The following is a 57271-nucleotide window of genomic DNA, read 5'->3' as shown; positions in this document are numbered from 1 at the left end:
TCCAGATGGTGCTTCTCCATCTTGAACGCGGGAATGCCGTACCGCATCAGCCCGCCGAGCCGGTCGTCCTTCTCGTACACGGCGACCGTGTGCCCGGCCCGGGTCAGCTGCTGGGCCGCGGCCAGCCCCGTCGGCCCGGACCCGATCACCGCGACGGTCCGCCCGGACAACCGGTCCGGCGGCCGCGGCGGCGTGAACCCCAGCTCCCAGGCCTGGTCCGCGATGGCGACCTCGACGTTCTTGATCGTGACCGCGGGCTGGTTGATGGCGAGCACACATCCCGCCTCGCACGGCGCGGGACACAACCGCCCGGTGAACTCGGGGAAGTTGTTCGTGGCATGCAGCCGGTCGGCCGCCTGCCGCCAGTCGTCCCGGCTGACCAGGTCGTTCCACTCGGGTATCAGATTCCCGAGCGGACAGGCGTCGTGGCAGAACGGTATGCCGCAGTCCATGCAGCGGTCGGCCTGTTTGTTGATGATGGGCAGCAGCGCCCCGGGGACGTAGACCTCGTCCCAGTCCTGGACCCTTTCCGCGACCGGGCGGCGGGGCCAGTCCTGGCGAGGCGTGGTCATGAATCCCTTGGGATCGGCCATGGCCGTCTTCCTTGCCTGAGCATGCGACGAGCCGTGCGTCATCGGGCGGCACTCTTTCGGCCACGATACGACTCCCCGGCCCCGTGCGCAGAGGGGACGGACAGCGCTTTCCGCCCTGCTTTCCGTCCTTCCGCTCCGCTCAGGTCAGCGCCAGCACGTACGCCACCGCCGAACCGGCCGCGGCGACCATCCGCACGTGATTCCAGAACGTCCACTCGCGTATGTACGACGGCCAGTACGCGGCGGCTTCCGGGGTGCTGGGGTCCAGCTTGGCCAGTGTGTCGTTGCGCGGCACGTTCGCGACCATGGTCACCCCGAACGAACCGAACAGATACAGCACGCTGCCCACCAGCAGCTCCGCCCTCCCGTCGTCCGGCCACAGCACGAACGTCACCACGGCGAGCACCGCGCACAGCACCGCCGACCCCACGAACAACAGCATGAACGCCGGCATCACCGCGGTCGCATTGATCGCGTTCATCGCGGCCATGCCCTGTGCGGGCGGCAGCGCGGAGAGCCCCTTCATCACAAACGTGGAGAAGCCGCAGAACACCCCGGCCACCAGACCGGTCCCGAGCACCCCCAGCACCGTCAGCCAGAAATACGGTCCAGCGATCATGTCGTCAACTCCCGCGTAGAGCCGAGATCTTCCCCGGCACCTCCCGTCACCACAAGTGAATTCCCGTACGAGCACAGTGACCATGGCCGAGGAACACGGCCACATACGCGAGCGTCCAGCCCTGATCGGGCGGCTGCGGGTCGCAGCGCGGGTCGGCCGACTGCCGCCGGAGCTGATTGTCGTGGCGGCGCCAGCGGGCCGTCTGCCGTCGCAGCCGATCGCGATCGCGGTGCCGAGGGGTCGGCTGCCGCCCGAGCCCGTCCCGACCTCGGCGCAGACAGGCCGCCTGCCGCCCGGTCTCCCTTCTGCAGGGGCCCTGTGCCTGTAGTCGACGCTTCGGTGTGTCTTGCCGACCGGCCTGCTACCGGCACACCCGAGCCTCTCGTGGGCGCGCCCGGCTCTTTCGTCAATGGGCCTCGGCCTTTCGATAACCGAGTCCGGTTCTTCACCAACGAACCCCCGTCTTGCGTCAAAATGGCCTCGCCTTTCTTCAATCGATCTGGACCTTTTGTCGATGGCCCCGGACTTCGTGAATCGACCTCGGTCTGTCGCTGACGGGTTGTGGCCTTCCGCGGCGCGACCGCGGCCTTGCCGCCCATGGGTTACGGCCTTTCGTCAACCGAGCCCCGCTCTTCGCCAACGAACGCCCGTCTTGTGTCAATGAGCCTGCCCTTTGTCAATTGACCTGGTCCCTTTTGCCGACGGCCCCCTTCGTAAGTCGACCTCGGTCTGTCGCTCACGGGCCCCCGCCCTTCGTGAGTCGACCTCGGTCCGTCGCCCACGGGCCTCGGCCTTCGTGGGCGACCGGCGGCCTGTCACTCACGGACCTCGGCCTTTGCCAATCAACCTCGGCCTGTCGCCGACGGGCTTCGATCTTTTACTGACCTGACCGCGGCCCTTCCCCAGCGGACCCGCCTTTCCCGGACTTTCGCCTGCGGGGCCCGTACTCACGCCATCGGCCCCCGGACGTTCACCGACCGATCCCCCCTTGCACCGGCGGCTCCCGCGCCCCGCGTCAACCGACCCCCGCCTCTCCCGAGCGCCACCCCCGCAGCACCGTCTCCACCGCCGCCCCTATCCGTCGACGGGCCTCGTGCCGTGCTACTCCGCTCATCAGCAGCTGGTCGTACGGGGTGTCCACGTGCCGTACGGAGGCCGCGACCGCCGAGACCACCGCTCCCTCGGACAGCGCCCGCCCCGCCGCGCTCCGGCCCACCCGCCCGCTGCCCCGCACCGACGCATGCGCCGCGATCGCCCGGGCCCGCTCCGCCGGGCACCCGGGAAACAGCCGTCGTATCTCCGCCGCGAACGCCTCCGTGAACCGCAGGTCCTCCGCGATCCGCCGCCGGGCGTCCCGCACCCGGCGCCGCCGCCGCGCCTCCGCGTCCGCCAGGCACCGCGCCTCGGCCCGGGCGAGCCCCGCCTCCTCGACCAGGACGCCCTGCCGCTCGTACCGCGCTTTGCGCCGGTTGAAGCGCACCACGACCGCCGACAGCGCACTCTCCTCCCGCGACCGCCGGGTCAGCGCGGTGTCGCCGCGCGGCAGGAACACCAGATGCCCGAGGTCGGCACAGTCGAGACAGCGCGGTGCCCCCTCCTCCAACACGAGCAGCGGCAACGGTCCCGCATGACACTCCCCGCAGTGCCGTCTCTTGATCGGCTGGAAGACGACAATCCCGCTGTGGGACGCAGGGGTTGCAAGACGTGCCATAGCTGTTTCCTTCCCCCGAGGGCATTGCGGACTACCGCGAAATCGCGCCCACCGCGCCCTTGCCCTCCACCCCTCTTCCACGCCGCCCTCTCTTCGGCGCGAGGCGCACCCCGGCCGACGGCTGACGCATCATGGGCGATGTGCGACTCGAAGCGATCACCTGGGACCGGCTCGGCGACCTCCTGGCCGAGCGACTGCTCGACCTCAAGCCCGCCGACGGCAGCCCCTGGCCCCGCATCGCCTTCGACGGAGCCCCGGCAGCCCACCCGGGAGACCTCGCCGAACGCGTCGCCGAAGCCCTGCGGGTACGCGGCCGCCCCTCGCTGACCATCGGCGCGGAGGGCTTTCTGCGGCCCGCCTCCGTCCGCCTCGAGTACGGCCACCACGACGTCGACGCCTATTACGACGGCTGGTTGGACACCGGTGCCCTGTGGCGCGAGGTGTTCGGCCCCCTCGAACCCGGCGGCGACGGACGCGTCCTGCCCGACCTGTGGGACCCGGTCACCGACCGCGCCACCCGCACCCCCTACACCCAACTCCCGCCCGGCGGTTTCCTGTTGCTGCACGGCCCCCTCCTGCTGCGCCACTGGTTCCCCTTCGACCTGACTGTCCATGTCCTCCTCTCGCCCGGCGCCCTCCGCCGCCGCACCCCCGAGGCCGACCACTGGACACTCCCCGCCTTCCAGCGCTACGCGGACGAGACCGACCCGGCAGGCACGGCCGACGTCCTGGTGCGGGCCGACGACCCGCGCCATCCGGCATGGAGGGGTTGATCCGTCGAGGGGGTGATCGACAACAGGCAAACCCCTTTTATATGCATGCGCATGTAGTTACTGTGTTCGCATGACGACCTCCTCGAGTGATCCCGTCCCCTTCACCGACTCCGTCCGCACCCTTCTCGACGGCAAGAACTTCGCCAGCGTCGCCACCCTCGGCCCCGACGGCGCCCCGCAGAACTCGGTGGTCTGGATCAAGCGCGAGGGCGACACCGTGCTCTTCTCGTCCACCGACGGGCGCCAGAAGGTGCGCAACCTCCGCCGCGACCCCCGCATCAGCCTCTCGGTCTTCGACCTCGCCGACCCCTACACCTCGGTCGAGATCCGCGGCACCGCCGAGATCCTCCCCGACGAGGGCAAGCAGCTCCCGTACGAGCTCTCGCACAAGTACCTCGGCATCGACCCGCCCGGCGAGAAGGACGACGAGGTCCGTGTGATCATCCGTATCGTCCCGCGGAAGATCGTGGGTTTCTCGGCCTGAGGCTGCTGGGCCGGCGCCCCCGGCCGCCCGCCACCGCCAAGTTCCGGGTGCAGGTGCCGGGCCGCGCGGCGACAATGTAGGGCGCCGGGACTAGCGGTGCGTCCCCGCACCGCGCCGGCCGTCCGGCACCGGGAGGTACTCCATGACCACCGCCGGAGACATCATGCACCGTGGCGCCCAGTGGATCCCCGCCCACGAGACACTGGACCGCGCGGCCCAGTTGATGCGCGAACTGAACGTCGGAGCCCTGCCCATCAGCGACCAGAACGAGCGGCTCTGCGGCATCCTCACCGACCGCGACATCGTCATCGGCTGCGTGGCCATGGGCCACGACCCGGCCAAGGTCACCGCCGGCGAGATGGCCCACGGCACCCCCCGCTGGATCGACGCGAACGCCGACGTCAGTGACGTACTCCGGGAGATGCAGGACCACCAGATCCGCCGGCTCCCCGTCATCGAGAACAAGCGGCTGGTCGGCATGATCAGCGAGGCCGACGTGGCCCGGCATCTGACGGAGGAGCAGATCGCCGACTTCGCCCACAGCGTGTACGCACGGAGCACCGAGCGCTGACCCGCCCCACGGAGCGCCTCACAGCCAGCCGCTGCGCCGGAAACCGCGGTACAGCGCCAGGCACGCCACCGCCATCACACCTATGACCAGGGGGTATCCGAAACTCCAGTGCAGCTCCGGCATGTAGTCGAAGTTCATGCCGTACACACCGCAGACCATCGTCGGTACGGCGATCACCGCGGCCCAGGCCGTGATCTTCCGCATGTCCTCGTTCTGCGCGACCGTGACCTGAGCGAGATGGGCCTGCAGGATCGAGTTGAGCAGTTCGTCGAAGGAGGCGATCTGCTCCTTCGCCCGCATGAGATGGTCGAGGACGTCCCTGAAGTAGGCCTGTATTTCCGGGTCGACCACACGGATGGGCCGGGTCGCCAGGTCCTCGACGGGGCGGCCGAGGGGGACCACGGCCCGCTTCAGCTCGAGGAGTTCACGCTTGAGCTGGTAGATCCGGCCGGGGTCGGCCCGAGCGCCGTTCTCCGCGAACACGTCCATCTCCACCTGGTCGATGTCCGCCTGCACCGAGTCGGTGACGAGCAGATAGTCGTCGACCACATGGTCCGCGATCGCGTGCAGCACCGCGGCCGGCCCCTTCGCGAGTTGCTGCGGGTCGGCCTCCAGTCCCTCGCGCAGCGGCCCCAGCGAACCATGCATCCCGTGCCGGACCGTGATGACGAAGTCCTCGCCGACGAACACCATGATCTCGCCGGTGTTCACCACCTCGCTGGTCGCCGTCAGCTCCTCGTGCTCGACGTAGCAGACCGTCTTGAACACCGCGAACAGCGTCTCGCCGTACCGCTCCAGCTTCGGGCGCTGATGGGCCTCGACCGCGTCCTCGACCGCCAGCGGATGCAGATCGAAGAGCTCGGCGATGCCCGCGAACTCCTGATCCGTCGGTTCGTGCAGCCCCAGCCAGACGAACCCGTCACCCTTCTTTCGCACCCGCTCCACCGCGTCGACCAGATCACTGCCCCCGGGCACCCGCACGCCGTCCCGGTACGTCACGCAGTTCACCACCGAGGAGCCCAGCGGGGACCGGGCCGGGTGACTCAGGTCGACGCGTGGCCGCCGCCTGGCCAGCCGTGCCACCTTGCGCAGGCCGCCTACCCCGCTGAGGTGGGTGACCTTGCGCAGATTCCCTGCCATGGACATATGGATCTCCTTGCGTGGATCTCCGGGCTCGATGCGCGGTTCGCGGTTCGCCCCCGTGGTGAGCCGCCTGCCTGTGCCTTGGCGCGCCAGTGTGCCAGGTCTGTGTAAGGGGTGGGTGAGCCTGTGGGAACAGGGCATTCCGTTTGGTTCCCGCCCGTGGACGAAGGGGTTTACCCACGGAACGTCTTCCCGGCTCACGGGAGCTGACTCGTCGACCGCTTCCGGCAAGCCGGGCAACTGGGATGATCGCGTCATGAAGCGATCCGACGGCTATCTCCTCGACAACCGGCAGGCCGAGGCGGCAGAGCGCTTCGACGCCTTCGCCTCCCTCTTCGACCCCACCACCTTCCGGCACCTCGAAGGGCTCGGCATCGACTCCGGCCGGCGCTGCTGGGAGGTCGGCGCGGGCGGTACCTCGGTGGTGTCCTGGCTGGCCGAGAAGGTCGGGCCGGCCGGGCAGGTCGTCGCCACCGACATCGACACGTCGCTGCTCGCCTCAGTGGCCCGCCCGCCGGTGGACGTGCGCGTCCACGACGTGGGCGCCGAGGAACCGCCGGGCGAGGGCTTCGACTTGGTGCATGCCCGGCTGGTCCTCGTCCATGTGCCCGACCGTGAACGGGCGTTGCAGTCGATGATCAAGGCCCTGCGGCCGGGCGGCCGACTCCTGATCGAGGATGCCGACCCCGCCCTGCAGCCCCTGGTCTGCCCCGACGAGCACGGCCCAGAGCAACGACTCGCCAACCGTCTGCGGCACGGATTCCGCCGGCTGCTCGCCGACCGTGGCGCCGACCTCTCCTACGGCCGCCGCCTGCCACGCCTGCTCCGCGAGGCCGGCTTGCACGGCGTCGAGGCCGATGCGTACTTCCCGCTCACCTCCCCGGCCTGCGCCGCCCTCGAATCGGCCACGATCCGCCAGATCCGCGACACGCTCGTCACCGCGAACCTGGCCACGAACGAGGACATCGACCGTCACCTGGCGAACATCGAGGCCGGAGGCATGGACCTGGCCACGGCCCCGATGATCTCGGCATGGGGGACCAAGGCGTAGTACCGCGACCGGGAGTCCGGTCAGACCCTTGCGGCCCGGTGGAGGCGGTACCAGCCTGAAGGACATGACGGACAACACGACACGTCTCGACCATGTCGTCCTGTGGGTGCACGACCCGGTCGCCTCGGCAGACTTCTACGAGAAGGCAGTCGGGCTGCGCCCCCTGAGGATCACCGAGTTCTCCGCGGGGAAGGCGCCGTTCCCGTCGGTACGGCTCAACGACGAGACCATCCTCGACCTCATGCCCCACTCCATGGCGGAGCACATGAAGATGCTTCCCGGCGCCGCCGACAGCGCCGGCCACCCCGTCAACCACGTCTGCCTGGCCCTGCCCGGCGACGAGTTCGACGCCCTGCACAGCCGCCTCGAGGAACGCGCCGCACCCGTCTCCGAGTTCTCCTACGACTCCTACGGCGCCCGCGGAAAGGCCAGGCGCAGCTTCTACTTCCGTGACCCGGACGGAAACGTCTTCGAGGCCCGGCACTACGACTAGTGAGGTGCCCACCCGGACCAGCGGGGTGCCCATGTGCACGTGGGGGAGTCTGGTACCGCCTCCGCGTCCCGGCCACCCTCCGCACACCCAGGAGCTGGGTCTCAGAACAGCGGCTCGGGCAGTACCCCCTCCAACGCGAGCAGCTTGCGCTTGGTCTCCAGCCCGCCCCCGAACCCGCCGATGCCCCCGTCGCTCTCCACCACCCGGTGACAGGGCACGACGACCGGCAGCGGATTGGAGCCCATCGCCACCCCCACCGCCTGGGCCGCGCCCGGCTGACCCACCCGCCCGGCCAGGTCGCCGTAGCCCACGACCGCGCCGTAGGGCACCCCCGAGGCCAGTTCGCGCAGCACCTGCCGGTTGAAGCCCGAGATCAGCGACCAGTCCAGCGGCAGCTCGAAGTCCCGCCGCTCGCCCGCGAAGTACGCCTCGACCTGCCGTATCGCCTCGGCCAGCAGCGGCGAGTCGGGTGCCTCGACGGGCTCGCGGCCCAGCCGGGACGCCAGCCGTTCGAGCGCCCTGTCACGCACCGCGTCCGTGGCGTGGAACACGACGTTGACCAGGCCCTCGCCGGTCGCGACCAGCAGCAGCGGACCGATCCCGGTACCGATCACCGCCCACACGACCTGCTGTTCGTACTGCCCATCGCTGTCCATGCGCCCACCGTACGACCCGCCACTGACAACGCCCCGGCGCCGGAGCTCAGGGCTCCTGCAGCGCGGCTCGGATCACGTCGGGCTCGTTGGTGATGATGCCGTCCACGCCGTACCGGGTGACCTGACGGGCGGTGTCCGCGTCGTTCACGGTCCATGTGAAGACGTTGAGCGGCTTGCCGTGCGGTCCCGTGAAGGCGTGCACGGCGGCGACGTAGGCCATCGAGACGGAGCCGGCGGAGGGATTGATCCCGTCGGTGAAGCGCGCGTAGGCGGGAAGGTCCGAGAACTGCGGTGTGCCGAGGAAGCTCGTCCTGACGGCGGGCTTCAGATTGTGGACGATCCGTAGGCTGTCCGCGCTGAAGCTCTGCACGACAAGCCGGTCGGCCAGGTGCTGCGGGTCGAGCCAGCCGTCGTTGCCGAGCACCTTCAGGGTCTGCTGTTCGATGCCCGGATACAGCTCGGGATTCTTGATCTCCAGCAGCAGCTTCTGGTGGTTGTGCTCGACCCGGCGCATGTACTCGTCGAGCGTCGGCACGCGCGCGCCCGCATAGCGGCGACCGAACCAGCTCCCCGCGTCGAGGCGCGCGATCTCGGCAGCGGTGAAGTCCTTCACCTCCCAGGACGTCCGGCAGGGGAAGACCTCCTCGACGTCGGTGGTGCGCTGCAGGCTGTCGTCGTGGATGACGACGAGTTCGCCGTCCTTGGTGCGCTGCACGTCGTTCTCCACCCAGGGGATGCCCAGCCGGGCCGCCTTGTCGATGGAGGCCAGGGTGTTCTCGGGCGCGTAGGCGGACGCCCCTCGGTGCCCGATGACCAGCGGTCGTACGTCGACGTCGCCGGCCCGCGCGGCGGAGCCGGGCAGCAGGAGGCCGGCGGTCCCCAGGAGCGCGGTGGTGAAGGCGGCGGCTGCGCGCGCGTGCATGCGTACTCCTCGCGTCGTGTGAACACGGACAGCTCAACTGTGACAGCAGAGCGTCAACGACGGTGGTGTACAGAACGACCACACATTGAATGGAGTCGCCCAAGTCCGCTCACTGCGGCCGCACAACTGGGGCAACGACGTGTTTCTTTGCCGGAAAATCGTTCGACCATTCTGGTGGGGGTCATACTCTCTGCCTCAACCCTGACCGCTCGGGCGGTCCTGGGAGGGGGCGCATTTCAGGGAATTCCGGAACGTAAGAGGGCGGGAAGGGCAGCCGCGCATGCAAGGCACGGTCGACGGATTCAGCTACGGACTCGTCACACCGGTGGTGGCCTATCTCATGGCCTCCCTCGGTGGCGCCCTGGGGCTGCGCTGCACGACCAGATCCATGCTCGTCGCCCACTCCTGGCGGCCCGGCTGGCTCGCCCTCGGGTCGGCGGCCATCGGCTCCGGCATATGGACCATGCACTTCGTCGCGATGATGGGGTTCACCGTCAAACAGGCCCCGATCCACTACGACAAGCCGATCACGTTCGCCAGCCTCGCTGTCGCCATCGTCATGGTGGGTGTCGGGATCTTCATCGTCGGTTACAAGGGCACGAAGGGAACGGCCCTGTTCACCGGGGGGACGATCACCGGCCTGGGGATCGCCTCGATGCACTATCTGGGCATGGCCGGAATGCGCCTGAACGGACGGCTGGAATACAACACGATGACCGTCGCCGCCTCCGTCGTCATAGCGATGGTGGCCGCGACCGCCGCCCTGTGGGCGGCCGGCCAGATCAGGGGCTTCCTGTGGAGCGTGGGCGCGAGCCTCGTCATGGGACTCGCCGTCAGCGGCATGCACTACACGGGCATGGCGGCCCTCAGCGTCCACCTCCACGACACAGCGGCCACGACCGCCGGGGACTCGCCCGCCGCACTGCTGTGGCCCATGCTGGTGGGCCCGCTCGCCTTCCTCCTGCTCGCCGCCGTGGTCGTGATGTTCGACCCGTTGATGGTCATGGGCAAGCCCGCCCTGAGCCCCGTCGAGAACAAGCCGGGCGTCCCGGCCCACCCGGCCGTCCACCACCAGGCCCACCGCCTCCCGCTCCGCCCCGCCCGGCAGCAGGGCCGACGCAGCTCCCGCGCCCCGCAGAACCGCTGATCGGCCCGCGTTGTCAGTGCCGGGTCGTACGGTTGATTCCATGCGGCCCGTTTCCAACATCGAACGCACGGTGGCGCCCTTCGAGGTCGTCAGCCCCTACCAGCCCAGCGGCGACCAGCCGCAGGCCATCGCCGAGCTCGCCCGGCGCATCGAGGCAGGCGAGAAGGACGTCGTCCTGCTCGGCGCGACCGGCACCGGCAAGTCCGCCACCACCGCGTGGATGATCGAGAAGCTTCAGCGCCCCACCCTGGTGATGGCGCCGAACAAGACCCTGGCCGCCCAGCTGGCGAACGAGTTCCGCGAGCTGCTGCCGAACAACGCGGTCGAGTACTTCGTCTCGTACTACGACTACTACCAGCCCGAGGCCTACGTCCCGCAGTCGGACACCTACATCGAGAAGGACTCCTCGATCAACGAGGAGGTCGAGCGCCTGCGTCACTCGGCGACGAACTCGCTGCTCACCCGCCGGGACGTCGTCGTGGTCGCCTCGGTGTCCTGCATCTACGGCCTCGGTACCCCCCAGGAGTACGTGGACCGGATGGTCCCCCTCAAGGTCGGCGACGAGATCGACCGTGACCAGCTGCTGCGCCGCTTCGTCGACATCCAGTACACGCGCAACGACCTGGCCTTCACGAGGGGCACCTTCCGCGTCCGCGGCGACACCATCGAGATCTTCCCGGTCTACGAGGAACTCGCCGTCCGCATCGAGATGTTCGGCGACGAGATCGAGGCCCTCTCCACGCTCCACCCGATCACCGGCGAGATCATCAGCGACCACCAGCAGTTGTACGTCTTCCCGGCGTCCCACTACGTCGCAGGGCCCGAACGCATGGAGCGGGCCATCAACGACATCGAGAAGGAGCTCGGCGAGCGCCTGGCCGAACTGGAGAAGCAGGGCAAGCTCCTGGAGGCCCAGCGCCTGCGGATGCGGACGACGTACGACCTCGAGATGCTCCGCCAGATCGGCTCCTGCTCCGGCGTGGAGAACTACTCGATGCACTTCGACGGCCGACAGCCCGGCTCCCCGCCCAACACCCTGCTGGACTACTTCCCGGACGACTTCCTGCTGGTCATCGACGAGTCCCACAACACCGTCCCGCAGATCGGCGCGATGTACGAGGGCGACGCCTCCCGCAAGCGCACCCTCGTCGATCACGGCTTCCGCCTGCCCTCCGCCCTCGACAACCGCCCGCTGAAGTGGGAGGAGTTCCAGGAGCGCATCGGGCAGACGGTCTATCTGTCGGCGACCCCGGGCAAGTACGAGCTCTCGCGCGCGGACGGCGCCGTGGAGCAGATCATCCGCCCCACCGGTCTGATCGACCCGGAGGTCGTGGTCAAGCCCACCGAGGGCCAGATCGACGACCTGGTGCACGAGATCCGCACCCGTACCGAGAAGGACGAGCGCGTCCTGGTCACCACGCTCACCAAGAAGATGGCCGAGGACCTCACGGACTACTTCCTGGAACTGGGCATCCAGGTCCGCTATCTGCACAGCGACGTCGACACCCTGCGCCGCGTCGAACTGCTGCGCGAACTGCGCTCCGGCGACTTCGACGTCCTCGTCGGCATCAACCTGCTGCGCGAGGGCCTCGACCTGCCGGAGGTGTCCCTGGTGGCCATCCTCGATGCCGACAAGGAAGGCTTCCTGCGTTCCGGTACGTCGCTGATCCAGACCATCGGCCGCGCTGCGCGCAACGTCTCCGGCCAGGTCCACATGTACGCCGACAAGATCACCCCGGCGATGGAGAAGGCCATCGAGGAGACCAACCGTCGCCGGGAGAAGCAGGTCGCGTACAACACGGCCCATGGCATCGACCCCCAGCCGCTCCGCAAGAAGATCAATGACATCGTCGCCCAGATCGCCCGCGAGGACGTCGACACGGAGCAGCTGCTCGGCTCCGGCTACCGCAAGCTGAAGGACGGCAAGGGCGCCAAGGCACCCGTGCCCGCCCTCGGCTCCAAGACGGCAGGCGGTGCCAAGTCCGCCAAGGGCAAGGCCAAGGAGACGGTCCCGACCGACCGTCCCGCCGCCGAACTCGCCGAGCAGATCGAGGAGATGACGGCGCGCATGCGCGCCGCCGCCGCCGACCTCCAGTTCGAGATCGCGGCCCGGCTGCGCGACGAGGTCTCCGAGATGAAGAAGGAGCTGCGCCAGATGAGGGAGGCGGGCCTGGCCTGAGCACCCGCTGCAGCTGCCGGGCCCCGGCCCATGCGCTCTGTGTTGCAAGACCGACACAAAGTACGGGTCGGGGTGCGGCAGTCTCGGTGGCCCTGCGTAGGGTTTTGGGCAACCGCGGACTCTGCGGCAACAGGGGACAGTTCGAGAGGGGAACAGCGCGTGACCGTCAACATGACCAAGGGTCAGGCCATCAGTCTGCAGAAGAACGACGGAGGCAGCCTGACCGCGGTCCGCATGGGTCTCGGCTGGCAGGCGGCTCCCCGGCGCGGCCTGTTCGGCTCGCGCACCCGGGAGATCGACCTGGACGCCTCCGCCGTCCTGTTCGCCGACAAGCAGCCGGTCGACGTCGTCTTCTTCCGCCACCTGGTGAGCGACGACGGCTCCGTGCGCCACACCGGTGACAACCTGGTCGGCGGCGTGGGCCAGGGCGGCGACGACGAGGCGATCCTGGTGGACCTGGCGCGCGTCCCGGTCCACATCGACCAGATCGTCTTCACCGTGAACTCCTTCACCGGCCAGACCTTCCAGGAGGTGCAGAACGCGTTCTGCCGCCTGGTCGACGAGACCAACGGCCAGGAGCTCGCCCGCTACACGCTGGCGGGCGGCGGCGCCTACACGGCCCAGATCATGGCGAAGGTGCACCGCTCGGGCCCGGGCTGGACGATGACGGCCCTCGGCACCCCGGCCAACGGCCGCACCTTCCAGGACCTGATGCCGGCGATCCTGCCGCACCTGTAGAGCCCACCCCGCCAGGGCCCGCCGGAGAGACGGGCCCTGGCGGCACACAACACGACACACCAGCGACACAGGGGGACGAGGGCGATGACGGCCGAGCTGGTGCGGGGGCAGAACCACCCGCTCTCCCAGTCCCGTCTGGAGATCCGGGTCGCGGCCGGCACGCCGGTCGTGGCCTCGGCCACGCTCAGCGACGAGAACGGCAAGGCACGGGGCGTCGAATGGGTGGCCCACCCCGGCGCGCCCACCCTGCCCGGCCTCGAAGTCTCCAAGCAGGCGGCCGCCGACCACCGTCTCGCGGTGGACCTGGACGCCATGCCGGAGGCCGTGCACCGGGTCAATGTGCTGCTCGCCCTGCCCGCCGCGGGCGGACAAGGCCCGGTCCGCTTCGGCACGGTCGCCGCCCCCTTCGTGGCGGTCACCGGCCTGGACGGCACCGAGGTCGCCAGTTACACGATCACCGGTCTGGACGCCGAATGCGCCGTCGTCGCCCTGGAGCTCTACCGGCGGCAGGGCGCCTGGAAGGTGCGTGCCGTCGGCCAGGGGTACGCGGGCGGCCTCGCCGAGCTCTTCGCCGACCAGGGCCTGACCGAGGCCCACCGCCTGGCGGGCACCATCAACGACGCCGTGGCCCAGGGCCTGGCCCGCTCGGTGCCGGCACCCCCGCAGCGCACCGCGGAGGGGGACCGGACGCGCCAGGCCGCCGCACCGGCCCACGGACCCGACCAGGGCGGTCCCGCGGCACCCCAGGGCGCCCCCGGCCCCGTACCACCGCAGCCCACATCTCCGTATGGACCACAGGGCGCCCAGCCCGGATACCCGGCGGATCCTTCCACGGTCACACAGCCGTCCTCGCCCACCGCCGGCGGCCCGGTCGACCACAGCCACCCGGGCCGGCAGGCCGCCGCACCGCCACCGCCCCCGCCGACGGTGCCTCCGGCCGCGCCGGGACAGCCCGCGCCGCCGGTCGCGGGTGACGCGACGGGCTGGTCCATGGACGAGCGGTTGTACAACCAGGTCTGGGGCATGTTCGAGGACCTGGCCCGCGCCACGGCCGCCTACCGCAGCGCCGTCGACTTCGCCGACTCGCGCATGGAGAAGGAACTCGACCAGGCCCTGTCCGACCCGCGCAGCAGAATCGGCGGACAGGGCGAGGCCGCGCGCGAGGCGGCCCGCGCCAAGCATGCGCTCCTCGTCGACCAGGCCAGGGCGGCGCTCGACAGGGACCTCGCCCAGCTCGCCGCCGAGGCCGAGGTCGTCGAGCCCGCGCTGCCACCCGCGTACGCGCGCTGGGACAACCCCGTCTGGCACGGCTACCGGATGCCTATGGAGATCCCCATGGCCGTTCGCCTGGGCGACCTCTCGCTGCCCGAGAGCGAGCTGCTGCGCATCCCGATGCTGGTCCGCCTCCCGCTCGAACGCGGCCTGTGGATCGACAGCGGACGTCCGGCTTCGCTCGACGACTCGTCCGCAAGCGCCGATGAGCTGGGGCGCCTCGCGATGGACACGGCGGTGGCGCTCGCGGCACGACTGCTTGCGGTCTACCCGGCGGGCGAGTTCACCGTGCATGTCATCGACCCGGCCGGCTCCGCAGCTCAGGCGCTCGCACCGCTGGTGCACAGCGGCGTGCTCGCGGCCACGCCCGCCCTGGGCGCGGCGGGCGTGGCGGACGTCCTGACCCGGCTGACCCAGCGCGTCGACCTGGTGCAGATGGCGGTGCGCGGTGGTGCGGCCGACTCGCTCCCGCCCGGTGTGGACACCGCCGAGCAGCTTCTGATCGTCAACGACTTCCCGCACGGCTTCGACGACCGGGCGGTGACCCAGCTGCGCTACCTGGCGGACGAGGGCCCGGCCGTGGGCGTCCATCTGATGATGGTGGCGGACCGCGAAGAGGCCGCCGGCTACGGGCCTCTGCTCGACCCCCTGTGGCGTTCGCTGCTGCGCCTCACCCCGCTGCCCGACGACCATCTCGCCGATCCGTGGGTCGGTCATGCCTGGACCTACGAGCCCGCCCTCGTGCCGCCAGGAAGCCAGGTGCTCCAGCAGGTCCTCACCCAGGTGGCAACGGCCCGCACCAAGTACCGGTAAAGGCCCACTGAACTGGTTCTTTGACCTTTCCTTTGCTAATCACTTTACCCATCCTTGGTGATTGGGTACTGTAGTTCTCACGGAGGGGAGTACTCCCTGTCGACTGCGGCGTACCCGTCAATACGGATCAGAGCTGATCCCGGGGCGTCGGCCCACCGTGGGTGGAAGAGACCTCCGGCAGCGCGACGACGCTGGTCATCTGCCGTTACGTATTGCCGGAGGCACCGTGGATGTTTCCCCGACCCTGTGGGTCCTGACCATCGTGGGCCTTGCCGCCCTGATCGCGGTCGACTTCTTCATCGGCCGCAAGCCGCACGACGTCTCGATCAAGGAAGCCGGGATCTGGACGGTCGTCTGGATCGCCCTGGCCGGGCTCTTCGGGCTCGGTCTGCTCCTCTTCGGAGGCGGCCAGGCCGGCGGGGAGTTCTTCGCAGGCTTCATCACCGAGAAGTCCCTGAGCGTCGACAACCTCTTCGTCTTCGTCCTGATCATGGCGAAGTTCGCGGTGCCCTCCCAGTACCAGCAGCGGGTGCTGCTCGTCGGCGTCCTCATAGCCCTGGTCCTGCGAGCGATCTTCATCGCCGCCGGAGCGGCGATCCTCGCCAGCTTCGCGTGGGTGTTCTACCTCTTCGGCGCCTTCCTCATCTGGACCGCCTGGAAGCTCATCCAGGAGGCCCGGGCCGACGAGGAGGACGAGGAGTTCGAGGAGAACAAGCTGCTCAAGGCCGCCGAGCGCCGCTTCGGAGTCGCCGACCGCTACCACGGCACCAAGCTGTGGATCCAGCAGAACGGCAAGCGGGTCATGACACCGATGCTGGTCGTGATGCTCGCGATCGGCACCACCGACGTCCTGTTCGCGCTCGACTCGATACCCGCGATCTTCGGCCTGACCCAGGACCCGTACATCGTCTTCACCGCCAACGCCTTCGCGCTGATGGGCCTCAGGCAGCTGTACTTCCTCATCGGCGGACTGCTGAAGAAGCTGGTGCACCTCAGCTACGGCCTGTCGATCATCCTCGGCTTCATCGGCGTCAAGCTGGTGCTGCACGCACTGCACGAGTCCGGCGTCCACGTCCCGGAGATCTCCATCCCGGTCTCCCTCGGCGTGATCTGCTCGGTCCTCGTCGTCACCACCATCACCAGTCTGCGGGCGTCGAAGAAGCAGGCGGCGGCCCAGGCGGCGCACGGCGAGAGCGAGGGCGCTGCGAAGGACAGCATCCAGGCCTGACTGCGACGGACGTAGGAACAACCACCACCGGGAGGGACGCGCGGCGAATTGCCGACGCACCCTCCCGGTGCTTGCTTGTTTCCTGAGCGCGTTCCCCGGCCGGGAGCGCCCTGGCCGGGTGGAGGTACCCATGAAGTTCGTGCAGATCATCACCTTTGAGACCGAGCGTCTGGAGGAGATGCGGCAGCTGGTCCAGGAGGCGAGGGAGCGCAGCGCCGGCCGGGCGGGCGGCCCCACGCACAGCATGCTCCTCAAGGACCGGGACAACCCCCGCCGCTATCTGGCACTGATCGAATTCGAGTCGTACGAGGACGCGATGCGAAACAGCAACGACCCCGAGACGACCAAGATGGCGGAGCAGATGGGCGCACTGAGCATCGGGGAGCGCACGTTCACCAACTGCGACCTGCTGGAGATGACCGAGCTCAAATAGCCGCGCACCCCCCGAAGGGGCCCCGCACCGCCGGAGTGCGGGGCCCGTAGGCCTCTGCAACGATCACTGCATGATCGCTCGGCTCAAGTCGCTCACTACGCGGTGGACGTCCGTCGTGCCGGTACTCGCGATCGTGCTACTGGCCTTCACCTGGGGGCGTGATCTTCCCGCCGCGGTCGTCGCCGTGGTCGCCCTCGTCCTCGCCGGCGCCGTCCTGGCCGCCGTGCACCATGCCGAGGTGGTCGCGCACCGGGTCGGTGAACCCTTCGGTTCGCTCGTGCTCGCCGTCGCCGTCACAGTCATTGAGGTCGCCCTGATCGTCACCCTGATGGCAGACGGCGGCGGCAAGAGCTCGACCCTGGCCAGGGACACGGTCTTCGCGGCCGTGATGATCACCTGCAACGGCATCGTCGGCCTCTGTATGCTGGTCGCCTCCGTGCGCCACGGCACCGCGGTCTTCAACCCCGAAGGCACCGGCGCCGCGCTCGCCACCGTGGCCACCCTGGCCACGCTCAGCCTGGTACTGCCGACCTTCACCACCAGCAAGCCGGGCCCGGAGTTCTCCGGCGTGCAGCTCACGTTCGCCGCGATCTCCTCGCTGATCCTCTACGGCCTGTTCGTCGCGACCCAGACCGTGCGGCACCGCGACTACTTCCTGCCCATCAGCCGCCAGGGCGGGGTGGTCACCGCGGACGACCACGCGGACACCCCGGCCGTCCGCACCGCGTGGATCAGCCTGGCCCTGCTCGGGCTCGCGCTGATCGGCGTGGTCGGACTGGCCAAGGGCGTGTCACCCACGATCGAGTCCGCAGTGGAGGCCGCCGGACTGCACCACGCGGTCGTCGGCGTGATCATCGCCCTGCTGGTGCTGCTCCCGGAGACCATCGCGGCCCTGCGCTCCGCCCGCCGGGACCGGGTGCAGACCAGCCTGAACCTCGCCCTCGGCTCCGCCATGGCCAGCATCGGCCTGACCATCCCCGCGGTGGCCCTGGCGTCCGTCTGGCTCCCCGGCCCGCTCGTCCTCGGCCTCGGCTCCACACACATGGTGCTGCTCGTCCTGACCGTGGTGGTGAGCTCGCTGACGGTGGTGCCGGGCCGGGCCACACCGCTGCAGGGCGGGGTCCATCTGGTGCTGTTCGCGGCGTACTTGGAGCTCGCGGTCAATCCATGACCGGCTCCGCCACGACCACCGCCGCCGGCCGTGTCTCCGGCAGCAGGGCGAAGCACCCCAGGCTCAGCAGCGCGATCCCCGTCAGATAGGCGCCCACGCCCCACGGCACCCGGCCTCCGTGCCCGGCCAGCGCCGTTGCCACGATCGGTGTGAGCGCGCCCCCGAGCACCCCGCCGAGGTTGTAGCCGACAGCCGCTCCCGTGCAGCGCACCCGCGGCTCGTACAACTCGGGCAGATACGCGGCGATCACTCCGAGCGTCGTGACGAACGCGAGCAGCGCCCCCAGGATGCCGGCGAACATCAGCAGCGGCTCACCGGTCGCGAGAAGGTAGACCGTCGGAAACATCCACGCAGCGGCGGCGGTGCACCCCACCAGGCACATCGGCCGCCGTCCGTAGCGGTCCCCGAGCAGTGCGGCCGGCGGGATGAGTGCGCCCTGCACCACCACCGCGGCCATGGTGCAGGTCAGGATGACGATACGGCTGACTCCGAGCCGCTCCGTGGCGTACGCGAGAGACCACGTGGTCACGGCGTAGAAGATCGCGTACCCGACCGAGAGGGCCCCGGCCGTCAGCAGGACGAGCCGCCAGTGGTCGCGTACGACCTCCGCGAGCGGCACGCGCGCGTGGTCGTCGATCTCGAGGAAGCTGGGGCTCTCGGCCAGCGAGGACCGCAGCCACAGCCCCATCGCGGCCAGCAGGCCCGCCGCCCAGAACGGCACCCGCCATCCCCACTGGGCGAACTGCGCGTCGGACAGCGTCGCCGACAGCACCAGCACCACACCATTGGCGAGCAGGAATCCCAGGGCGGGCCCGACCTGCGGGAAGCTCGACCACAGGGCACGCCGTTCGGGGGGCGCGTGCTCGGCGGTGAGCAGCACCGCCCCGCCCCACTCCCCGCCGAGCCCCAGCCCCTGCAGAAAACGCAGCACCAGGAGCAGCGCGGGGGCGGCCACACCGATCGACCCGTACGTCGGCACACAGCCGACCGCGACCGTGGCGCCGCCGGTCAGCAGCAGCGAGCCGACCAGGACCGGCCGGCGTCCGCGCCGGTCCCCGATGTGCCCGAACAGCACCGAGCCCAGCGGCCGCGCCACGAACCCCACGCCGAACGTGACGAAGGCGGCGAGCGTCCCCGCCACCGGTGAGAACGCCGGGAAGAACAGCGGCCCCAGGACCAGTGCGGCGGCGGTCCCGTAGACGAAGAAGTCGTAGAACTCGATCGCCGTCCCGGCCAGCGAGGCGGCCGCGAGCCGCAGCATGGAGGGTCTCATTACGGTGCGTACGTCGTGCATGCCGCGTCAACTACCCACCGTGACAGCGGGTTACGGGGGCGCACGGGCGTGATCGGGCCTCGCCGGAACGTGGCGGTGATGCGCCGGGCGGGCCGTCGGGAGTGCGGGCCGTCGAGCCGCGAAGGCACCGTGATAAACCGGGTGCGAACAGCGGTCCTCGACGGATCGCCGCACACCACCGGACCGGAGGAACCGTGCCCCGCACCCTGGCCAACGCCCCGATCATGATCCTCAACGGGCCCAACCTGAACCTGCTCGGCCAGCGCCAGCCGGAGATCTACGGCAAGGACACCCTCGCCGACGTCGAGGCCCTGTGCGCCAAGGCGGCCGCCGCGCACGGCGGCACGGTGGACTTCCGCCAGTCGAACCACGAGGGTGAGCTGGTCGACTGGATCCACGAGGCGCGGCTGAACCACTGCGGGATCGTCATCAACCCCGGGGCCTACTCCCACACCTCGGTCGCGATCCTGGACGCACTCAACACCTGCGACGGACTGCCCGTGCTGGAGGTCCACATCTCCAACATCCACCGTCGCGAGTCGTTCCGGCACCACTCGTACGTCTCCCTGCGCGCCGACGGCGTCATCGCCGGGTGCGGAGTGCAGGGGTACGTGTTCGGCGTGGAGCGCGTCGCGGCGCTGGTGGGGGCCGCCCAGGCCGACGCGTAAGCCCCGGTCGCCAGGCGCGCGACTCTTACAGCCGGCCCGCCTCCACGATCCGCCGCAGGAACCGCTGCGTGCGTTCCTGCTGCGGGTCGCCGAAGACCTGCTCGGCGGTTCCGCGCTCCAGGACCACCCCCGAGTCCAGAAAACAAACCTGGTCGGCGACGTCCCGGGCGAAGCCCATCTCGTGCGTGGCCAGCACCATGGTCATGCCGTCGTCCTTCAGGTCCCGCACGACGGTGAGGACCTCGCCGACGAGCTCGGGGTCGAGGGCGGCGGTGATCTCGTCGAGCAGCAGCAGCCGCGGCCGTACGGCGAGAGCGCGCACGATCGCCACACGCTGCTGCTGACCGCCGCTCAGCCGGTCCGGGTACTCGCCCGCCTTGCCGCCGAGCCCGAGCCGCTCCAGCAGCTCCCGGGCGCGCTCCTCGGCCTCCGCACGGGAGGCGCCGTGCACCCGCCGCGGGGCGAGGGTGATGTTGTCCAGGACCGTCATGTGCGGGAACAGGTTGTAGGCCTGGAAGACCACGCCGATGCGGCGGCGCACCGCGTCCTGGTCGGCGCGCGGATCGGTGATCTCCTCGCCGTCCAGCCAGATCGCCCCGTCGTCGATCTCCTCCAGGAGGTTCGCGCACCGCAGCAGCGTCGACTTGCCCGAGCCGGAGGCGCCGATCAGCGCGGTCACCGTGTGCGGCGCGACCTCCAGGTCGACATCCCTCAGGACGACCGTGTCGCCGAAGGTCTTGCGCACGGACTCCATGCGCAGCACGGGCGCGTCGCTCATATCGATCCTCCCTGGGCCCGCCGGCGGTCCATCCGTGCCGTCACCCAGTCCGTGAAGCGGGTCATCGGGATGGTCAGCGCCACGAAGACCAGGCCCGCCACGATGTACGGCGTGTAGTTGAGGCTGCGCTGGGCGATGATGTCGGAGGCACGGACGGCGTCGATCGCACCGCCGATCGACACCAGTCCGGTGTCCTTCTGGAGCGACACCAGGTCGTTCAGAAGGGGCGGCACCTGACGGCGTACCGCCTGGGGCAGCACCACGTGCCGCAGCGCCTGCCGGTTGGTCAGGCCCAGCGAGCGGGCTGCGGCGCGCTGCGACGGATGCACCGACTCGATGCCGGCGCGGAACACCTCGGCGACGTACGCCGAGTACGTCAGGGTCAGCGCCGTACCGCCCAGCCACACGGGATCAACCGTCACGCCCTGGAGACGCAGCGCGGGCACACCGAACACGACGATCATCAGGTTGATGATCAGCGGCAGACCGCGGAAGAAGTCCGTGTACGCGGCCGCGAGCGCCCGCAGGGGGAAGAACACCGGCCCCGGCAGGGTCCGTGCGACGGCGATCAGCATGCCCAGGGCGAGCACCAGCACACCGCAGATCAGCAGCAGCCGGATGTTGAGCCAGAGCCCTTCGAGGACCTTCGGGAACGCCTCGCGCGCGTAGCCCGCGTCGAAGAAGGTCTCCTTGGTGCGCTCCCAGCCGGGAGCGCTGACGACGACCAGGTAGAGGACGACGGCGGTGACGAGGGTCGAGACGGCGGCGATGGCCGTCGCGCGACGGGCACGCGCGCGCTTGTAGCGCTCGCGTGCCAGCCGCCGCTCGGACGGGGTGTACCCGTCGGGCATGTCCCCCTTGCCCGCGTCCTGCCCGGACTCCTCCTTCGTGACCGTCACTTGAGCACCGGGGCGTCGACGGCGTCGGACAGCCACTGCTTCTCCAGCTTCGCCAGCGTGCCGTCCTTGCGGAGGGCGTCCACGGCCGACGACACGCACGAGGTGAGGGCACTGCCCTTGTCGAGGACGAGCCCGAACTGCTCGGGCGTACCGCCCTGGTTCTCGAACTGCCCGACGATCTTGGCGTCGGGCACCTGGGCGGCGGTGACGTAGAAGGCGGTCGGCAGGTCGGTGACGATCGCGTCCACCTGGCCGTTCTTGAGCGCGGAAATGGCCTGGTCGTTCTTGGAGTACGCGGCCGCCTGCTGCGAGGGCTTCACCACGTCGCTGATGTAGTTCAGGCTCGTGGTGCCCACCTGGGCGCCCAGCTTGAGGCCCTTGAGATCAGCGATGCCGGTCGCCTTCGCGGCCTTCGAGCCCTTCAGCGCGATGACGGCCTGGCGCACGTCGTAGTAGCCGGAGGAGAAGTCCACGGCCTTCTTGCGCTCGTCGCTGATGGACACCTGGTTGATGTCGAAGTCGAAGGTCTTCACGCCGGGCGCGAAGGCCTTGTTGAAGGGCACCTGCTGCCACACGACGGCGCTCTTGTCGTAGCCGAGCTGCTGCGCCACCGCGTAGGCGACGGCCGACTCGAAGCCCTTGCCGTTGGCGGGTTTGTCGTCCTTGAACCACGGTTCGTAGGCGGGCTCGTCCGTGGCGACGGTCAGCTTGCCGGACGTCTTGGTGGCCAACTTGCCCTTGACGCAGGTCTTCGAGGCCGAACCGGACGGTGTGGCCGCCGCCTTGTCCTCCGGCTGCGGAGCGCAGCCGACAGCGGTGGCGAGCAGGCCTATGGTTGCCGCGGCAACGGCGCGGCGCAGTGCGCGAGGGGCGAGGTGCATGGCGGGAGATTGGCAGTCCAGCATCCCGTTTGTCGAGGTCACGACGGGAATTGTCCGCATAGTGGGAACGCTTGTTGCGACCTTGTGAACTCTTCCCGGGAGAACGCCGGGGCCGCCGGTCGAGGGCGGGGATCGAAAGACCGGCGGCCCATACCGCGCAGGAGCCGTCATCCTGTGCGGGGCTGGTTCCAGTTGACTGCGCAACAAGCTGCCCGGGGAGCGCGCGCAGCACTTCGGCTCGTGTGAATGGTTCACACGGGGCGCGTGCGTCAAGTCGGCGCGGGCGTACGGGGTGTTCACGCCGGAGCGAGGAGGGTCGAGAACGCGGGGCGCGATCTGCGCCTTCGACGTATGCGCCGCCGGATGTGACGCATCTGCCGTCCTGCACGCTGTAGGGCATGACTCCCATGGGTCAGGGCCCGTCCTCTCGAGGCGGCAAGCGGGCCGAGGCGCACAGGGGCGGTCAGGTCGTCACGCCTGACCGCCCCTGTGCGCCGTTCAGCGTTCTCACCACCCGCGCGCGTGCCACTCCGGCAGATGCGGCCGCTCCGCGCCCAGCGTCGTGTCGTTGCCGTGCCCGGGGTAGACCCAGGTCTCGTCCGGCAGCACCTCGAAGATCTTCGTCTCGACGTCGTGGATGAGACTGGCGAAGGCCTTGGGATCCTTACGGGTGTTGCCGACACCCCCGGGGAAGAGGCAGTCCCCGGTGAAGACATGGGGATGCCCGTGCGGGTCGTCGTAGACGAGCGCGATCGAGCCCGGCGTGTGTCCGACCAGATGGCGCGCGGTGAGCTCCACGTGCCCCACCCGGATGGTGTCGCCGTCGTCGACGAGGACGTCGGTCGGCACTGGGATGCCGACGGCGTCCTCCCGGCCCGCGTACGTACGGGCGCCGGTGGCCGCGACGACCTGGGCGAGCGCCTGCCAGTGGTCGCCGTGCTGATGGGTGGTGACGACGGAGGCGATGCCGTCGTCACCGATCATGCCGAGCAGGGTGTCCGCGTCGTTGGCCGCGTCGATCAGCAACTGCTCATCGGTGGCCCGGCAGCGCAGCAGATAGGCGTTGTTGTCCATCGGGCCGACCGCGATCTTGGTGATCATCAGGTCCTTCAGCTCGTGCACATCCGCCGGGCCGCCGACCGTCACCTGTCCGCTGTACGTCATGGCGGCAGCCTATAGCGGGGGAGCGTGTCCGGAGCCCCCGCCATGGGCCGCGCGGTCACAACGGCGGAAGCGCCGGCAGCGGGCCGCCCTGCACGGTGAGTCCGGAGCCGTCGCGGCGCCCGGCCAGCCAGCCGAGCAGATCCGGCGCCGGGCCCGAGACGGTGACCTCCGGCTGCGACGCCTCCCGGCCCGTCCGCCACGCGCGCGTGCCGTCCGTCAGCCGGGTGGGGGGCACCTCGGGGTGCCCGGAGAAGCGTGCCGCCAGGAAATCGATCTCCCGCTCCGAGAACTCGGCCGGCAGATCCTCCAGCTCGTACCCGATGCCCAGGTCCACATGGTGCAGCTCCACCTCGGCCCACCGGCGGAACGGCACCCTGGACGCCGAGTCGGTGACCCCGTTGCGCAGCTCCACCGTGCGCGACCAGTCCGCCGGCGCCGCTCCCGTCTCCTGGATGCGGGCCGCGCTGTCGCGCAGGTCAGTGAGCTGGACGTCGAGGGGGCGCGGGGCGTCCCGCTCGATGTCGGCGTCGCGGGCCTCCCCGGAGGGATACATGGGACGGCCCTCGAGGACGTTCACCAGGGCGTCCGCGTTGCGGGCGAGGTGGGCGAGGACGTGGCCGCGGCTCCAGCCGGGCAGCCGTGACGGCTCGGCCACCGATGCGTTGTCCAGCTTGGCGGCTGCGGTGAGCAGCCGGTCCGTTGCGTCGCGTACAGACGCCAGGTCATGACCGTGATCAATCATGGTGCTGACCCTAGCCCCGCCACACCTTTGGGTGAAGGTGGTGAAGCCGTGCCGTAAATCGAATGCGCGTGCTATATGGTCGAGCGTGGCGTCGGGCATGCTGGAGGGCCGGGGATTGTTATGCAACCCGGGAATCCGACCGGCGTTGTCAGTGGCTCCCCCTAGTCTGAGAAAGCACGGGGGCCTCGCCCCTGTCACTCCTCTCAAGCCAAGAAAGGTGCGGACTGGCGTGGCCGACCGTCTCATCGTCCGTGGCGCGCGCGAGCACAACCTCAAGAATGTCTCGCTCGACCTGCCGCGCGACTCGCTCATCGTCTTCACGGGCCTGTCGGGGTCGGGCAAGTCCTCGCTGGCCTTCGACACCATCTTCGCCGAGGGGCAGCGGCGCTACGTGGAGTCGCTCTCCTCGTACGCCCGCCAGTTCCTCGGCCAGATGGACAAGCCGGACGTCGACTTCATCGAGGGGCTGTCCCCGGCCGTCTCCATCGACCAGAAGTCGACCTCGCGCAACCCGCGCTCGACGGTCGGCACCATCACCGAGGTCTACGACTACCTGCGTCTGCTCTTCGCGCGCATCGGCAAGCCGCACTGCCCCGAGTGCGGCCGCCCGATCTCGCGCCAGTCGCCGCAGGCCATCGTCGACAAGGTCCTGGAGCTGCCGGAGGGGAGCCGCTTCCAGGTGCTGTCGCCGCTGGTGCGCGAGCGCAAGGGCGAGTTCGTCGACCTCTTCGCCGACCTGCAGACCAAGGGCTACTCACGCGCGCGTGTGGACGGCGAGACCATCCAGCTCTCCAGCCCGCCCACGCTGAAGAAGCAGGAGAAGCACACCATCGAGGTGGTCGTCGACCGTCTCACGGTCAAGGACTCCGCCAAGCGCCGCCTCACCGACTCGGTGGAGACCGCCCTCGGTCTGTCCGGCGGCATGGTCGTGCTCGACTTCGTCGACCTCCCCGAGGACGACCCCGAGCGCGAGCGCATGTACTCGGAGCACCTGTACTGCGCGTACGACGACCTGTCCTTCGAGGAGCTGGAGCCGCGCTCCTTCTCCTTCAACTCGCCCTTCGGCGCCTGCCCCGACTGCACCGGCATCGGTACGCGCATGGAGGTCGACCCCGAACTGATCGTCCCGGACGAGGACAAGTCCCTCGACGAGGGCGCCATCCACCCCTGGTCCCACGGCCACACCAAGGACTACTTCGGCCGACTGATCGGCGCCCTGGCGGACGCCCTGGGCTTCCGGACCGACATTCCCTTCGCGGGCCTGCCGCAGCGCGCCAAGAAGGCGCTGCTGCACGGCCACAAGACGCAGATCGAGGTCCGCTACCGCAACCGGTACGGGCGCGAGCGCGTCTACACCACGCCCTTCGAAGGCGCCGTGCCCTTCGTCAAGCGCCGGCACAGCGAGGCCGAGAGCGACGCCAGCCGCGAGCGCTTCGAGGGCTATATGCGCGAGGTGCCCTGCCCCACCTGCGAGGGCACCCGCCTGAAGCCGATCGTCCTCGCGGTCACGATCATGGGGAAGTCGATCGCCGAGGTCTCCGGCATGTCCATCAGCGACTGCGCCGACTTCCTGGGCGAGCTGAAGCTCAACGCCCGCGACAAGAAGATCGCCGAGCGGGTTCTGAAGGAGGTCAACGAGCGGCTGCGGTTCCTGGTCGACGTCGGCCTGGACTACCTCTCGCTGAACCGCGCGGCCGGCACCCTCTCCGGCGGCGAGGCCCAGCGCATCCGCCTGGCCACCCAGATCGGCTCCGGCCTCGTCGGCGTCCTGTACGTCCTGGACGAGCCGTCCATCGGCCTGCACCAGCGCGACAACCACCGGCTGATCGAGACCCTGGTCAGACTCCGCGACATGGGCAACACGCTCATCGTCGTCGAGCACGACGAGGACACCATCAAAGTCGCAGACTGGGTCGTCGACATCGGCCCCGGCGCGGGCGAGCACGGCGGCAAGGTCGTGCACAGCGGCTCCCTGAAGGAACTGCTCGCCAACGCCGAGTCCATGACCGGCCAGTACCTGGCCGGCAAGAAGTCGATCCCGCTGCCCGACATCCGCCGCCCGCATGACCCCTCCCGCAGGCTCACCGTGCACGGCGCGCGCGAGAACAACCTCCAGGACATCGACGTCTCCTTCCCGCTGGGCGTGTTCACGGCCGTCACGGGAGTGTCCGGATCCGGCAAGTCGACGCTGGTCAACGACATCCTGTACACGCACCTGGCCCGTGAGCTGAACGGCGCGCGGAGCGTTCCCGGGCGGCACACGCGCGTGGACGGCGACGACCTCGTCGACAAGGTCGTGCACGTCGACCAGTCGCCCATCGGCCGCACCCCGCGCTCCAACCCGGCGACGTACACCGGCGTCTTCGACCACATCCGCAAGCTGTTCGCCGAGACCACCGAGGCGAAGGTCCGCGGTTATCTGCCCGGCCGCTTCTCCTTCAACGTCAAGGGCGGCCGCTGCGAGAACTGCGCGGGCGACGGCACCATCAAGATCGAGATGAACTTCCTCCCGGACGTCTACGTCCCGTGCGAGGTCTGCCACGGCGCCCGCTACAACCGGGAGACCCTGGAGGTCCACTACAAGGGCAAGTCCATCGCCGAGGTCCTGAACATGCCCATCGAGGAAGCCATGAACTTCTTCGAGGCGGTCCCGGCGATCAACCGCCACCTCAAGACGCTCAACGACGTCGGGCTCGGCTATGTCCGGCTCGGTCAGTCCGCCACCACCCTGTCCGGCGGTGAGGCGCAGCGTGTGAAGCTCGCCAGCGAGCTGCAGAAGCGCTCCACCGGGCGTACGGTCTACGTTCTGGACGAGCCGACCACCGGTCTGCACTTCGAGGACATCAGCAAGCTGCTGACGGTGCTTGCCGGCCTGGTCGACAAGGGCAACACGGTCATCGTCATCGAGCACAACCTCGACGTGATCAAGACCGCCGACTGGATCGTCGACATGGGCCCCGAGGGCGGCGCCGGCGGCGGACTCGTCGTCGCCGAGGGCACCCCCGAGGAGGTCGCCGGGATCCCGGCCAGCCACACCGGCAAGTTCCTGCGGGAGATCCTCGGCGCCGACCGGATCAGCGACGCGAGCTCGGTACCGGCCCCGCGCAAGTCGGCGGCCAGGAAGACGGTCGCGGCCGGGTCGGCGGCGAAGAAGACGGCGACGGCCAGGGCCGCCAACAACACCGCCACGAAGAAGGCGGCCGGAGCCGCGAAGAAGGCCACGCCCGCCAAGAAGACGACACGGGCACGGAAGGCCTGAACATTTCCAGAACGGTGCGGCGCCCCGCGGGAGAACCTCCCGCGGGGCGCCGCCCGTTGCAAGCCGGGCTGCCGCCCGCGCAGGAGAGCTACGGGCCCTGCACCTCGCCCAGTTCGGAGGCGTACGGCGGCTCCGCGCCCGCCCGGGAGCAGGTGATCGCGGCGGCCCGCGCCGCGAAGCGCAGCAGCCGGGTCCAGCCGTCGGCACCCAGCCCCAGGAGCGCCTCGGCGGACAGGGCGTCCTGGGCGGCCAGACCGTGCAAGAGAGCCGCGTTCACCGTGTCGCCGGCGCCGATGGTGTCGACGACGTCGACCTTCTCGCCCGGCACCGGGTGCACGGCCCCGTCCCGGGTGAAGGCGCTGATCCCGTCGCCGCCATGGGTGATCACCACGGCCGCGGGCCCGGCGGCCAGCCACTCCCGCGGGGTGCCGCCCAGCCACAGGGCGTCCTCCTCCGAGAGCTTGAGCAGCGACACCGAGGGCAGCCAGCTCCGGAAACGTGCCCGGTAGGCGTCCGCGTCGGGAATCAGGCCCGCCCGGATGTTGGGGTCGAGCGCGGTGAACACGCCCTGCGCGGCCGCGGTCCGCAGCAGGGTCTCGTAGGCCGTCGCCCCGGGTTCCAGGACGAGCGAGCAGGTGCCGAAGGACACGGCCCGGGTCCCGGCGGGGAGCGCCTCGGGCGCCACGAACAGCCGATCGGCGGTGCCCTCGACGTAGAACGAGTAGGCGGCGGATCCCTCCCCGTCGATCGTGGCGACCGCAAGGGTGGTCGGCTCCGCACCGCGCTGCACGGTCGAGACGTCCACGCCCGCTGCCCGGAGCCCGTCGAGCAGCGCCTCGCCGAAGGCGTCGCGCGAGGTGCGGGAGCAGAACGCTGTGGGGGACCCGAGTCGGCCCAGGGCCACGGCCGTGTTGTACGGGCCGCCGCCGAGCGCCGGCTTCAGGCCCGCGAGAGCCCCTGTGCCCTGCGGTACCAGGTCGATCAGAGCCTCACCGGCGACGACGATCACGAGGCGGTTCCTTTCTCGCGCTTACCGAACTTCTCGCGGTTACCGAACTTCTCGGGCTTCTCGAATTTCTCGGGCTGTTCGGGTTGTGCGGACCGCGCCGTCCCTTCCGGGCAGCCGCACGAGGTCCGGTGGACGAAGGTGCAGGGAAGCCGCAGGGTGCGGGCGGGGCGGTCCGGGGAGGCGAGGCGGTCCAGGAGTACTTGGACCGCCTGGGCGCCGATCTCCCGGCTGGGCTGGGCGACAGCGGTCAGCCGCGGCGAGAACAGGTCCGCCCAGGCGAAGTCGTCGAAGCAGCACAGCGCCATGTCCTCGGGTACGGACAGACCGCGCTCGCGCAGGGCGCGCAGCGCACCGATGGTCATCGCGTTGTTGGCGGTGACGAGTGCGGTGGGCGGGGCGGCAAGGGAGAGAAGAGCCGTGGTGGCGCGCTCGGCGTCGGCGGATTCGGAGTTTCCGTGCACCAGGAGGCGTTCGTCGTGGGGGAGCCCGGAGGCGGCGAGCCCGTGGCGGTATCCGGCGACGCGTTCGCGGGTGGTGCTGAGCCCGGGCCGGCCTGCGACCAGGGCGATCCTGCGATGGCCGAGCTCTGCGAGATGGGTGACCAGCCGGGCGGTCGGCTCGACGCTCTCGGCGCAGACCTGGTCGTAGGCGAGTGTGCCGTCGGCCGGGGTGGTGACGAGCCGGTCGAGGAAGACGGCCGGCACGCCGTGGCGGCCGAGGTAGGCGAGGAGGTCGCCCGGGTTCGCCGAAGGGGCGACGATCATGCCGTCGACCCGGCGTTCGTGCAGCAGCTGGACGACCTTGCGCTCGTGCTCCGGGTCGTCGTGCGGATCGGCGATGAGCAGGCTGTAGCCGTGTTCCAGGGCGCCGGCCTCCACGCCCTGGAGGATCTCCGTGAAGTACGGGTTGCTGACCGCCGACACCGCGAGCCCGATGGACCGGGTGCGCGCGGTCACCAGGGAGCGGGCGAGGGTGTTCGGGGTGTAGCCGAGCCGGTCGACGGCGTCCAGGACGGCCTGGCGGGTGTGGGGGAGGACAGGACGGGTGTCGTTCAGGACGTGCGAGACGGTCGCCACGGAGACCCCGGCGCTCCGAGCGACATCGGCCATGGTCGCCATCGCGTCCCCCTTCCTGGACCCCGCCCCTCTCGACGGCACGGCGTGCCTTCCGGCCGGGACGCTATCCCATCCGGGCCCTCGCGTAAACGCTTGCGCAAACGTTTACGTCCCGTGACGGCGGAGAAGTACGCCGAACTGGTCGGCCCGTCGGGCAGAGCTCACTCCCAGTCCCAACCAATGCCCACGACGCCCGTCCGCACCCGGGGCTCGACGAGGTGGACCGAGTGGTGGCGGCCGCTGAGGGGCAGTTCCTGGCGGCCGCTGCGCGGGGCCGCGGGCGAGTGCTGGGCGAAGCGGTGGCAGCGGGAGGGCAGGGCCTGCTCGTCGAAGCGCACCTGGAGCGCGTACTGCCCGCCGGCCGGCCCGAAGCCGCGGATGTACTCGCGGGACACCCCGGCGGTGCCGTCCTCGATGCCGTAGCGGAAGAGGAAGGTGTCCCCGGCCCGCAGGCGGGTGTCGAAGAGGAACTCGGCCACGAGCACACCGGTGTCGTGGTGCACGCGCACGCGTCCCGTGCGGCAGTTCTCCAGTGCGTGCACGCGCATGCGTTCCGGCGCGCAGCCCGGGTCGCCGTGGTGGACGGCCACGAAGCGGTCGACCCCGTCCTTGTGGGCGCGCACTATGTGGTGGGACTCGCGCCCCGCCAGTTCGCGATGGGCGCCGATGCGTACCCGCTCGTGGTGGCCCAGGGTGTGCAGACCGCAGTCCAGGGGCGACCCCAGCTCGGCCATCAGCCTCTCCAGGACGCCGGACGCCTCCACCAGGGAGCGGTAGGAGCGGCCCGCGGGCCGTGCCGCGCACGAGGGTTCGTCGGTCTCGGCGAGCAGCCGGATCAGGGACTCCTCGGGCAGCTGGAGGATCTCCTCCAGCGCGCGCACGGCCCGAAGCGACTCGGGGCGCTGCGGGCGTCGGGCACCCTGCTGCCAGTAACTCAGGCTCGTCACACCGACCTTGACCCCGTAGCGCGACAGATGGTGCTGCACGCGCTGCAGCGGCAGTCCGCGGGCGGCGATCGCGGCACGCAGTGCGACGTGGAAGGGGCCGCCCCGCAGGGCCGAGTCCAGTTCCGCGGTGGCGACGGCGGCGACGTCCGCGTGCTGTGTGGCGTGCGGCATGCAGGGGCCTTTCTGTGAATGCTCGCTACGGCTGGTCGGGCCGGGTCTGTGCGTGTTGTCGGGGCCACCCCGTCGGCGCCGTGGAGTCTTCACATCCGTACGCCGTCGTTCCCGGTCCCGAGTTCCCCCGCATTGAAGCGTGTTGACCTAGTCCCGACAACACCTGAGACCCAACAGCGGTGCACTCCTGGCCGAGACACGATCGGTGCCCCGAGCCGGCGCACCGGTGTGGATCACCGAGGGTGGCGTTCCCCGAGTCCCGGCGGCCCGAGCGGCGGCGTTGTCCACAGGCCCGCCGCACTGTCAGCCCTCGCCAGTAGGGTGTGAGACATGGCCGATCCCTCCAGCTACCGCCCCAAGCCGGGACAGATCCCGGACTCGCCAGGGGTGTACAGGTTCCGTGACGAGCACCGCCGGGTGATCTACGTCGGAAAGGCGAAGAGCCTGCGCCAGCGCCTGGCGAACTACTTCCAGGACCTGGCCGGACTCCACCCCCGCACCCGCTCCATGGTCACCACGGCCGCGTCCGTGGAGTGGACCGTGGTGTCCACGGAGGTCGAGGCCCTGCAGCTGGAGTACTCCTGGATCAAGGAGTTCGACCCCCGGTTCAACGTCAAGTACCGCGACGACAAGAGCTACCCGTACCTCGCGGTGACGATGAACGAGGAGTTCCCGCGCGTCCAGGTGATGCGCGGCCACAAGCGCAAGGGCGTGCGCTACTTCGGGCCGTACGGGCACGCGTGGGCGATCCGCGACACCGTGGACCTCCTGCTGCGCGTCTTCCCGGTGCGCACCTGCTCGGCGGGTGTCTTCAAGAACGCCGCCCGCACCGGCCGCCCCTGTCTGCTCGGCTACATCGGCAAGTGCTCCGCCCCCTGCGTCGAGCGCGTCTCCGCCGAGGAACACCGCGAACTGGCCGAGGAGTTCTGCGACTTCATGGCCGGCCGCACGGGGACGTACCTGCGCCGCCTCGAGAAGCAGATGACCGAGGCGGCCGAGGAGATGGAGTACGAGCGGGCGGCCCGCCTGCGCGACGACATCGAGGCCCTGAAGAAGGCCATGGAGAAGAACGCGGTCGTGCTCGCCGACGCGACCGACGCCGATCTGATCGCGGTCGCCGAGGACGAGCTGGAGGCGGCCGTCCAGATCTTCCACGTCCGCGGCGGGCGGGTGCGCGGCCAGCGCGGCTGGGTCACCGACAAGGTCGAGGAGATCACCACTGGCGCCCTCGTCGAACACGCCCTGCAGCAGCTGTACGGCGAGGAGAAGGGCGACTCCGTCCCCAAGGAGGTCCTCGTCCCGGCCCTGCCCGACCCGGTCGAGCCCGTCCAGGAGTGGCTCACCGAGCGCCGCGGCTCCGCGGTCTCGCTGCGCATCCCGCAGCGCGGCGACAAGAAGGCCCTGATGGAGACGGTCGAGCGCAACGCCCAGCAGGCGCTCGTGCTGCACAAGACCAAGCGGGCCTCCGACCTGACCACGCGCTCGCGTGCCCTGGAGGAGATCGCCGAGGCCCTCGACCTGGACAGCGCCCCCCTCCGCATCGAGTGCTACGACATCTCGCACCTCCAGGGCGACGACGTCGTGGCCTCCATGGTCGTCTTCGAGGACGGCCTGCAGCGCAAGAGCGAGTACCGCCGCTTCCAGATCAAGGGCTTCGAGGGGCAGGACGACGTCCGCTCCATGCACGAGGTGATCAACCGCCGCTTCCGGCGCTACCTCGCGGAGAAGGAGAAGACGGGGGAGTGGGCCGACGGCGAGAGCACGCTCACCGAGGAGGACGGCCGCCCCAAGAAGTTCGCCTACCCACCCCAGCTCGTCGTCGTCGACGGCGGACAACCCCAGGTCGCCGCGGCCAAGAAGGCCCTCGACGAGCTCGGTATCGACGACGTCGCCGTGTGCGGCCTCGCCAAGCGCCTGGAGGAGGTCTGGCTGCCGGACGAGGACGACCCGGTCGTCCTGCCCCGCACCAGTGAAGGCCTCTACCTGCTGCAGCGCGTCCGCGACGAGGCCCACCGCTTCGCGATCACCTACCAGCGCACCAAGCGGGCCAAGCGCTTCAGGTCGAGCCCCCTGGACGACGTGCCGGGACTCGGGGACACGCGCAAGCAGGCACTTCTGAAACATTTCGGTTCGTTGAAGAAACTAAGATCCGCCACCATCGACCAGATCTGCGAGGTCCCCGGCATAGGCCGCAAGACGGCCGAGACGATCGCCGTCGCCCTCGCCCAGGCGGCCCCGGCCGCGCCCGCCGTGAACACGGCGACTGGAGAGATCATGGAGGAGGAACCCGGAACCATGGGTTCCAGCGGGCAGCCCGTAGCCATGGGCGCACCGGACGAACGACGGGGGCAGGAGACATGAATGTGAACGAGCACGACGGGCAAGAAAGCCAGGCCGGAGACGGAGCACAGGTGAGTACGGGCAGCGACACGCCCGGGGCGGTCCCCGAGGCGGCCATCCCGGAGCTGGTGATCATCTCGGGCATGTCGGGTGCGGGCAGGTCGACCGCCGCCAAGTGTCTGGAGGACCTCGGCTGGTTCGTCGTCGACAACCTGCCGCCCGCGCTGATCCCCACCATGGTGGAGCTCGGCGCCCGCTCGCAGGGCAACGTCGCCAGGATCGCGGTCGTCGTCGACGTCCGTGGGCGTCGCTTCTTCGACAACCTCCGAGAGTCCCTCGCCGACCTGGAGGCCAAGCACGTCACCCGGCGGATCGTGTTCCTGGAGTCCTCCGACGACGCCCTGGTGCGCCGCTTCGAGTCGGTGCGCCGCCCGCACCCCCTGCAGGGCGACGGCCGCATCGTCGACGGCATCGCCGCCGAGCGCGAGCTGCTGCGCGAGCTGCGCGGCGACGCCGACCTGGTGATCGACACCTCCAGCCTGAACGTGCACGAGCTGCGGGCCAAGATGGACGCCCAGTTCGCCGGCGAGGAGGAGCCCGAGCTGCGGGCCACCGTCATGTCCTTCGGCTTCAAGTACGGCCTCCCGGTCGACGCCGACCTGGTCGCGGACATGCGCTTCCTGCCCAACCCGCACTGGGTCCCCGAGCTGCGCCCCTTCACCGGCCTGAACGAAGAGGTCGCTGCGTACGTCTTCAACCAGCCCGGCGCCAAGGAGTTCCTCGACCGCTACGCCGAGCTGCTGCGCCTCATCGCGGCCGGCTACCGCCGCGAGGGCAAGCGGTACGTGACCATCGCCATCGGCTGCACGGGCGGCAAGCACCGCTCGGTGGCCATGTCGGAGAAGCTCGCCGCGCGCCTGGCGGCCGAGGGCGTGGAGACGGTGGTCGTGCACCGGGACATGGGACGCGAATGACGGAGCGTTCTCTGCGGCTGAGCAGGCTGCGCCGGGTCGTGCCCGAGTCCCGCGCGGGCCGGCCCGTCGAAGCCCGCGGCGCCCGGCCGCGCCGCCGCGGCGCCCAGCCCAAGGTGGTCGCCCTCGGCGGCGGCATGGGCCTGTCCGCCTCGCTCGCCGCGCTGCGCCGGATCACCGGCGACCTCACCGCCGTCGTCACCGTGGCCGACGACGGCGGCTCCAGCGGGCGCCTGCGCGACGAACTGGGCGTGCTGCCGCCCGGCGACCTGCGCAAGGCGCTGGCCGCGCTGTGCGGCGACGACGACTGGGGACAGACCTGGGCCCGTGTCATCCAGCACCGCTTCCAGTCCAAGGGCGACCTGCACGAACACGCGGTCGGCAACCTCCTGATCGTCGCGCTGTGGGAGCAGTTGGGCGACCATGTCCAGGCCCTCGACCTGGTCGGCAAGCTGCTCGGTGCGCACGGGCGCGTGCTGCCCATGTCCGCCGTACCCCTGGAGCTGCAGGCCCTGGTCAAGGGGCACGACCCGGAGCGGCCCGAGGACGTCGACACCGTGCGGGGGCAGGCGACCGTGGCGCTCACGCCGGGCGAGGTGCAGTCCGTGCACCTGGTGCCGCACGACCCGCCCGCCGTCCCCGAGGCCGTCGAGGCGGTCCTGGACGCCGACTGGGTCGTCCTCGGCCCCGGCTCCTGGTTCTCCTCGGTCATCCCGCACCTGCTCGTTCCCGAACTCCTGGACGCCCTCACCGAGACCAAGGCACGCCGGGTACTCTCGCTGAACCTCGCCCCGCAGCCCGGAGAAACCGAAGGCTTCTCCCCGCAGCGTCATTTGGAGGTTTTGGGACGACACGCCCCTAAACTCGCCCTGGACGTGGTGCTGGCCGACGAGGCCGCCGTGCCCGACCGCGACGTGCTCACCGAAGCCGCCGAGCGGTTCGGTGCCGCGGTCGAGCTGGCGCCGGTGGCCCGGAGGGACGGAACTCCGCGGCACGACCCGGAGCTGCTGGCCGCCGCGTACGACCGTATTTTTCGGATGCATGGAAGGATCGGCCCATGGCGATGACGGCAGCGGTGAAGGACGAGATCTCCCGGCTCCCCGTCACCCGGACCTGCTGCAGAAAGGCGGAGGTCTCCGCCATTCTGCGGTTCGCCGGCGGCCTCCACCTGGTCAGCGGGCGCATCGTGATCGAAGCGGAGCTGGACACCGCGATGGCGGCGCGGCGGCTGAAGCGGGACATCCTGGAGATCTTCGGTCACAGCTCCGAACTGATCGTGATGGCGCCGGGCGGACTGCGCCGCGGTTCGCGCTATGTCGTACGGGTCGTCGCCGGCGGTGACCAGCTCGCCCGGCAGACCGGCCTGGTCGACGGCCGGGGCCGCCCGATCCGCGGTCTGCCGCCGCAGGTGGTCTCGGGGGCCACCTGCGATGCGGAGGCCGCCTGGCGTGGCGCGTTCCTGGCGCACGGCTCGCTGACCGAGCCCGGCCGCTCCTCCTCCCTGGAGGTGACCTGCCCCGGCCCGGAGGCCGCGCTCGCCCTGGTCGGCGCCGCCCGTCGGCTGTCGATCGCCGCGAAGGCGCGCGAGGTGCGCGGTGTGGACCGTGTGGTCGTCCGTGACGGCGACGCGATCGGCGCCCTGCTCACCCGTCTCGGCGCGCACGAGTCGGTGCTGGCCTGGGAGGAGCGCCGGATGCGCCGCGAGGTGCGGGCCACGGCGAACCGTCTCGCCAACTTCGACGACGCCAACCTGCGCCGCTCCGCCCGCGCGGCCGTCGCCGCCGGCGCCCGTGTGCAGCGCGCCCTGGAGATCCTCGGCGACGAGGTTCCCGAGCACCTCGCGGCCGCCGGCCGGCTGCGCATGGAGCACAAGCAGGCCTCGCTGGAGGAGTTGGGCGCGCTCGCCGACCCGCCGCTGACCAAGGACGCCGTGGCCGGCCGTATCCGCCGGCTCCTTGCGATGGCCGACAAGCGCGCCTCCGACCTCGGCATTCCGGGCACGGAGTCCAGCATCACCGAGGAGATGGCCGACAACCTGGTCGGCTGACCCCGCAGAAGTACATCTGAAGACCGCTCAACCTGCCGGTGCCGACGCCCACTTGGGCGTCGGCACCGGTATTTCTCTGTCCATGAGGCGCTCTTGACTCGATCATGAAGTGTCATGAGCCTGGCAACAGTTCGCTGCTGTGGCGGACCATTGCTAGGGGGGTTCATGAGACACAGAGCGAGATCGATCCTCGCTGTCGGCGCGCTCCTGCTCGGCGGAGCGAGCCTCGCGCCCATCGCCCAGGCGCAGAACGGAAGTTCGCAGGGATCCGACCCCACCGAGGTCAAGGTCTACCGCGCCGACGTCACCGCCAGGCAGGTACCCCTGCTGCTGGCAGCCGGACAGGACGGTCAGGAACTCGGCGAGCAGGTCCCGGAGAAGGGCACGGCCACGGTCGAGCTGTACCTCACCGGCCAACAGGCCCGCAAGCTCGAGAAGCAGGGCGTCGCCCTGACCGAGCACACGCTTTCGGCCAGGGCCGAGAAACGCGTGGAGGCCGCCGCCCAGGGTGTGTTCCGCCCGTACAGCGGAAGCGGCGGCCTCAAGGAGGAGATCGTCCGGACCGGGCAGGAGAATCCCGGCCTCACCAAGGTCGTCTCCATCGGCAAGACCGTCAACGGACAGGACATCCTCGCCCTCAAACTGACCAAGGGCGCGAAGAAGTCCAAGGACGGCTCGAAGCCCGCCGTCCTCTACCTGTCCAACCAGCACGCGCGCGAGTGGATCACGCCGGAGATGACCCGCCGGCTGATGCACTACTACCTGGACCACTACAAGACGGACCAGCGCATCAAGAAGATCGTGGACTCCACGGAGCTGTGGTTCGTGATCTCGGCCAACCCCGACGGCTACGACTACACGTTCAAGAACTCCGACACCCGCCTGTGGCGCAAGAACCTTCGTGACGTCAACGGCGACGGCGTCATATCCACCGGTGACGGCGTCGACCTCAACCGCAACTTCGCCTACAAGTGGGGCTACGACGACGAGGGTTCGTCCCCCAACCCCACCAGCGAGACCTACCGCGGCGCGAGCCCCGCCTCCGAGCCCGAGACCAGGGCGCTGGACGCCTTCGAGAAGCGCATCGGCTTCAGTTACGCCATCAACTACCACTCCGCCGCCGAACTCCTCCTCTACGGCGTCGGCTGGCAGGTGGCCACCCCCACGCCCGACGACGTGGTCTACAAGGCCCTCGCCGGTTCGCCGGACCACTCCGCGATACCCGGCTACCGCCCGCAGGTCTCCTCCGAGCTGTACACCACCAACGGCGAGGCGGACGGCCACGCGGGGAACGTCAACGGCATCTCGATGTTCACCCCCGAGATGTCGACGTGCCAGACCGCGTCGAACATCGACCCCAACGACCAGTGGAAGGCGGCCGACTGCCAGTCCGTCTTCAACTTCCCGGACGACGAGAAGCTGATCCAGCAGGAGTTCGAGAAGAACATCCCGTTCGCGCTGTCGGTCGCCGAGACCGCCCCGCACCCCGACACCCCGTCCTCCTCGCTCGGCCTGACCGCAGCTGACTTCACCCCGGCCACGTTCACCACGTCGTACTCGCGCGGCGCCGATCAGGAGGTCTCCGTCGTCGTACGCAAGGCCGTGCGCGACAAGGAGCTCAAGTACCGCGTCAACGGCGGCCGTACGCAGGATGAGGGGCTCAAGGCCTGGAAGGGCGGCGAGACCTACGGCGGGGACGACAACCTGCACTTCGACGAGTACCGGGCCAAGGTCAGGGACGGCGAGCCGGGCGACAAGGTCGAGGTGTGGTTCACCGGAGAGTCCAGGAGCGGCAAGAAGGTCTCCAGCGAGCACTTCACCTACACCGTCGCCCAGCGGCCCAAGGCCGACACCCTCGTCGTCGCCGAGGAAGGCGCGACCGCCACGCAGGCGCAGACGTACGTGGACGCCCTGAAGGCGAACGGCCGCAAGGCGATCGTCTGGGACGTCGCCACCCAGGGCGCACCCGACGCGCTCGGCGTGCTGAAGCACTTCAGGACCGTCGTCCACTACACAGGTGCGGGGGTCCCCGGCAACGCCACCCAGCTCCAGTTGCGCGCCTACCTCAACGAGGGCGGCAAGCTGATCGAGGCGGGCGAGCAGGCCGGCGGCAGCGTCGACCTCGGCGGGGGCACCCTGTCGAACGACTTCAGCCAGTACTACCTGGGCGCCTACTCCCGTACGTCGACCCCCGGGGCCACCGGCTTCACCGGCTCCGGCAAGCTTGACGGCTTCAGCGGGGCGCTCGGTGCCGCCACCGGCAACCCGCTCGACAAGGCGGGCACCTACGGCGTCACCTCCGACTCGCTGCCCGCCGACAAGTACCCGCAGTTCGCCAGCGCGGGCGCGGGCCAGTTCGCCGGGACCGTCAACCCGTACGGGCCGTACTCCGGCTCCTTCATGGCGGCCGCCGTCCACACCGACGACGCATACAAGCGCCTCACCCGCACCATCGACCTCACCGGTGTCACCGCGGCCCAGCAGCCCACCCTGCGCAGCCAGTTGCTCTGGGACACCGAGCCCGGCTACGACCACGTCATCGTCGAGGCCCACACCACGGGCGCCGACGACTGGACGACCCTCCCGGAGAAGGGCGGCGCGACCCACCAGACCGTACCGAGCGAGTGCGGCGCGGGCTTCCTGGTGAACGAGCACCCCTGGCTCAAGCACTACCTGACCCTCGCCGACAACGACTGCACCGCGACCGGCACGAGCGGTTCCTGGAACAGCCTCACCGGCGCCTCCAACGGCTGGCAGCAGGTCAACTACGACCTGAGCGCCTACGCCGGCAAGTCCGTCGAGGTCTCCATCAGCTACGTCACCGACCCGGGTACCGGCGGCCACGGCGTCCTCGCCGACGACGCCTCGCTCGTCATCGGCGGCACGCCGACCCAGACCGAGGGCTTCGAGACGTCACTCGGCGCCTGGAGCGTGTCCGGACCGCCCGCGGGCAGCCCGGCCGTCCTCAAGGACTGGACGCGCACCGGAGCACTGTTCAGGACATACGGAGCGATCACCACCGACCGGACCGTGCTGCTGGGCTTCGGCCTGGAGCACGTCAGCGCGGCGGCAGATCGCAACAGCCTCATCAAGAAGGCCCTCGCGGCCCTGGAAGGGTGAACACCCCGGTCAACGATGACTAGCTCTCCGTAGTCAAAAAGAGTGACCAGATCTTTCGTCCCGGGCGGTCCGTACCCCTACTGGCGGGTACGGACCGCCTGCCCATGTATGGGCCGTCTCGATGTCACTACGGCGCCCTCAGGGAGGTAGGGTCGGGGGTGGTCGGGGACATCCCAAACAGAGCTCGCCGGCACCGCATGGCCGGCGTACCAACGAGGAGATCGGTTCGTGACGATCCGCGTAGGCATCAACGGCTTCGGTCGTATCGGTCGCAACTACTTCCGCGCGCTGCTGGAGCAGGGTGCAGACATCGAGATCGTGGCTGTCAACGACCTGGGTGACACCGCGACCACCGCCCACCTGCTCAAGTACGACACCATCCTGGGCCGCCTCAAGGCCGAGGTGTCGCACACCGCTGACACGATCACCGTCGACGGGCACACCATCAAGGTCCTTTCCGAGCGCAACCCCGCCGACATCCCGTGGGGCGAGCTCGGCGTCGACATCGTGGTCGAGTCGACCGGCATCTTCACGAAGAAGGCCGACGCCGAGAAGCACATCGCCGGCGGCGCCAAGAAGGTCCTCATCTCGGCTCCGGCCAAGGATGAGGACATCACCATCGTGATGGGTGTCAACCAGGACAAGTACGACGCGGCCAACCACCACGTCATCTCCAACGCCTCCTGCACCACCAACTGTGTCGCGCCGATGGCGAAGGTCCTCGACGAGAACTTCGGCATCGTCAAGGGCCTGATGACGACGGTCCACGCGTACACCAACGACCAGCGCATCCTGGACTTCCCGCACTCGGACCTGCGCCGCGCCCGCGCCGCCGCCGAGAACATCATCCCGACCACCACCGGTGCCGCCAAGGCCACCGCCCTGGTCCTGCCGCAGCTCAAGGGCAAGCTGGACGGCATCGCCATGCGCGTCCCGGTCCCCACCGGCTCGGCCACCGACCTGGTCGTGACGCTGCAGCGCGAGGTCACCAAGGACGAGGTCAACGCCGCGTTCAAGAAGGCCTCCGAGGACGGCGACCTCAAGGGCTACCTGTCGTACACCGAGGACCCGATCGTCTCCTCGGACATCGTCAGCGACCCGGCCTCCTGCACCTTCGACTCCTCCCTGACCATGGTCCAGGAGGGCAACTCGGTGAAGATCCTCGGCTGGTACGACAACGAGTGGGGCTACTCCAACCGCCTCGTCGACCTCACGGTCTTCGTCGGCAACCAGCTCTGATCTGATCCACAGAGCAGGCAACTCGATGTGAACGCAGGGCTCGGGCAGCGCAGGGACGCGCCGCCCGGGCCCTGACTCACGTACGGATCAGCCCTCGTAGGATCAGAGCAGCCCTCACCAGGAGTCCTCATATGAAGACGATCGACGAACTTCTCGCCGACGGCGTGGACGGCAAGCGGGTCTTCGTCCGCGCCGACCTCAACGTGCCGCTCGCCGACGGCCTCATCACCGACGACGGCCGCATCCGCGCCGTCCTGCCCACCGTCAAGGCCCTCGCGGACGCAGGCGCCAAGGTGGTCGTGGCCTCGCACCTCGGCCGCCCCAAGGGCGCGCCGGACCCGGCCTTCTCCCTGCTTCCGGCTGCCGAGCGGCTCGGTGAGCTGCTGGGCGCCCCCGTGGCCTTCGCCCAGGACACCGTCGGCCCCGCCGCCCATGCGGCCGTCGACGGCCTCGAGCCGGGCCAGGTGGCGGTCATCGAGAACCTGCGCTTCAACGCCGGCGAGACCTCCAAGGACGACGCCGAGCGCGGCGAGTTCGCGGACCAGCTGGCCGCCCTCGCGGACGTCTACGTCGGCGACGGCTTCGGCGCGGTGCACCGGGGGCACGCCTCGGTCTTCGACCTTCCGGCACGTCTGCCGCACGCCGCCGGCTACCTCATCGCGAACGAGGTCGCCGTACTGAAGAAGCTCACCGAGGACGTGCAGCGGCCGTACGTCGTCGCCCTCGGCGGCGCCAAGGTCTCCGACAAGCTCGCCGTCATCGACCAGCTGCTCGGCAAGGCCGACCGCCTGCTCATCGGCGGCGGCATGGCGTACACCTTCCTCAAGGCCAAGGGCTACGAGATCGGCAAGTCCCTCCTGCAGGAGGACCAGATCCCGGCCGTCCTGGAGTACATCGAGCGCGCCGAGAAGACCGGCGTCGAGCTGGTGCTTCCCGTCGACACCCTGGTCTCCACGGACTTCCCGGACCTGAAGACCAAGGCCCCGGCCAACCCCACCACCGTCGCCGCGGACGCCATCCCGGCCGACCAGGAGGGCCTGGACATCGGTCCGGAGACCCGCAAGCTGTACGCCTCGAAGATCGCCGACGCTGCCACCGTCTTCTGGAACGGCCCGATGGGCGTCTTCGAGCACCCCGATTTCGCCGAGGGCACCAAGGCGGTCGCCCAGGCCCTCCTCGACTCCCCGGCCTTCACGGTCGTCGGCGGCGGCGACTCCGCCGCGGCCGTGCGCCTCCTGGGCTTCGACGAGAACGCATTCGGCCACATCTCGACCGGCGGTGGCGCCTCCCTCGAATACCTCGAGGGCAAGACGCTCCCCGGCCTCGCCGCGCTGGAGGACTGACCTCAATGGCTCCATCTGTTTCTTCTGGGCGCACGCCGCTGATGGCGGGCAACTGGAAGATGAACCTCAACCACCTCGAGGCCATCGCCCACGTCCAGAAGCTCGCCTTCGCCCTCGCGGACAAGGACTACGAGGCCGTGGAGGTCGCCGTCCTGCCGCCCTTCACCGACCTGCGCTCCGTGCAGACCCTGGTCGACGGCGACAAGCTCAAGATCAAGTACGGCGCCCAGGACCTCTCGGCGCACGACTCCGGCGCCTACACCGGCGAGATCTCCGGCGCCATGCTGGCCAAGCTGAAGTGCACCTACGTGGCCATCGGCCACTCCGAGCGCCGCCAGTACCACAACGAGACCGACGAGCAGGTCAACGCCAAGGTCAAGGCCGCCTACAAGCACGGCCTGACCCCGATCCTGTGCGTCGGCGAGGAGCTGGAGGTCCGCGAGGCGGGCAACCACGTCTCCCACACCCTGGCCCAGGTCGAAGGCGGTCTCAAGGACCTCCCGGCCGAGCAGGCCGAGTCGATCGTGATCGCCTACGAGCCCGTCTGGGCCATCGGCACCGGCAAGGTCTGCGGCGCCGAGGACGCCCAGGAGGTCTGCGCCGCCATCCGCGGCAAGATCGCCGAGCTGTACACCCAGGAGCTGGCCGACCGGGTCCGCATCCAGTACGGCGGCTCCGTCAAGGCCGGCAACGTCGCCGAGATCATGGCGCAGGCCGACATCGACGGCGCCCTGGTCGGCGGTGCCTCGCTGGACGCGGACGAGTTCGTCAAGATCGTGCGCTTCCGCGACCAGTGACACGAGCTGGGAGTATGCGGTAGCGGCGATACGTCGTACCCTTGCGGGGGCACAGCCCGGTTGCTGTGCCCCCGTCGTCCATCCGAATCCGAGGAAGTTGGTCCAGCCGTGGTTTTGGGGTTCTCGATCGCCCTGATCGTCTTCAGCCTGCTGCTGATGCTGCTGGTGCTGATGCACAAGGGGAAGGGCGGCGGCCTCTCCGACATGTTCGGTGGCGGCATGCAGTCGTCCGTCGGCGGCTCCTCGGTCGCCGAGCGCAACCTCGACCGGATCACCGTGGTGATCGGTCTGCTCTGGTTCGCGTGCATTGTCGTACTCGGCATCCTGATGAAGTCGAACAGCTGAGCAGCGACGCACACAGCACGTACATTCCGCACGTAAGGCCCCATGTTCGGTACGCGCAGCTGAGCGCGGCCTATCATGGGGCTTGCGTCTAGGTGTGGGGGGTGTAACTCCAATCACTGGACGCGCGTTGGGCCTTACGTAGACTGAGGCGCTCGCAACGAAGCGAAACGCCGACTCGCTTCGCGGCACCATCACGCAGGGAGTTACGACCGTGGCAAGTGGCAACGCGATCCGAGGAAGCCGGGTCGGGGCGGGGCCGATGGGCGAGGCCGAGCGCGGCGAGTCCGCGCCGCGTCTGCGCATCTCCTTCTGGTGCTCGAACGGGCACGAGACGCAGCCCAGCTTCGCCAGCGACGCGCAGGTTCCCGAGACCTGGGACTGCCCGCGCTGCGGCTTCCCCGCCGGACAGGACCGGGACAACCCGCCGGACCCGCCGCGCACCGAGCCCTACAAGACGCACCTCGCGTACGTCAGGGAGCGGCGCAGTGACGCGGACGGCGAGGCGATCCTCGCCGAGGCGCTCGCCAAACTGCGGGGCGAGATCTAGGAGTTGAGAGCCGGCCGGGCCCGAGGGGTGCCTGGCCGGAGCAGTTTCGTACCCGGCCCCCGGCCGCCTGAGCACCGATTGTCAGTGGCGCCCTCTACGGTTTGTGCATCGGCAGATCGTGAGGGGGAGTTGTGGCGACGGTCGAGGCAGTGGGCGGTCTTGCGCCCGAGTGGCGTGGGGGATTCGGGCGGCTGTGGACGGCCGCGGTGGTCTCCCGGTTCGGAGACGCGCTGCGCGGTGCGGCGCTGCCCCTGCTCGCCGCTTCCCTGACCGACCGCCCCCTGCTCATCGCGTCCGTGACCGCCTGGGTCCATCTGCCCTGGGTCGTCTTCGGACTGCTGGGCGGCGCCGTCGCCGGGGCTCCGCTGGGCGCCCTGCTCGGTGGCGCGGTCGCCACCGCCTGGGGCCTGAACACGCCGGCGCTGCTCACCGCCGCCTTCTCCCTCCTGTCGGTCCTCGCCCTGATACCTGCCCGCAAGCGGGACGTACCTGTTGTTGCGCCGCACGGCGACGCCACGACAGCTCATGTCACGCGCTGATCAACTAGGTTGGGACAGGCAGCGGGGCAAGGCAGGAAAGAAGGCTGAAGTCCGAAATGAACGCAGACGTCCGTAACAGGCTCAACCAGACGCCCGAGTGGACCGCGCTGGCCAAGCACCGTGAGGAGCTCGGCGAAGTGCGGCTGCGGGACCTGTTCGCCGCGGACCCGGGACGCGGCGCCGGGTACACGCTCCAGGTCGGCGACCTGTACATCGACTACTCCAAGCACCTCGTCACCGACGAGACCCTGCGGCTGCTGCGCGAGCTGGCCGCCGCCACCGACGTCTTCGGCCTGCGGGACGCCATGTTCCGCGGCGAGAAGATCAACACGACCGAGAACCGCGCCGTGCTGCACACCGCGCTGCGCGCCCCGCGCGACGCGGTGATCGAGGTCGACGGCGAGAACGTCGTCCCGGGTGTGCACGCGGTGCTCGACAAGATGGCCGACTTCGCCGAGCGGGTCCGCTCCGGCGCCTGGACAGGCCACACCGGCAAGCGCATCAAGAACGTCGTCAACATCGGTATCGGCGGCTCCGACCTGGGCCCGGCGATGGCGTACGAGGTGCTGCGCAGCTACACCGACCGCGACCTCACGGTCCGCTTCGTGTCGAACGTCGACGGCGCCGACCTGCACGAGGCCACCCGCGACCTGGATGCGGCGGAGACGCTGTTCGTCATCGCTTCCAAGACCTTCACCACCATCGAGACGATCACGAACGCGACCTCGGCGCGTGAGTGGCTGCTCGGCGAGCTGAAGGCCGGTCAGGAGGCCGTCGCGCGGCACTTCGTGGCGCTGTCGACGAACGCCGGGAAGGTGTCGGAGTTCGGCATCGACACGGCGAACATGTTCGAGTTCTGGGACTGGGTCGGCGGCCGGTACTCGTACGACTCGGCGATCGGGCTGGCGCTGATGATCGCCATCGGCCCGGATCGTTTCCGGGAGATGCTCGACGGGTTCCGGCTGGTGGACGAGCACTTCAGGTCGGCGCCCGCGGAGTCCAACGTGCCGTTGCTGCTGGGCCTGTTGGGCGTCTGGTACGGCAACTTCCATGACGCCCAGTCGCATGCGGTGCTGCCGTACAGCCACTACCTCTCCAAGTTCACCGCCTATCTGCAGCAGCTGGACATGGAGTCCAACGGCAAGTACGTGGGCCGGGACGGGCGGGAGGTGGACTGGCAGACGGGGCCGGTGGTGTGGGGCACGCCGGGCACCAACGGCCAGCACGCCTACTACCAGCTCATCCACCAGGGCACGAAGCTGATCCCGGCCGATTTCATCGGGTTCGCCGAGCCGGTGGCCGAGCTGAGCGAGGGGCTCAAGGCGCAGCACGACCTGCTGATGGCGAACTTCTTCGCGCAGACGCAGGCCCTCGCCTTCGGCAAGACACCGGACGAGGTGCGGGCCGAGGGCGTGCCGGAGGAGCTGGTGGCGCACAAGACGTTCAAGGGGAATCACCCGACGACGACGATCCTGGCGCGCGAGCTGACGCCGTCCGTGCTGGGCCAGTTGGTCGCGCTGTACGAGCACAAGGTGTTCGTGCAGGGTGCGGTGTGGAACATCGACTCCTTCGACCAGTGGGGCGTCGAGCTCGGCAAGGTGCTGGCCAAGCGGGTCGAGCCCGCACTGACCGAGGGGGCCGAGGTGGCGGGCCTGGACGAGTCCAGCAAGGCGCTGGTCGCCAAGTACCGGGAGCTGCGGGGGCGGGCGTAACACCGCCGCGATGGCCGGGGGAAGCGAGCGGTGCATGACCGTCCGCTTCCCGTCGCCTCACAACCGGCAGGATTTCTACGGCAGTTGACGTGCCCGACCTTCCCGTCAGGCCACCGCGCTGAGGGTGTCCGCGAGCCGTCGTCTGGCCGCGCGTGCCGCCGGGAGGGCGGCGAGTGCGGCCGCGCCGAGCACGGCGGCGGCGCCGAAGAGCAGGAGCAGGACCGGCGACGGGCTCTGGGCGATCCCGGCGCCGATGCCGCTGGATCTGCCCTGGGAGTTGATCAGCCAGTGCGCGAGGGGGGTGCCCAGGGCCGTACCGGCGAGGACGGCGGCCAGGGCGGTGCAGCCGGTGGCCGTGACGGTGATCGCCGTGATCTGGCGCGGGGACAGACCGATGGCCTTGAGGGCGAGCAGATCGCGTTCGCCCTCGCGGACGGTGCCGCCGATAGCGGTGAGCACTTCGACGAGCCCGATGAGGGCCAGGACGGCGATCAGGCCGACGACGACCGAGCGCAGGGGTGAGAGCCCGTCGGCCGGGTTGGTCACGGCATGCACGTCGAGCCGGCCGTGCCCGGCGGCTGCCAGCCGGCCGGCGACCGCACGCGGGTCGGCTCCGGGGCGCAGGCGGAGCTGGTAGAGGGTGGGGGTGAGGCGCGGGTCGTTCTCGCGGAGGGTGTCGAGGGAGGTGGAGATGACCCGGCCGGCGTTCTCCGGTTCGATGCTGCGGCCCACGATGTGCAGGATCTGCGGCTGGTCGCCGACCGTCATGCGTACCCAGTCGCCGACCCGGACGTCCAGCAGGTCCAGGAGACCCTGCCCGGCCACCGCCTCGTCGCTGCCGCGTGCGGCACGGCCCTCGGCCAGGGTGTACGGGTAGGGGTTCTGGCTGGTGCCGAGGCCCCGCAGGGCGATCGTGGCCGTCTGGCCCGGCACCAGGGCGGCGACCTCGACACCCGGGTAGACGGCGGCGACCTGCGGGTCGCGCTGCAGCAGGGGGCGAGCTTCCCGGTCGCCCATCCCCGCGTCGGCGTGGACGGTGAGTGCGGCCGGCAGTCCTATCTGCTCGGGCCTGCTGTGGAAACGGTCGATGGTGGTCCAGGCACTCATCGCCACGACGATCAGCAGCAGGGGGAGGGCCAGCCGGGCCACGGTGGCCAGGGACCGCAGCCGACGAAGCGAGGCGGTGTGCCAGCCCAGCACCAGTGCGGGCGGCACACCGACGCCCAGCGCCCACCGGGCGATGGCGGAGAGATGCCCGCCGGAAGGGGCGGTGGGGGCCAGGCCCGTGCTGTAGTGAACGGAGTCGCAGGGTTGCCCGGTCGCCGGAGCCGCGAGCCGAGTGCTGGCGGTCCCCTCCGCTCGGCCCGGCGGTGGGTGTTCTGCCGGGGCACTGGGCCGTGCCGTCAGCCTCTGTTTTGTCACCCCCAGTAGTCCTTTGGCTGCCGCAGCCAGAGGCCGGGGGGTCGGCGCCCCTCGCGTCGGATCCGGTCGAGGGTGGTCCGCCGAATCGGACGGCCGTGCACCGAGCCTCAGCGTCCGTCGGGCCTGCTGCAGCAGCCCGCTGCCTACTGCAGGCGCGGGTCGGGGGGTGGTGGGTGCCGGGCCTGTGGAGCGTTCATCGGCCGAGGGGCCGGGCGCCCGTAGAGCTCGGTCCGGCAGCCGGGGGGCGGCTTCCAGGCCCAGCGCCCGTCGAGCCAGACCCAGCCCTCCACCCCCAGCACCCGCGGGCCGCGCCACCGGGACCGGTGGTATGCGGCCCGCTCGCCAGGCTGCGAGGGCCGTTGTGGCTCCGATGAAGAGGACGGCGCCGGCCGGGATGGCGAAGAGGGTCGGGGTGTGGCCCGGTAGGCCCTGCCATACGCCGAGGGCGTCTCCGAGGCGGCCGGGGAAGTGGCCGCCCAGGGCCTCGGTGAGCGTTGCCGCGGCTACGGCGCCCAGGACGGCGTAGGCGATGTGCTGGAACAGGAACACGCGGACGACCTGGGCCGGCGTGAAGCCGATCGCCTTCAGGACCGAGATGTCGCGGAGGTGGCCGCGGATGCGGGTGGCGATCGCGCCGTGGACGGCGAGGCCCGCGGCGACCAGCGCGCCCAGGCCGAACAGGCCGAGGACCTGCCCGAGCAGCCGGTTGTCGCCCTGTGCCTCGGCGCGGGCCTGCTGCCAGGTGGAGACCTCGCCGATGGCGCCCGCGCCGAGGACGGTGACGGCGCGCTGGACGGCGTAGTCCGTGTCCTCGGGGTCGGTCAGGCGCAGGCCGATGACCTGGCCGGTGGGGTGCGGCAGCGCGGAGGGGAGGGCCCAGACCAGGCCCGGCTGCTCGTTCGCGCGGTAGCGGGGCTCCGCGCTGTCGGCCACGCCCACCACGGTCACCGTCCGACCCGTGCCCGGCAGCGTGAGCGTGTCGCCCGGTTCGGCGAGCAGGGCGCGGGCGAGGCGGCTCTCCAGGACCACGCCGTCGGGGGCGTCGGCCTTCAGCCAGTGGCCGGCCGTCAGCAGCGGGCGGGCGACACTGGGGCGCTCGGGCGGGGTCGCGCGCAGTTCGACGGAGGCGCGGGTGCCGCGTGAGGCGAGGGTGGCGACGGCGGTGGGGTAGGGGCCGGCGACGGACTCCACACCGTCCAAACCGGCCAGCTTCCCCACCCGGGCGGACTTGTCGGTGTGTATCCAGACGTGCGCGCCGCGCTCCTGCGTGAAGATCCGCTGCCATGGGTTGGTGGCGTATCCGAACAGGGCCGTGGCCAGCAGCAGCGACACGACGATCCCGGCGGTGGCGAGGACCAGGAACAGCGCCTCGCCGCGGTGCGTGCGCAGATCGGAGTGCGCCCAGCGCAGAGTTGCTCGCATATGGCTCAGGCCTTCCGGGGATCGTCGTACACCCGCATGTCAGTCCCTGAGCTCCAGCACTCCGGATATGCCGCCCCGGCGGGACGCCCCGGTGCCGTCCAGCTCCGCGTCGTCGGCGATCCGGCCGTCGAAGAAACTGATCACACGGTCCGCGGCGCTCGCCAGCCGGGCGTCATGGGTGACCAGCACGATCGTCTGGCCGCGCTGGTGGAAGCGGGACAGCAGCCGCATCACCTCACGGGTGCCCTTGCTGTCCAGGCTGCCGGCGGGTTCGTCGGCCAGCAGGAGGGGCGGGTGGTTGACCAGGGCGCGGGCCAGCGCGACCCGCTGCTGCTCGCCGCCGGACAGCTCGCCCGGCATGCTCCGCTCCTTGCCGCCCAACCCCAGTTCGCCGAGCAGCTGCTCCCGCTCGGCCCGCGCCTGCTTCGGCGTGACCCCGGCTAGCAGCGCCGGCAGCTCCACGTTGTCGGCGACCGACAGATTGGAGACCAGGTTGAAGAACTGGAAGACGATCCCGATCCGCTTCCTGCGCTCCACGGCCCAGCGCGCCTCGCTCCATGCGTCCGTGCGCTCACCGTCCAGCCGGATGCTGCCGCCGTCCGGCCGCTGCAGCCCGCCCAGCAGATGCAGCAAGGTCGACTTGCCGGCCCCGGACGGACCGGTGACGGCCACGAACTCGCCCTGCCGGACGCACAGGTCCACCCCGCGTACGGCATGCGCCGGCGCGCCCTCGCCGTAGTGCGTCTTGACCAGGCCTTCTGCGTGCAGCACAGGAGCGGGACTGTCGCTCACTCCAGCTCCTCCAGCTCTTCCTGGCACCGTTCCAGCCAGTCGAGGTCGGCCTGCAGGTGCAGCATCGCGCCCTCGATCAGCAGATGGGCGATGCGGTTGTCGCGGTCTTCGGCGGCGGCCAGTTTGGACAGGTCGCGCATGGTGTTGAGGTACTGGCGCCGCTGCTTGTTGATCAGGGCGATCTGCTCGGCGAGACCCGTCTGCGGAGCGAGCGCCAGCTTCATGAAGAACTCGTCCCGCACCCGCGGCTCGTCCTCGGGCTCCTCGAACCAGGCGCGCAGCGCCTCCCGCCCGGTGTCCGTGAGGTGGTAGACCTTTTTGTTGGGCCGGCTCGACTGCTCGACGTCCTCGCCCTCGATCAGACCTTGCTTCTCGAGGCGGCCGAGGGTTACGTAGATCTGGCCGACGTTCGGCTGAGGGTACGCGGAGCCCAGCAGTTGCTCAAGGTCCTGCTTGAGCTCGTAGCCGTGGGCCGGGCCGCGTGCCAGGAGTGCCAGGAGGGGCAGGCGCACTCGTGCTGTCCTCCTGTCCTCGGAATGTGCTCCAGGCCCTAGTATCGCGCATACCTAACAGGTATACATGGCCTCTGACTCCGGGCGAAGATGCCCGGCGCCGGTGTACAGGGAGGAACCTATGCGGTGGATCCATGCCGCCGGTAGGGGCCTCCTTGTTCTCGTCGTGGTCATGACCGGGTACGTCGCCTCGGGCGCACACGCCGAGGAGGGTGCCGCGAGCGGCCGCGGGCCGTTGACGCTCGCCACCGCCGGAGACCTCACCAACTACCTCGACCCCCTCCTCCAGGGCTGGAACCGCACCCACCCCGGTGAGAAGGTCCACCTCGTCGAGCTTCCGGACTCCGCCGACGAGACCCATGCGCAGATGGTCACCGACCTGCGCGGCGGGGACCGCAGCCGGTTCGACGTGCTCAACATCGACGTCAGCTGGACCTCGGAGTTCGCGGCGGCGGGCTGGATACGGCCGCTGCCCCCCGACCGCTTCCCCATGAAGGGCTTCCTGAAGCCGGTCGTCGACACGGCGACCTACGACAACCATCTGTACGCCGTCCCGTACGTCACCAACGCCGGACTGCTCCTCTACCGCAAGGACATCCTCGCCAAGGAGGGCGTCCCGCCGCCGCGCACCTGGGCCGAGCTGGAGTACGACGCGAAGACCATCGCGCCCAAGTACGGACTCGACGGCTACGCGGGGCAGTTCCTCCCGTACGAGGGCCTCACCGTCAACGCCGCCGAGGCCGTCTACTCCGCGGGCGGCAGCATCCTCGGCGACGAGGGCGCGCGCGTCACCGTCGACTCGGCAGCCGCCCGGGAGGGCATCGGCTTCCTCGCCCGGGGCGTGCGCGAGGGCTGGATCCCGAAGAAGGCGCTCACCTACAAGGAAGAAGAGTCCAAACAGGCCTTCCAGGACGGACGTCTGCTCTTCCTGCGCAACTGGCCCTACGCCTACGTCGGCGCCTCGGCGAAGGGCTCCCCGGTCGCCGGCAAGGTCGGCGCCGTACCGCTGCCCGGCCCGGACGGGCCCGGCAGGAGCGTCCTCGGCGGCTCCAACCTGGCCGTCAACACGCATACACAGCACCCCGACTCCGCCGCGCGCCTGCTCGCCTATCTCACCAGCGAGCCCGTCCAGCGCCAGGTCCTCACCCGCGGCGCGCTGCCGCCCGTACGGGCCGCGCTGTACGAGGATCCCGAGCTGATCCGGCGGTTCCCGTATCTGCCGACCCTGCGCACGAGCGTCCTGCATGCCGCGCCGCGCCCCAAGAGCCCGCGCTACGACCAGGTCAGCCTGGTGGTGCAGGCGGTCGTGCACGACGCGATGACCGGGCACGAGACGCCTGCGGCGGCGGTGCAGAGGCTGGCGCGGGAGCTGGCGGCTGTCTCCACCCGCTAGTTACTTGTTGGGTAACGCGGAAGTCTCATCTGGGCTCAGGATGCCCCTTTAGGTCCGCTTTTGCCATGCCAACTCACCAGTAGCTTCTGTTTCTTTCATTGACACCCTCACGACACGCCTACCTAACATGCATGCATGTTGAGTAAGTACCGCTGGTGGCGTGACGCGGTGATCTACCAGGTGTACGTCCGCAGCTTCCTGGACAGCACCGGAGACGGCATCGGCGATCTGGCCGGGGTCCGCGCCGGACTGCCGTACCTGAAGAAGCTGGGCGTCGACGGGATCTGGCTGAGCCCCTTCTATCCGTCCCCGCAGCACGACCACGGCTACGACGTGGCCGACTACTGCGACGTCGACCCGCTCTTCGGCGACCTGGCCGAGTTCGACCTGCTGATGGCGGCGGCCCGGAAGCTCGGCGTCAAGGTGCTGCTGGACGTCGTGCCCAACCACTGCTCCAGCGAGCACCCGTGGTTCCAGGAGGCGCTCGCCTCGGAACCCGGCAGCGCGGCCCGCGCCCGCTTCCACTTCGCCGACGGCCGCGGCGCCGACGGCTCGCAGCCCCCCAACAACTGGCACTCCATGTTCGGCGGCCCCGCCTGGACCCGGGTGACCGAGCCCGACGGCCGCCCCGGCCAGTGGTACCTGCACATGTTCGCCCCCGAGCAGCCCGACTGGAACTGGCGCAACCCCGCCACCGGCGCCGAGTTCGACCGGATCCTGCGCTTCTGGCTCGACCGGGGCATCGACGGCTTCCGCATCGACGTCGCCGCCGGCCTCTACAAGCACCCCGAACTGCCCGACTCCGACGACCCCGAGGCCGACGCCCGCACCCGCGACTCCGTCAACCCGCTCGCCTGGAACCAGCCCGAGGTGCACGACGTGTGGCGGCACTGGCGGGCGGTGTGCGAGGAGTACACGGCGCGCGACGGCCGCGAGCGGCTGCTGGTCGGCGAGGTGTCGGTGCCGACCGCACGCGAACACGCGCAGTACGTCCGCCCCGACGAACTCCACCAGGCCTTCTTCTTCGACCTGCTCAGCGCCCCCTGGAACGCCGACGCCTTCCGCAAGGTCATCACCGAGGCCATGCAGGACATAGCCGGCACGGGCTCCACGGTCACCTGGGTCCTCAACAACCACGACCAGGTCCGCACCGTCACCCGCTACGGAGAACCCGCTCCGGAGGGCAGCGGCCTGGGCACCGCCCGCGCCCGCGCCGCCGCGCTGCTGATGCTGGCGCTGCCGGGAGCCGCGTACATCTACCAGGGCGAGGAACTGGGCCTGCCCGAGGTCGTCGACCTGCCCGACGACGTGCTCACCGACCCGATCTTCCGCCGCACCGGAAGCCGCGCCCGCATCCGCGACGGCTGCCGGGTACCGCTGCCGTGGTCCGGACAGGCCTCACCCTTCGGCTTCACCTCCGGTGCCGAAAGCGCGCGGCCGTGGCTGCCGCAGCCCTCCTACTTCGCCGAGTACGCCACCGACCGCGCCCTCGCCGACACCCGCTCCTTCTGGCACCTGTACCGCGACGGGCTCCAACTGCGGGCCGCACTGCCCCAGTTGGGCGAGGGAACGCTCGACTGGCTGGAGACCCCGCCGGGCGTCCTCGCCTTCACCCGCGGCGACGGCCTGGTCTGCGCCGTCAACTTCGGTACGGCGCCCATGCCCGCGCCGGTCTCCGGCACCCCGCTGCTCTCCAGCGGCCCCTGCACGGCCGGGGTGCTGCCCGGTTCGACGGCGGCCTGGTGGATCAGCGACCTCTGACCACCACGGCCCATTCCCCCTGATTGTTCGTCAGTTTCCCACCCCTTGAAGGGACATCAACGATGATGCGACGACGCACGACCCTGCTCGCGAGCTGCACCGCCCTCGCCCTCTCCCTCGGCGCCACCGCCTGCGGAGGCGGCGGACCGGTCTCCGCGGGCGGCGGCGACAAGGCGCTCAGCGGGCAGACGGTCACCGTGGCCGGCGTCTGGACCGGCAGCGAGCAGAAGAACTTCCAGAAGGTCCTGGACGCCTTCAGCGCGAAGACCGGCGCCAAGACCCAGTTCATCTCCACCGGCGACAACGTCTCCACCGTCGTCGGCAGCAAGATCGAAGGCGGTAACGCACCCGACGTGGTGATGGTCCCGCAGGTCGGGGTGTTGCAGCAGTTCGCCAAGAAGGGCTGGCTCAAGCCCCTGTCCGCCACCACCCAGAAGGCCGTGGACACGGGCTACGCCCCGGTGTGGAAGAAGTACGGCAGTGTCGACGGCACCCTGTACGGCCTCTACTTCAAGGCCGCCCACAAGTCGACGGTCTGGTACAGCCCCGAGGCCCTCACCCAGGCGGGCGTCAAGCCGCCGAAGACCTACGACGAGATGCTGAAGGCCGGACACACCGTCTCCGACTCGGGCCTTGCCGCCTTCTCGGTCGCCGGGCAGGACGGCTGGACCCTCACCGACTGGTTCGAGAACATCTACCTCTCCCAGGCCGGCCCCGAGAAGTACGACGCGCTGGCCGCCCACAAGCTGAAGTGGACCGACGCCTCGGTGGTCAAGGCGCTCGGCACCCTCGGCAAGCTGTTCAAGGACAAGCAGCTGATAGCGGGCGGCCAGAAGGAGGCCCTCAACACCGACTTCCCGGGCTCGGTGGAGAAGGTGTTCGGGCCCAAGCCCGAGGCAGGCATGGTCTACGAGGGCGACTTCGTCGCCGGGGTCGCCCACGACCAGTTCGGCAAGACCATCGGCACGGACGCGAACTTCTTCCCCTTCCCCGCCGTCGACGGCGGCAAGGCCCCGGTGGTCAGCGGCGGCGACGCGGCCGTCGTCCTCAAGGACGGCAAGAACGCCACGGCCGGAATGAAGCTCCTGGAGTACCTGGCGACCCCGGAGGCCGCCGCCGTATGGGCGAAGGCCGGCGGCTTCCTGTCCCCGAACAAGAAGCTGTCCCTCGACTCCTACGGTGACGACGTCACCCGCGCCACCGCCAAGTCCCTTGTCTCGGCCGGGGATTCGGTCCGCTTCGACATGTCGGACCAGGCACCGGCGGCGTTCGGCGGCACCAAGGGCGCGGGCGAGTGGAAGCTGCTCCAGGACTTCCTGAGCGACCCGTCGAACCCGAAGGGCACCGCGGCACAGCTGGAGGCCGCGGCGGCCAAGGCCTACAAGGGCTGACGCGCCATGACCGCGACTCTGGTGAAAGAGACAAGTCCGCCCCCGGTCGCGGGCGCCGAACGGGCCCGGCGCTCCCGCCGCCGGGCCCGGCTCATCGCCCTGCTCTTCGTCTTCCCTGCGCTGCTCCTGCTGGGTGCGCTCGTCGTGTACCCCGTGCTCTTCTCGATCGGCCGCAGCTTCTTCGACGCGTCCGGGACGCGCTTCGTGGGCGGCGAGAACTACACCGAGATGTTCAGGGACCCGGCGACCCTCAAAGCCGTACGGAACACGGCCATCTGGGTCGTCGTGGCGCCCGCGCTGCTGACCGGGCTCGGCCTGATCCTCGCCGTACTGGTGGAGAAGGTCCGCTGGGCGACGGCCTTCAAGCTGCTGCTGTTCATGCCGATGGCGGTGTCCTTCCTGGCGGCGGGCATCATCTTCCGGCTCGCCTACGACGAGGACCCGAACAAGGGCGTGCTGAACGCGGCCGTGGTCTCGGTGCACGACGCCTTCAAGGGCACCTCGGAGTATCCGACCGCGCGGGCCCGCGTGGGCCAGGGCCTGAAGGCGGGGCCGGACGGCTCGTACCGGACGAGCGGGAGCGTGTCGCCAGGGCAGTCGGTGGCGCTCGGGCTGGTGGGCGTCGCGCCGAAGGACCTGCCGGGCGGTGCCGAGCCCGCGTACGGCGCCGCGCACCGCAAGGCCGCGGCCGACGAGCTGCGCGGGGTCGTCTACCTGGACTTCACCCCCGGCGGGGGCGGGAAGCAGGGCCGGGTCGACCCGCGGGAGAGCGGGCTGCCGGAGATGAAGGTCGAGGCGGTGGCCGACGACGGGACGACGGCCGGAAGCACGACGACGGCGGCTGACGGCTCCTTCCGCTTCGAAGGGCTGAAGTCCGGCTCGTACGCGGTGAAGTTGCCGGCGTCGAACTTCGCGCAGCCGTACCAGGGCGTCTCGTGGCTCGGACCGATGCTCGTCACTCCGGCCATCATCGGGGCGTATCTGTGGATCTGGACCGGGTTCGCGATGGTGCTGATCGGGGCCGGTCTCGCGACGCTGCCGCGCGATGCGCTGGAGGCGGCGCGGATGGACGGCGCGAACGAGTGGCAGATCTTCCGGCGGATCACGGTGCCGCTGCTGGCGCCGGTGCTCACCGTCGTCTTCGTGACCCTCGTGATCAACGTGATGAAGGTCTTCGACCTCGTCTACATCATCGCGCCCGGACCGGTGCAGGAGGACGCGACCGTGCTCGCCACCCAGATGTGGCTGGTGTCCTTCGGCGGCGGCAACAACCAGGGCCTCGGCAGTGCGCTGGGTGTGCTGCTCCTGCTGCTCGTGGTCCCCGCCATGGTCTTCAACGTCCGCCGCTTCCGGAGGAGTCAGCGATGAACGCGATGAACGTGGTCCGGCGTGGCCTGGGCAACGGGCTTGTGCAGGCGTTCCTGGTGGTGATCGGCCTGGTGTGGCTGACGCCGCTCGCGGGGTTGTTCCTGTCCTCGTTGCGGACCTCGCAGGACTCGGCGAGCAGCGGCTGGTGGACGGTGTTCAGCAGCCCGGGGCAGCTGTCCTTCGACAACTACTCGGCGCTGCTGAAGAACTCCGGGATGACGCAGGCCTTCTGGAACACGGTGCTGATCTCCGTGCCGGCGACCGTGCTGGTCGTGGTGCTGGCGGCGCTGGCCGGATATGCCTTCGCCTGGCTGGACTTCCCCGGCCGGGAGGCCGTCTTCCTGGTCGTGGTGGCCCTGTTGGTGGTGCCGGTGCAGATCGGTCTGCTGCCGGTGGCCAAACTCTTCGGCCGGCTGGGGCTGTTCGGGACGATTCCGGGGGTCGTGCTGTTCCATGTGGCGTACGGTCTGCCGTTCGCGGTGTTCCTGCTGAGGAACTACTTCGCCGAGATGCCGAAGGAGATGCTGGAGGCTGCCCGTATGGACGGCGGCAGCGAGTGGCGGATCTTCACGCGGCTGGTGCTGCCGGTGGGGCGGCCTGCGATCGCCTCGCTGGCGATCTTCCAGTTTCTGTGGGTGTGGAACGACATGCTGGTGGCGCTGTTGTTCGCGGACAGTTCCTCGCAGCCGTTGACTGTGCAGCTTCAGTCGCAGATACGGCAGTTCGGGAGCAACATCGATGTGCTGGCGCCGGGGGCGTTCGTGTCGCTGGTGGTGCCGGTGGTGGTGTTCTTCGCGTTCCAGAAGCACTTTGTGCAGGGGGTTATGGCAGGGTCCGTGAAGTGAGCTTTCTTCGCCCCCGCCGCCCCTTCCCGTCCCGACCCGGGGGCCGGCCCCCGGACCCCCGCTCCTCAAACGCCGGAGAGGCTGATTTCTCGCCGGCCGAGGCTTGATCTTTCAGCCCGTCCGGCGTTTGAGGACGAGGCCGTTCAGGCCGAAAGCGGGGGTCTGGGGGCGCAGCCCCCAGGGTCGGGAATGGGAAGGGGCGGCGGGGGCGAAAACCCCTCAGGGTGAAGCCGGGGGATACAGCGACCGGGGCAGTTGCGAGGCCGCCGCCGCGTCCAGGAGCCACAGGGTGCGGGAGCGGCCGCGGGCGCCCGCGGCCGGGGCCTGTACCTCGCCCGCGCCCGACAGGGCGATCGCCGCCGCCTGCGCCTTGTCCTCGCCGGCCGCCAGCAGCCAGACCTCACGCGCCGCGCGGATGGCCGGGAGGGTCAGGGTCACCCG

49 protein-coding genes and 1 pseudogene (2 of these 50 only partly in view) are annotated in these 57271 nt (G+C 70.0%); 31 read left to right on the top strand and 19 right to left on the bottom strand.

All coding sequences use genetic code 11. The annotated features are described in order from the left end of the window. The 3 genes from ACFY1E_RS34960 to ACFY1E_RS34950 all read right to left on the bottom strand — a co-directional run. Positions 1 to 593, bottom strand: partial view of a glutamate synthase subunit beta gene (locus ACFY1E_RS34960; protein ID WP_389083257.1) — the 5' portion only. Its footprint begins 895 nt before the window's first position; only the first 593 of its 1488 coding nucleotides appear in the window; it begins with the start codon at positions 591 to 593; its stop codon lies off the left edge, out of view. A gap of 139 nt (positions 594 to 732) precedes the next feature. Continuing rightward, the gene (locus ACFY1E_RS34955) at positions 733 to 1212 is read right to left on the bottom strand and encodes a DUF1772 domain-containing protein (RefSeq protein WP_389083255.1); all 480 of its coding nucleotides are present in this window, start codon (positions 1210 to 1212) and stop codon (positions 733 to 735) included. A 1015-nt stretch (positions 1213 to 2227) separates the two neighbouring features. Next, entirely contained in the window at positions 2228 to 2923 is a 696-nt protein-coding gene (locus ACFY1E_RS34950) for a DUF2293 domain-containing protein (RefSeq protein ID WP_389083253.1), read from the bottom strand. Positions 2924 to 3054: 131 nt separating this feature from the next. Between ACFY1E_RS34950 and ACFY1E_RS34945 the strand changes: the two genes are divergently transcribed. The 3 genes from ACFY1E_RS34945 to ACFY1E_RS34935 all read left to right on the top strand — a co-directional run bounded on the left by ACFY1E_RS34945 (position 3055) and on the right by ACFY1E_RS34935 (position 4751). Continuing rightward, complete coding sequence (locus ACFY1E_RS34945; RefSeq protein ID WP_389083251.1) at positions 3055 to 3696, top strand: uridine kinase; 642 nt, start codon at positions 3055 to 3057, stop codon at positions 3694 to 3696. 70 nt (positions 3697 to 3766) lie between these two features. Beyond that, positions 3767 to 4180 carry a PPOX class F420-dependent oxidoreductase gene (locus tag ACFY1E_RS34940; RefSeq protein ID WP_389083249.1) on the top strand — a complete coding sequence of 138 codons (414 nt, stop codon included), beginning with the start codon at positions 3767 to 3769 and terminating at the stop codon, positions 4178 to 4180. Between the two features lie 142 nt (positions 4181 to 4322). After that, complete coding sequence (locus tag ACFY1E_RS34935; protein WP_389083247.1) at positions 4323 to 4751, top strand: CBS domain-containing protein; 429 nt, start codon at positions 4323 to 4325, stop codon at positions 4749 to 4751. An 18-nt stretch (positions 4752 to 4769) separates the two neighbouring features. Here ACFY1E_RS34935 and corA read toward each other — a convergent pair whose 3' ends face one another. Then, entirely contained in the window at positions 4770 to 5897 is a 1128-nt protein-coding gene (gene corA, locus ACFY1E_RS34930; protein ID WP_344403916.1) for a magnesium/cobalt transporter CorA, read from the bottom strand. Between the two features lie 253 nt (positions 5898 to 6150). Here corA and ACFY1E_RS34925 point away from each other — a divergent pair, with 253 nt between their 5' ends. Then, entirely contained in the window at positions 6151 to 6945 is a 795-nt protein-coding gene (locus ACFY1E_RS34925) for a methyltransferase domain-containing protein (protein ID WP_389083245.1), read from the top strand. A 64-nt stretch (positions 6946 to 7009) separates the two neighbouring features. Then, positions 7010 to 7438: a VOC family protein gene (locus ACFY1E_RS34920; protein WP_389083242.1), complete on the top strand. Its 429-nt coding sequence runs from the start codon at positions 7010 to 7012 to the stop codon at positions 7436 to 7438. Between the two features lie 101 nt (positions 7439 to 7539). Here ACFY1E_RS34920 and ACFY1E_RS34915 read toward each other — a convergent pair whose 3' ends face one another. Continuing rightward, the gene (locus tag ACFY1E_RS34915; protein WP_389083240.1) at positions 7540 to 8094 is read right to left on the bottom strand and encodes a methylated-DNA--[protein]-cysteine S-methyltransferase; all 555 of its coding nucleotides are present in this window, start codon (positions 8092 to 8094) and stop codon (positions 7540 to 7542) included. Between the two features lie 46 nt (positions 8095 to 8140). Then, entirely contained in the window at positions 8141 to 9016 is an 876-nt protein-coding gene (locus ACFY1E_RS34910) for a glycerophosphodiester phosphodiesterase (protein WP_389083237.1), read from the bottom strand. A gap of 280 nt (positions 9017 to 9296) precedes the next feature. Between ACFY1E_RS34910 and ACFY1E_RS34905 the strand changes: the two genes are divergently transcribed. From ACFY1E_RS34905 to ACFY1E_RS34875, 7 genes are all read left to right on the top strand, one after another. Further along, the gene (locus ACFY1E_RS34905) at positions 9297 to 10163 is read left to right on the top strand and encodes an MHYT domain-containing protein (protein WP_389083234.1); all 867 of its coding nucleotides are present in this window, start codon (positions 9297 to 9299) and stop codon (positions 10161 to 10163) included. 40 nt (positions 10164 to 10203) lie between these two features. Further along, positions 10204 to 12342 carry an excinuclease ABC subunit UvrB gene (gene uvrB / locus ACFY1E_RS34900; RefSeq protein WP_389083232.1) on the top strand — a complete coding sequence of 713 codons (2139 nt, stop codon included), beginning with the start codon at positions 10204 to 10206 and terminating at the stop codon, positions 12340 to 12342. Between the two features lie 159 nt (positions 12343 to 12501). Continuing rightward, complete coding sequence (locus ACFY1E_RS34895) at positions 12502 to 13080, top strand: TerD family protein (RefSeq protein WP_115908810.1); 579 nt, start codon at positions 12502 to 12504, stop codon at positions 13078 to 13080. Between the two features lie 84 nt (positions 13081 to 13164). Continuing rightward, positions 13165 to 15165 carry a TerD family protein gene (locus tag ACFY1E_RS34890; protein WP_389083230.1) on the top strand — a complete coding sequence of 667 codons (2001 nt, stop codon included), beginning with the start codon at positions 13165 to 13167 and terminating at the stop codon, positions 15163 to 15165. Between the two features lie 226 nt (positions 15166 to 15391). Further along, positions 15392 to 16393, top strand: coding sequence for a TerC/Alx family metal homeostasis membrane protein (locus ACFY1E_RS34885; protein ID WP_389083228.1), 1002 nt, complete (start codon positions 15392 to 15394; stop codon positions 16391 to 16393). A gap of 130 nt (positions 16394 to 16523) precedes the next feature. Then, positions 16524 to 16826 (top strand): hypothetical protein, encoded by a 303-nt coding sequence (locus ACFY1E_RS34880; protein ID WP_389083225.1) that lies wholly within the window; start codon positions 16524 to 16526, stop codon positions 16824 to 16826. A 70-nt stretch (positions 16827 to 16896) separates the two neighbouring features. Beyond that, on the top strand, positions 16897 to 17997 hold the full coding sequence (locus tag ACFY1E_RS34875; RefSeq protein ID WP_389083222.1) for a calcium:proton antiporter: 1101 nt from the start codon (positions 16897 to 16899) through the stop codon (positions 17995 to 17997). On the opposite strand, the gene ACFY1E_RS34870 is transcribed toward ACFY1E_RS34875, so the two are convergent. Further along, positions 17987 to 19258 (bottom strand): MFS transporter, encoded by a 1272-nt coding sequence (locus tag ACFY1E_RS34870; RefSeq protein WP_389083220.1) that lies wholly within the window; start codon positions 19256 to 19258, stop codon positions 17987 to 17989. The two genes, ACFY1E_RS34875 and ACFY1E_RS34870, sit on opposite strands and share 11 nt — an antisense overlap. A gap of 227 nt (positions 19259 to 19485) precedes the next feature. On the opposite strand from ACFY1E_RS34870, the gene aroQ reads away from it, so the two are divergent. Beyond that, a complete protein-coding gene (aroQ, locus tag ACFY1E_RS34865; protein WP_115908816.1) occupies positions 19486 to 19959 on the top strand; it encodes a type II 3-dehydroquinate dehydratase in 474 nt (157 codons plus the stop codon). Positions 19960 to 19984: 25 nt separating this feature from the next. Here aroQ and ACFY1E_RS34860 read toward each other — a convergent pair whose 3' ends face one another. From ACFY1E_RS34860 to ACFY1E_RS34840, 5 genes are all read right to left on the bottom strand, one after another. Next, positions 19985 to 20737 carry an amino acid ABC transporter ATP-binding protein gene (locus ACFY1E_RS34860; RefSeq protein ID WP_389083217.1) on the bottom strand — a complete coding sequence of 251 codons (753 nt, stop codon included), beginning with the start codon at positions 20735 to 20737 and terminating at the stop codon, positions 19985 to 19987. Next, positions 20734 to 21636, bottom strand: a complete 903-nt coding sequence (locus ACFY1E_RS34855) for an amino acid ABC transporter permease (protein ID WP_389083215.1) — start codon at positions 21634 to 21636, stop codon at positions 20734 to 20736. Before ACFY1E_RS34855 ends, ACFY1E_RS34860 begins: the two co-directional genes overlap by 4 nt. Beyond that, on the bottom strand, positions 21633 to 22517 hold the full coding sequence (locus tag ACFY1E_RS34850) for an ABC transporter substrate-binding protein (protein WP_389083354.1): 885 nt from the start codon (positions 22515 to 22517) through the stop codon (positions 21633 to 21635). Before ACFY1E_RS34850 ends, ACFY1E_RS34855 begins: the two co-directional genes overlap by 4 nt. Positions 22518 to 23024: 507 nt before the next feature. Next, complete coding sequence (locus ACFY1E_RS34845; RefSeq protein ID WP_389083212.1) at positions 23025 to 23681, bottom strand: MBL fold metallo-hydrolase; 657 nt, start codon at positions 23679 to 23681, stop codon at positions 23025 to 23027. Positions 23682 to 23736: 55 nt separating this feature from the next. Next, entirely contained in the window at positions 23737 to 24423 is a 687-nt protein-coding gene (locus tag ACFY1E_RS34840) for a maleylpyruvate isomerase family mycothiol-dependent enzyme (RefSeq protein WP_389083210.1), read from the bottom strand. Positions 24424 to 24652: 229 nt separating this feature from the next. Between ACFY1E_RS34840 and uvrA the strand changes: the two genes are divergently transcribed. Next, a complete protein-coding gene (uvrA, locus tag ACFY1E_RS34835; RefSeq protein ID WP_389083209.1) occupies positions 24653 to 27682 on the top strand; it encodes an excinuclease ABC subunit UvrA in 3030 nt (1009 codons plus the stop codon). Positions 27683 to 27770: 88 nt separating this feature from the next. Here the strand turns inward: uvrA and ACFY1E_RS34830 are convergent, their stop codons facing one another. The 3 genes from ACFY1E_RS34830 to ACFY1E_RS34820 form a co-directional block, all read right to left on the bottom strand. After that, positions 27771 to 28691: a carbohydrate kinase gene (locus tag ACFY1E_RS34830; RefSeq protein ID WP_389083207.1), complete on the bottom strand. Its 921-nt coding sequence runs from the start codon at positions 28689 to 28691 to the stop codon at positions 27771 to 27773. Continuing rightward, positions 28688 to 29809 (bottom strand): LacI family DNA-binding transcriptional regulator, encoded by a 1122-nt coding sequence (locus tag ACFY1E_RS34825; RefSeq protein WP_389083205.1) that lies wholly within the window; start codon positions 29807 to 29809, stop codon positions 28688 to 28690. Before ACFY1E_RS34825 ends, ACFY1E_RS34830 begins: the two co-directional genes overlap by 4 nt. 158 nt (positions 29810 to 29967) lie before the next feature. Further along, entirely contained in the window at positions 29968 to 30924 is a 957-nt protein-coding gene (locus ACFY1E_RS34820) for a hypothetical protein (RefSeq protein WP_389083203.1), read from the bottom strand. Between the two features lie 330 nt (positions 30925 to 31254). Here ACFY1E_RS34820 and uvrC point away from each other — a divergent pair, with 330 nt between their 5' ends. The 12 genes and pseudogenes from uvrC (at position 31255) to pgi (ending at position 45924) form a co-directional block, all read left to right on the top strand. Next, on the top strand, positions 31255 to 33285 hold the full coding sequence (gene uvrC / locus ACFY1E_RS34815; protein WP_389083201.1) for an excinuclease ABC subunit UvrC: 2031 nt from the start codon (positions 31255 to 31257) through the stop codon (positions 33283 to 33285). Further along, complete coding sequence (rapZ, locus tag ACFY1E_RS34810; RefSeq protein WP_389083198.1) at positions 33282 to 34238, top strand: RNase adapter RapZ; 957 nt, start codon at positions 33282 to 33284, stop codon at positions 34236 to 34238. The genes uvrC and rapZ overlap by 4 nt, the downstream gene beginning before the upstream one ends. Continuing rightward, positions 34235 to 35302 carry a uridine diphosphate-N-acetylglucosamine-binding protein YvcK gene (yvcK, locus tag ACFY1E_RS34805; RefSeq protein WP_389083196.1) on the top strand — a complete coding sequence of 356 codons (1068 nt, stop codon included), beginning with the start codon at positions 34235 to 34237 and terminating at the stop codon, positions 35300 to 35302. Before rapZ ends, yvcK begins: the two co-directional genes overlap by 4 nt. Then, the gene (gene whiA / locus ACFY1E_RS34800) at positions 35293 to 36282 is read left to right on the top strand and encodes a DNA-binding protein WhiA (protein ID WP_030933313.1); all 990 of its coding nucleotides are present in this window, start codon (positions 35293 to 35295) and stop codon (positions 36280 to 36282) included. Before yvcK ends, whiA begins: the two co-directional genes overlap by 10 nt. A 165-nt stretch (positions 36283 to 36447) precedes the next feature. Then, positions 36448 to 39402: a M14 family zinc carboxypeptidase gene (locus tag ACFY1E_RS34795; protein ID WP_389083193.1), complete on the top strand. Its 2955-nt coding sequence runs from the start codon at positions 36448 to 36450 to the stop codon at positions 39400 to 39402. A 228-nt stretch (positions 39403 to 39630) separates the two neighbouring features. Further along, complete coding sequence (gap, locus tag ACFY1E_RS34790; RefSeq protein ID WP_057618359.1) at positions 39631 to 40641, top strand: type I glyceraldehyde-3-phosphate dehydrogenase; 1011 nt, start codon at positions 39631 to 39633, stop codon at positions 40639 to 40641. 131 nt (positions 40642 to 40772) lie between these two features. Further along, entirely contained in the window at positions 40773 to 41984 is a 1212-nt protein-coding gene (locus ACFY1E_RS34785) for a phosphoglycerate kinase (RefSeq protein ID WP_389083189.1), read from the top strand. A gap of 41 nt (positions 41985 to 42025) precedes the next feature. Continuing rightward, complete coding sequence (gene tpiA, locus ACFY1E_RS34780) at positions 42026 to 42781, top strand: triose-phosphate isomerase (RefSeq protein WP_389083352.1); 756 nt, start codon at positions 42026 to 42028, stop codon at positions 42779 to 42781. 108 nt (positions 42782 to 42889) lie between these two features. Beyond that, complete coding sequence (gene secG, locus ACFY1E_RS34775; protein WP_110627372.1) at positions 42890 to 43126, top strand: preprotein translocase subunit SecG; 237 nt, start codon at positions 42890 to 42892, stop codon at positions 43124 to 43126. 211 nt (positions 43127 to 43337) lie between these two features. Further along, on the top strand, positions 43338 to 43673 hold the full coding sequence (locus tag ACFY1E_RS34770; protein WP_003976875.1) for an RNA polymerase-binding protein RbpA: 336 nt from the start codon (positions 43338 to 43340) through the stop codon (positions 43671 to 43673). A 131-nt stretch (positions 43674 to 43804) separates the two neighbouring features. Then, positions 43805 to 44026: pseudogene (locus tag ACFY1E_RS34765) on the top strand (MFS transporter); the annotation flags it as partial. 242 nt (positions 44027 to 44268) lie between these two features. Beyond that, a complete protein-coding gene (gene pgi, locus ACFY1E_RS34760; RefSeq protein ID WP_389083187.1) occupies positions 44269 to 45924 on the top strand; it encodes a glucose-6-phosphate isomerase in 1656 nt (551 codons plus the stop codon). A gap of 105 nt (positions 45925 to 46029) precedes the next feature. Here the strand turns inward: pgi and ACFY1E_RS34755 are convergent, their stop codons facing one another. From ACFY1E_RS34755 to ACFY1E_RS34745, 3 genes are read right to left on the bottom strand one after another with little or no spacing between them, the layout of a single operon-like run. Further along, positions 46030 to 48768 (bottom strand): FtsX-like permease family protein, encoded by a 2739-nt coding sequence (locus ACFY1E_RS34755; RefSeq protein ID WP_389083184.1) that lies wholly within the window; start codon positions 48766 to 48768, stop codon positions 46030 to 46032. A gap of 39 nt (positions 48769 to 48807) precedes the next feature. After that, positions 48808 to 49560, bottom strand: coding sequence for an ABC transporter ATP-binding protein (locus ACFY1E_RS34750; RefSeq protein WP_389083182.1), 753 nt, complete (start codon positions 49558 to 49560; stop codon positions 48808 to 48810). Next, positions 49557 to 50072 (bottom strand): PadR family transcriptional regulator, encoded by a 516-nt coding sequence (locus ACFY1E_RS34745; protein ID WP_030933343.1) that lies wholly within the window; start codon positions 50070 to 50072, stop codon positions 49557 to 49559. The genes ACFY1E_RS34750 and ACFY1E_RS34745 overlap by 4 nt, the downstream gene beginning before the upstream one ends. Positions 50073 to 50193: 121 nt before the next feature. Here ACFY1E_RS34745 and ACFY1E_RS34740 point away from each other — a divergent pair, with 121 nt between their 5' ends. From ACFY1E_RS34740 to ACFY1E_RS34720, 5 genes are all read left to right on the top strand, one after another. Further along, on the top strand, positions 50194 to 51465 hold the full coding sequence (locus ACFY1E_RS34740; RefSeq protein ID WP_389083179.1) for an ABC transporter substrate-binding protein: 1272 nt from the start codon (positions 50194 to 50196) through the stop codon (positions 51463 to 51465). A gap of 135 nt (positions 51466 to 51600) precedes the next feature. Further along, positions 51601 to 53226, top strand: coding sequence for a glycoside hydrolase family 13 protein (locus ACFY1E_RS34735; RefSeq protein ID WP_389083177.1), 1626 nt, complete (start codon positions 51601 to 51603; stop codon positions 53224 to 53226). Between the two features lie 62 nt (positions 53227 to 53288). Further along, positions 53289 to 54617 carry an ABC transporter substrate-binding protein gene (locus ACFY1E_RS34730; protein WP_389083174.1) on the top strand — a complete coding sequence of 443 codons (1329 nt, stop codon included), beginning with the start codon at positions 53289 to 53291 and terminating at the stop codon, positions 54615 to 54617. 6 nt (positions 54618 to 54623) lie between these two features. Beyond that, positions 54624 to 55985: a carbohydrate ABC transporter permease gene (locus tag ACFY1E_RS34725; protein WP_389083172.1), complete on the top strand. Its 1362-nt coding sequence runs from the start codon at positions 54624 to 54626 to the stop codon at positions 55983 to 55985. Between the two features lie 5 nt (positions 55986 to 55990). Continuing rightward, positions 55991 to 56830: a carbohydrate ABC transporter permease gene (locus tag ACFY1E_RS34720; protein ID WP_389083350.1), complete on the top strand. Its 840-nt coding sequence runs from the start codon at positions 55991 to 55993 to the stop codon at positions 56828 to 56830. A gap of 219 nt (positions 56831 to 57049) precedes the next feature. Here the strand turns inward: ACFY1E_RS34720 and pgl are convergent, their stop codons facing one another. Beyond that, positions 57050 to 57271, bottom strand: the end of a protein-coding gene (pgl, locus tag ACFY1E_RS34715) for a 6-phosphogluconolactonase (protein WP_389083169.1). 561 nt of this gene lie beyond the right edge of the window; 222 of the gene's 783 nt are visible here — the last part of the coding sequence; its start codon lies off the right edge, out of view; the stop codon is at positions 57050 to 57052.

The sequence above is a fragment of the Streptomyces sp. NPDC001604 genome (assembly GCF_042893475.1).
In the GTDB taxonomy this organism is placed as follows: domain Bacteria; phylum Actinomycetota; class Actinomycetes; order Streptomycetales; family Streptomycetaceae; genus Streptomyces.
The sequence above is the reverse complement of the archived record's forward strand: the minus strand, read 5'-3'. Positions and strand labels throughout refer to the sequence as shown.

What these genes read in the sequence shown, in the direction of transcription:
- ACFY1E_RS34955 (WP_389083255.1), bottom strand. Translation starts at nt 1,212, where the DNA reads ATGATCGCTGGACCGTATTTCTGGCTGACGGTGCTGGGGGTGCTCGGG.
- ACFY1E_RS34950 (WP_389083253.1), bottom strand. Translation starts at nt 2,923, where the DNA reads ATGGCACGTCTTGCAACCCCTGCGTCCCACAGCGGGATTGTCGTCTTC.
- ACFY1E_RS34945 (WP_389083251.1), top strand. Translation starts at nt 3,055, where the DNA reads ATGGGCGATGTGCGACTCGAAGCGATCACCTGGGACCGGCTCGGCGAC.
- ACFY1E_RS34940 (WP_389083249.1), top strand. Translation starts at nt 3,767, where the DNA reads ATGACGACCTCCTCGAGTGATCCCGTCCCCTTCACCGACTCCGTCCGC.
- ACFY1E_RS34935 (WP_389083247.1), top strand. Translation starts at nt 4,323, where the DNA reads ATGACCACCGCCGGAGACATCATGCACCGTGGCGCCCAGTGGATCCCC.
- corA (WP_344403916.1), bottom strand. Translation starts at nt 5,897, where the DNA reads ATGTCCATGGCAGGGAATCTGCGCAAGGTCACCCACCTCAGCGGGGTA.
- ACFY1E_RS34925 (WP_389083245.1), top strand. Translation starts at nt 6,151, where the DNA reads ATGAAGCGATCCGACGGCTATCTCCTCGACAACCGGCAGGCCGAGGCG.
- ACFY1E_RS34920 (WP_389083242.1), top strand. Translation starts at nt 7,010, where the DNA reads ATGACGGACAACACGACACGTCTCGACCATGTCGTCCTGTGGGTGCAC.
- ACFY1E_RS34915 (WP_389083240.1), bottom strand. Translation starts at nt 8,094, where the DNA reads ATGGACAGCGATGGGCAGTACGAACAGCAGGTCGTGTGGGCGGTGATC.
- ACFY1E_RS34910 (WP_389083237.1), bottom strand. Translation starts at nt 9,016, where the DNA reads ATGCACGCGCGCGCAGCCGCCGCCTTCACCACCGCGCTCCTGGGGACC.
- ACFY1E_RS34905 (WP_389083234.1), top strand. Translation starts at nt 9,297, where the DNA reads ATGCAAGGCACGGTCGACGGATTCAGCTACGGACTCGTCACACCGGTG.
- uvrB (WP_389083232.1), top strand. Translation starts at nt 10,204, where the DNA reads ATGCGGCCCGTTTCCAACATCGAACGCACGGTGGCGCCCTTCGAGGTC.
- ACFY1E_RS34890 (WP_389083230.1), top strand. Translation starts at nt 13,165, where the DNA reads ATGACGGCCGAGCTGGTGCGGGGGCAGAACCACCCGCTCTCCCAGTCC.
- ACFY1E_RS34880 (WP_389083225.1), top strand. Translation starts at nt 16,524, where the DNA reads ATGAAGTTCGTGCAGATCATCACCTTTGAGACCGAGCGTCTGGAGGAG.
- ACFY1E_RS34875 (WP_389083222.1), top strand. Translation starts at nt 16,897, where the DNA reads ATGATCGCTCGGCTCAAGTCGCTCACTACGCGGTGGACGTCCGTCGTG.
- ACFY1E_RS34870 (WP_389083220.1), bottom strand. Translation starts at nt 19,258, where the DNA reads ATGCTGCGGCTCGCGGCCGCCTCGCTGGCCGGGACGGCGATCGAGTTC.
- ACFY1E_RS34860 (WP_389083217.1), bottom strand. Translation starts at nt 20,737, where the DNA reads ATGAGCGACGCGCCCGTGCTGCGCATGGAGTCCGTGCGCAAGACCTTC.
- ACFY1E_RS34850 (WP_389083354.1), bottom strand. Translation starts at nt 22,517, where the DNA reads ATGCACCTCGCCCCTCGCGCACTGCGCCGCGCCGTTGCCGCGGCAACC.
- ACFY1E_RS34845 (WP_389083212.1), bottom strand. Translation starts at nt 23,681, where the DNA reads ATGACGTACAGCGGACAGGTGACGGTCGGCGGCCCGGCGGATGTGCAC.
- ACFY1E_RS34840 (WP_389083210.1), bottom strand. Translation starts at nt 24,423, where the DNA reads ATGATTGATCACGGTCATGACCTGGCGTCTGTACGCGACGCAACGGAC.
- ACFY1E_RS34825 (WP_389083205.1), bottom strand. Translation starts at nt 29,809, where the DNA reads ATGGCGACCATGGCCGATGTCGCTCGGAGCGCCGGGGTCTCCGTGGCG.
- ACFY1E_RS34820 (WP_389083203.1), bottom strand. Translation starts at nt 30,924, where the DNA reads ATGCCGCACGCCACACAGCACGCGGACGTCGCCGCCGTCGCCACCGCG.
- uvrC (WP_389083201.1), top strand. Translation starts at nt 31,255, where the DNA reads ATGGCCGATCCCTCCAGCTACCGCCCCAAGCCGGGACAGATCCCGGAC.
- rapZ (WP_389083198.1), top strand. Translation starts at nt 33,282, where the DNA reads ATGAATGTGAACGAGCACGACGGGCAAGAAAGCCAGGCCGGAGACGGA.
- yvcK (WP_389083196.1), top strand. Translation starts at nt 34,235, where the DNA reads ATGACGGAGCGTTCTCTGCGGCTGAGCAGGCTGCGCCGGGTCGTGCCC.
- whiA (WP_030933313.1), top strand. Translation starts at nt 35,293, where the DNA reads ATGGCGATGACGGCAGCGGTGAAGGACGAGATCTCCCGGCTCCCCGTC.
- ACFY1E_RS34795 (WP_389083193.1), top strand. Translation starts at nt 36,448, where the DNA reads ATGAGACACAGAGCGAGATCGATCCTCGCTGTCGGCGCGCTCCTGCTC.
- ACFY1E_RS34785 (WP_389083189.1), top strand. Translation starts at nt 40,773, where the DNA reads ATGAAGACGATCGACGAACTTCTCGCCGACGGCGTGGACGGCAAGCGG.
- tpiA (WP_389083352.1), top strand. Translation starts at nt 42,026, where the DNA reads ATGGCGGGCAACTGGAAGATGAACCTCAACCACCTCGAGGCCATCGCC.
- pgi (WP_389083187.1), top strand. Translation starts at nt 44,269, where the DNA reads ATGAACGCAGACGTCCGTAACAGGCTCAACCAGACGCCCGAGTGGACC.
- ACFY1E_RS34755 (WP_389083184.1), bottom strand. Translation starts at nt 48,768, where the DNA reads ATGCGAGCAACTCTGCGCTGGGCGCACTCCGATCTGCGCACGCACCGC.
- ACFY1E_RS34740 (WP_389083179.1), top strand. Translation starts at nt 50,194, where the DNA reads ATGCGGTGGATCCATGCCGCCGGTAGGGGCCTCCTTGTTCTCGTCGTG.
- ACFY1E_RS34735 (WP_389083177.1), top strand. Translation starts at nt 51,601, where the DNA reads ATGTTGAGTAAGTACCGCTGGTGGCGTGACGCGGTGATCTACCAGGTG.
- ACFY1E_RS34730 (WP_389083174.1), top strand. Translation starts at nt 53,289, where the DNA reads ATGATGCGACGACGCACGACCCTGCTCGCGAGCTGCACCGCCCTCGCC.
- ACFY1E_RS34725 (WP_389083172.1), top strand. Translation starts at nt 54,624, where the DNA reads ATGACCGCGACTCTGGTGAAAGAGACAAGTCCGCCCCCGGTCGCGGGC.
- ACFY1E_RS34720 (WP_389083350.1), top strand. Translation starts at nt 55,991, where the DNA reads ATGAACGTGGTCCGGCGTGGCCTGGGCAACGGGCTTGTGCAGGCGTTC.